Origin of the sequence: Brevibacterium sp. FAM 24630 (assembly GCF_049804075.1) — a bacterium.
GTDB lineage: Bacteria > Actinomycetota > Actinomycetes > Actinomycetales > Brevibacteriaceae > Brevibacterium.
The window spans coordinates 1-57,671 of the sequence record NZ_JBNBZD010000024.1 but is presented as its reverse complement, the minus strand read 5'-3'; the positions used below and the strand labels follow the sequence as shown (position 1 = coordinate 57,671).

The 57,671-nt window shown below is 65.5% G+C and carries 46 protein-coding genes and 2 rRNA genes (1 of these 48 running past the window's edge); 11 read left to right on the top strand and 37 right to left on the bottom strand.

Annotated elements, in window-relative coordinates; translation table 11 throughout:
* Both ACPUD7_RS15250 and ACPUD7_RS15245 read left to right on the top strand, forming a co-directional pair.
* Positions 1–1,784: the 3' portion of an ABC transporter transmembrane domain-containing protein gene (locus ACPUD7_RS15250; RefSeq protein WP_205676887.1), read on the top strand. The gene continues 37 nt to the left of window position 1, outside the view; only the last 1,784 of its 1,821 coding nucleotides appear in the window; its start codon lies off the left edge, out of view; the stop codon is at positions 1,782–1,784.
* Positions 1,781–3,637: an ABC transporter ATP-binding protein gene (locus ACPUD7_RS15245; protein WP_205676888.1), complete on the top strand. Its 1,857-nt coding sequence runs from the start codon at positions 1,781–1,783 to the stop codon at positions 3,635–3,637. The genes ACPUD7_RS15250 and ACPUD7_RS15245 overlap by 4 nt, the downstream gene beginning before the upstream one ends.
* Positions 3,638–4,926: 1,289 nt before the next feature.
* Here the strand turns inward: ACPUD7_RS15245 and ACPUD7_RS15240 are convergent.
* From ACPUD7_RS15240 to ACPUD7_RS15215, 6 genes are all read right to left on the bottom strand, one after another.
* Positions 4,927–6,234 carry an MFS transporter gene (locus tag ACPUD7_RS15240; RefSeq protein ID WP_425120375.1) on the bottom strand — a complete coding sequence of 436 codons (1,308 nt, stop codon included), beginning with the start codon at positions 6,232–6,234 and terminating at the stop codon, positions 4,927–4,929.
* Between the two features lie 43 nt (positions 6,235–6,277).
* Positions 6,278–7,669 carry a sodium:proton antiporter gene (locus tag ACPUD7_RS15235; protein WP_135542002.1) on the bottom strand — a complete coding sequence of 464 codons (1,392 nt, stop codon included), beginning with the start codon at positions 7,667–7,669 and terminating at the stop codon, positions 6,278–6,280.
* 372 nt (positions 7,670–8,041) lie between these two features.
* Positions 8,042–8,584: a DedA family protein gene (locus ACPUD7_RS15230; RefSeq protein ID WP_135542004.1), complete on the bottom strand. Its 543-nt coding sequence runs from the start codon at positions 8,582–8,584 to the stop codon at positions 8,042–8,044.
* Positions 8,585–8,778: 194 nt separating this feature from the next.
* Positions 8,779–9,993, bottom strand: a complete 1,215-nt coding sequence (locus ACPUD7_RS15225) for a metal-dependent hydrolase family protein (RefSeq protein ID WP_135542006.1) — start codon at positions 9,991–9,993, stop codon at positions 8,779–8,781.
* 277 nt (positions 9,994–10,270) lie between these two features.
* A complete protein-coding gene (locus ACPUD7_RS15220; RefSeq protein ID WP_240690049.1) occupies positions 10,271–11,152 on the bottom strand; it encodes a GNAT family N-acetyltransferase in 882 nt (293 codons plus the stop codon).
* Positions 11,149–12,465: an MATE family efflux transporter gene (locus ACPUD7_RS15215; protein WP_135542007.1), complete on the bottom strand. Its 1,317-nt coding sequence runs from the start codon at positions 12,463–12,465 to the stop codon at positions 11,149–11,151. The genes ACPUD7_RS15220 and ACPUD7_RS15215 overlap by 4 nt, the downstream gene beginning before the upstream one ends.
* A 353-nt stretch (positions 12,466–12,818) precedes the next feature.
* Between ACPUD7_RS15215 and ACPUD7_RS15210 the strand changes: the two genes are divergently transcribed.
* Entirely contained in the window at positions 12,819–15,908 is a 3,090-nt protein-coding gene (locus tag ACPUD7_RS15210) for a hypothetical protein (RefSeq protein ID WP_425120374.1), read from the top strand.
* A gap of 349 nt (positions 15,909–16,257) precedes the next feature.
* On the opposite strand, the gene ACPUD7_RS15205 is transcribed toward ACPUD7_RS15210, so the two are convergent.
* Together ACPUD7_RS15205 and ACPUD7_RS15200 are read right to left on the bottom strand one after the other, a co-directional pair.
* Positions 16,258–17,457, bottom strand: a complete 1,200-nt coding sequence (locus ACPUD7_RS15205; RefSeq protein WP_135542009.1) for an acetyl-CoA C-acyltransferase — start codon at positions 17,455–17,457, stop codon at positions 16,258–16,260.
* 128 nt (positions 17,458–17,585) lie between these two features.
* Positions 17,586–18,329 (bottom strand): SDR family oxidoreductase, encoded by a 744-nt coding sequence (locus ACPUD7_RS15200; RefSeq protein ID WP_135542011.1) that lies wholly within the window; start codon positions 18,327–18,329, stop codon positions 17,586–17,588.
* Positions 18,330–18,778: 449 nt separating this feature from the next.
* On the opposite strand from ACPUD7_RS15200, the gene ACPUD7_RS15195 reads away from it, so the two are divergent.
* From ACPUD7_RS15195 to ACPUD7_RS15175, 5 genes are all read left to right on the top strand, one after another.
* The gene (locus ACPUD7_RS15195; protein ID WP_135542013.1) at positions 18,779–19,990 is read left to right on the top strand and encodes an ABC transporter substrate-binding protein; all 1,212 of its coding nucleotides are present in this window, start codon (positions 18,779–18,781) and stop codon (positions 19,988–19,990) included.
* An 87-nt stretch (positions 19,991–20,077) separates the two neighbouring features.
* A complete protein-coding gene (locus ACPUD7_RS15190) occupies positions 20,078–20,944 on the top strand; it encodes a branched-chain amino acid ABC transporter permease (protein ID WP_135542015.1) in 867 nt (288 codons plus the stop codon).
* Entirely contained in the window at positions 20,941–22,032 is a 1,092-nt protein-coding gene (locus ACPUD7_RS15185) for a branched-chain amino acid ABC transporter permease (RefSeq protein ID WP_135542017.1), read from the top strand. The genes ACPUD7_RS15190 and ACPUD7_RS15185 overlap by 4 nt, the downstream gene beginning before the upstream one ends.
* Positions 22,029–22,817, top strand: a complete 789-nt coding sequence (locus ACPUD7_RS15180) for an ABC transporter ATP-binding protein (RefSeq protein WP_135542019.1) — start codon at positions 22,029–22,031, stop codon at positions 22,815–22,817. The genes ACPUD7_RS15185 and ACPUD7_RS15180 overlap by 4 nt, the downstream gene beginning before the upstream one ends.
* On the top strand, positions 22,817–23,521 hold the full coding sequence (locus ACPUD7_RS15175; protein WP_135542021.1) for an ABC transporter ATP-binding protein: 705 nt from the start codon (positions 22,817–22,819) through the stop codon (positions 23,519–23,521). Before ACPUD7_RS15180 ends, ACPUD7_RS15175 begins: the two co-directional genes overlap by 1 nt.
* A gap of 107 nt (positions 23,522–23,628) precedes the next feature.
* Here the strand turns inward: ACPUD7_RS15175 and ACPUD7_RS15170 are convergent, their stop codons facing one another.
* From ACPUD7_RS15170 to ACPUD7_RS15055, 24 genes are all read right to left on the bottom strand, one after another.
* Positions 23,629–24,255, bottom strand: a complete 627-nt coding sequence (locus tag ACPUD7_RS15170; RefSeq protein WP_135542023.1) for an L-threonylcarbamoyladenylate synthase — start codon at positions 24,253–24,255, stop codon at positions 23,629–23,631.
* A 16-nt stretch (positions 24,256–24,271) separates the two neighbouring features.
* Entirely contained in the window at positions 24,272–25,765 is a 1,494-nt protein-coding gene (locus ACPUD7_RS15165; RefSeq protein WP_425120373.1) for an AI-2E family transporter, read from the bottom strand.
* Entirely contained in the window at positions 25,766–27,277 is a 1,512-nt protein-coding gene (der, locus tag ACPUD7_RS15160; protein ID WP_425120372.1) for a ribosome biogenesis GTPase Der, read from the bottom strand.
* A complete protein-coding gene (gene cmk / locus ACPUD7_RS15155; protein ID WP_135542027.1) occupies positions 27,274–27,933 on the bottom strand; it encodes a (d)CMP kinase in 660 nt (219 codons plus the stop codon). Before cmk ends, der begins: the two co-directional genes overlap by 4 nt.
* Positions 27,930–29,228 (bottom strand): prephenate dehydrogenase, encoded by a 1,299-nt coding sequence (locus ACPUD7_RS15150; protein WP_425120371.1) that lies wholly within the window; start codon positions 29,226–29,228, stop codon positions 27,930–27,932. Before ACPUD7_RS15150 ends, cmk begins: the two co-directional genes overlap by 4 nt.
* Positions 29,225–30,085 (bottom strand): pseudouridine synthase, encoded by an 861-nt coding sequence (locus ACPUD7_RS15145; protein ID WP_425120370.1) that lies wholly within the window; start codon positions 30,083–30,085, stop codon positions 29,225–29,227. The genes ACPUD7_RS15150 and ACPUD7_RS15145 overlap by 4 nt, the downstream gene beginning before the upstream one ends.
* Positions 30,086–30,102: 17 nt before the next feature.
* A complete protein-coding gene (gene scpB / locus ACPUD7_RS15140) occupies positions 30,103–30,774 on the bottom strand; it encodes an SMC-Scp complex subunit ScpB (RefSeq protein WP_425120369.1) in 672 nt (223 codons plus the stop codon).
* Complete coding sequence (locus tag ACPUD7_RS15135; RefSeq protein WP_425120379.1) at positions 30,771–31,715, bottom strand: segregation and condensation protein A; 945 nt, start codon at positions 31,713–31,715, stop codon at positions 30,771–30,773. The genes scpB and ACPUD7_RS15135 overlap by 4 nt, the downstream gene beginning before the upstream one ends.
* A gap of 146 nt (positions 31,716–31,861) precedes the next feature.
* Positions 31,862–32,731 carry a ParA family protein gene (locus tag ACPUD7_RS15130; RefSeq protein WP_135542081.1) on the bottom strand — a complete coding sequence of 290 codons (870 nt, stop codon included), beginning with the start codon at positions 32,729–32,731 and terminating at the stop codon, positions 31,862–31,864.
* Between the two features lie 38 nt (positions 32,732–32,769).
* Positions 32,770–33,720 (bottom strand): site-specific tyrosine recombinase XerD, encoded by a 951-nt coding sequence (gene xerD, locus ACPUD7_RS15125; protein WP_425120368.1) that lies wholly within the window; start codon positions 33,718–33,720, stop codon positions 32,770–32,772.
* A gap of 6 nt (positions 33,721–33,726) precedes the next feature.
* On the bottom strand, positions 33,727–34,527 hold the full coding sequence (locus ACPUD7_RS15120; protein WP_425120367.1) for an NUDIX domain-containing protein: 801 nt from the start codon (positions 34,525–34,527) through the stop codon (positions 33,727–33,729).
* A gap of 92 nt (positions 34,528–34,619) precedes the next feature.
* The gene (locus tag ACPUD7_RS15115) at positions 34,620–36,299 is read right to left on the bottom strand and encodes a CTP synthase (RefSeq protein ID WP_425120366.1); all 1,680 of its coding nucleotides are present in this window, start codon (positions 36,297–36,299) and stop codon (positions 34,620–34,622) included.
* Between the two features lie 8 nt (positions 36,300–36,307).
* On the bottom strand, positions 36,308–37,444 hold the full coding sequence (locus tag ACPUD7_RS15110; protein ID WP_135542041.1) for a group 1 glycosyl transferase: 1,137 nt from the start codon (positions 37,442–37,444) through the stop codon (positions 36,308–36,310).
* Between the two features lie 33 nt (positions 37,445–37,477).
* Positions 37,478–38,701 carry a glycosyltransferase family 4 protein gene (locus tag ACPUD7_RS15105; RefSeq protein ID WP_425120365.1) on the bottom strand — a complete coding sequence of 408 codons (1,224 nt, stop codon included), beginning with the start codon at positions 38,699–38,701 and terminating at the stop codon, positions 37,478–37,480.
* Positions 38,698–40,407 carry a murein biosynthesis integral membrane protein MurJ gene (murJ, locus tag ACPUD7_RS15100; protein ID WP_425120364.1) on the bottom strand — a complete coding sequence of 570 codons (1,710 nt, stop codon included), beginning with the start codon at positions 40,405–40,407 and terminating at the stop codon, positions 38,698–38,700. The genes ACPUD7_RS15105 and murJ overlap by 4 nt, the downstream gene beginning before the upstream one ends.
* On the bottom strand, positions 40,404–41,309 hold the full coding sequence (locus ACPUD7_RS15095; protein ID WP_425120363.1) for a hypothetical protein: 906 nt from the start codon (positions 41,307–41,309) through the stop codon (positions 40,404–40,406). The genes murJ and ACPUD7_RS15095 overlap by 4 nt, the downstream gene beginning before the upstream one ends.
* Positions 41,306–42,283, bottom strand: coding sequence for a copper transporter (locus tag ACPUD7_RS15090; RefSeq protein ID WP_135542049.1), 978 nt, complete (start codon positions 42,281–42,283; stop codon positions 41,306–41,308). Before ACPUD7_RS15090 ends, ACPUD7_RS15095 begins: the two co-directional genes overlap by 4 nt.
* Positions 42,276–43,514: a putative cytokinetic ring protein SteA gene (gene steA, locus ACPUD7_RS15085; RefSeq protein WP_425120362.1), complete on the bottom strand. Its 1,239-nt coding sequence runs from the start codon at positions 43,512–43,514 to the stop codon at positions 42,276–42,278. Before steA ends, ACPUD7_RS15090 begins: the two co-directional genes overlap by 8 nt.
* Positions 43,515–43,529: 15 nt before the next feature.
* Entirely contained in the window at positions 43,530–45,233 is a 1,704-nt protein-coding gene (recN, locus tag ACPUD7_RS15080; RefSeq protein WP_425120361.1) for a DNA repair protein RecN, read from the bottom strand.
* Entirely contained in the window at positions 45,234–46,190 is a 957-nt protein-coding gene (locus ACPUD7_RS15075; RefSeq protein WP_425120360.1) for an NAD kinase, read from the bottom strand.
* Positions 46,187–46,993 carry a TlyA family RNA methyltransferase gene (locus ACPUD7_RS15070; RefSeq protein ID WP_135542057.1) on the bottom strand — a complete coding sequence of 269 codons (807 nt, stop codon included), beginning with the start codon at positions 46,991–46,993 and terminating at the stop codon, positions 46,187–46,189. Before ACPUD7_RS15070 ends, ACPUD7_RS15075 begins: the two co-directional genes overlap by 4 nt.
* Positions 46,990–47,184, bottom strand: coding sequence for a hypothetical protein (locus ACPUD7_RS15065; RefSeq protein WP_425120359.1), 195 nt, complete (start codon positions 47,182–47,184; stop codon positions 46,990–46,992). Before ACPUD7_RS15065 ends, ACPUD7_RS15070 begins: the two co-directional genes overlap by 4 nt.
* Positions 47,181–48,206: an HAD-IIA family hydrolase gene (locus tag ACPUD7_RS15060; protein ID WP_425120358.1), complete on the bottom strand. Its 1,026-nt coding sequence runs from the start codon at positions 48,204–48,206 to the stop codon at positions 47,181–47,183. Before ACPUD7_RS15060 ends, ACPUD7_RS15065 begins: the two co-directional genes overlap by 4 nt.
* Positions 48,203–49,183: a hypothetical protein gene (locus ACPUD7_RS15055; protein WP_240690056.1), complete on the bottom strand. Its 981-nt coding sequence runs from the start codon at positions 49,181–49,183 to the stop codon at positions 48,203–48,205. The genes ACPUD7_RS15060 and ACPUD7_RS15055 overlap by 4 nt, the downstream gene beginning before the upstream one ends.
* On the opposite strand from ACPUD7_RS15055, the gene ACPUD7_RS15050 reads away from it, so the two are divergent.
* The 3 genes from ACPUD7_RS15050 to ACPUD7_RS15040 all read left to right on the top strand — a co-directional run bounded on the left by ACPUD7_RS15050 (position 49,121) and on the right by ACPUD7_RS15040 (position 53,639).
* Complete coding sequence (locus ACPUD7_RS15050) at positions 49,121–50,158, top strand: hypothetical protein (RefSeq protein WP_425120357.1); 1,038 nt, start codon at positions 49,121–49,123, stop codon at positions 50,156–50,158. The two genes, ACPUD7_RS15055 and ACPUD7_RS15050, sit on opposite strands and share 63 nt — an antisense overlap.
* A gap of 395 nt (positions 50,159–50,553) precedes the next feature.
* Positions 50,554–52,032, top strand: coding sequence for an aldehyde dehydrogenase family protein (locus tag ACPUD7_RS15045; RefSeq protein ID WP_425120356.1), 1,479 nt, complete (start codon positions 50,554–50,556; stop codon positions 52,030–52,032).
* A 44-nt stretch (positions 52,033–52,076) separates the two neighbouring features.
* Positions 52,077–53,639, top strand: a complete 1,563-nt coding sequence (locus ACPUD7_RS15040) for a GMC family oxidoreductase (protein WP_425120355.1) — start codon at positions 52,077–52,079, stop codon at positions 53,637–53,639.
* A 185-nt stretch (positions 53,640–53,824) separates the two neighbouring features.
* On the opposite strand, the gene ACPUD7_RS15035 is transcribed toward ACPUD7_RS15040, so the two are convergent.
* The 5 genes from ACPUD7_RS15035 to ACPUD7_RS15015 form a co-directional block, all read right to left on the bottom strand.
* Positions 53,825–55,615, bottom strand: a complete 1,791-nt coding sequence (locus ACPUD7_RS15035) for a BCCT family transporter (protein ID WP_135542068.1) — start codon at positions 55,613–55,615, stop codon at positions 53,825–53,827.
* Between the two features lie 233 nt (positions 55,616–55,848).
* Positions 55,849–56,520, bottom strand: a complete 672-nt coding sequence (locus tag ACPUD7_RS15030; protein ID WP_135542070.1) for a hypothetical protein — start codon at positions 56,518–56,520, stop codon at positions 55,849–55,851.
* Positions 56,521–56,686: 166 nt separating this feature from the next.
* Entirely contained in the window at positions 56,687–57,064 is a 378-nt protein-coding gene (locus tag ACPUD7_RS15025) for a hypothetical protein (protein WP_425120354.1), read from the bottom strand.
* Positions 57,065–57,257: 193 nt separating this feature from the next.
* Positions 57,258–57,376 (bottom strand): 5S ribosomal RNA (gene rrf / locus ACPUD7_RS15020).
* A gap of 190 nt (positions 57,377–57,566) precedes the next feature.
* Positions 57,567–57,671 (bottom strand): 23S ribosomal RNA (locus ACPUD7_RS15015); the annotation flags it as partial.

Below are 57,671 nucleotides of genomic sequence, written 5' to 3'. Positions count from 1 at the left end.
AAGCCCCTTCCGAGGAGCTCATCCGCATCCATCCCTCAACCTCGGCGCCCGGCCTCGGGTGGGCGATCATCCGCTCCGCACGATGGTTTGCCCTGGCAGGGGCCGTGCTTCTCGTGCTCTTCAACGTGGCGAACATGCTCCTCCCCGTCGCGCTGGGAAGGACGATCGATGAGGGGATCGCACCTCTGACGAACGGTTCTCCATGGGAGGACACGGTGCCGAGGTTCCTCTTCTGGCTGGGTGCGATCGCCTGCCTCTACGTCGTGATGAATCTCACGTTCAGATTCGGCGGCCGCCTCGGGTGGTACGGGGTGCAGCGCGCTCAGTACGAGCTGTCCGCGAAGATCCTCGACAGGATCCTCGACCCGCGCGGGTTCGGCGATCGTTCTCGGATGCCCGGCGAGCTGCTCGCAGTGACGACCCTGGATGTGCGGCGTGCGTGCTTGGCACTGTACGTGGCGGTGTATCCCATCGGAGAGCTCGTCGGAATCCTCGTCGCTGCCGTGTCGCTGTTCCTCATCCACCCGGCGCTGGGATTCGGCGTGGTCATCGGGGCACCCGCGCTCCTCGTCATCATGTCACTGGCGTCCAGGCCCCTGCAGCGCCGCAGCGTCAGCGAACAGGAGCGCACAGCCGATGCCACAGGAGCGGCGACCGACCTCGTCGCCGGCTATCGCATCCTCGCCGGCATCCACGCCCAGCCGTTCGCCGAGCAGCGGTTCCGCCGACTGAGCCAGGCAGCGCTGCGGGGAACACTGTCCGCCCGCACGGCGCTGAGCGGATTCGAGGGAACGACCACCATCTTCACCGGGCTCTTCGCCGCAGCGGTCACGGCCGGAGCCGCCTTCCTCGCCTTCGGCGGGCAGATCAGCATCGGAGGACTCGTCACGGCCGCCGGTCTGGCGCAGACGATGATGTATCCCCTGCGATCCCTCATCGGTCAGGCCGGAAGCTTCTGGGCCATGGCAATGGCATCGGCGTCTCGCGTGCTCGACCTGCTCCACTCGCCCCACCGCAACGACGCTCTCGGCACCCGCACCGTTCCGCGGCACACAGATGGTCCAGGTGCCGGCCGCGACACCGCGGACACCGCCGCCCGCCCGCCCGAAGTGCGCTTCGATCGGGTGCCACTGCCCGCGGGAGAGTTCTCCGCGACGGTCGGACCGGGCACTTTCGCGGTGCTGGACCTCTCGGCCGCGGATGCGCATGCCCTGTCCGATGCGCTCTCCTACCGCTCGCCCCTCGGCCCCGATTCGCCGTCCTCGTCCATCGCCATCGCCGGGCAGCCGATGGACATCCTCGACCCCGAGGCGGTGCGGAGCATCGTCCTCGCCGCCCCGCACGATGCCGATCTCTTCGAAGGAAGCCTCCTCGACAACGTCCGGGTCGGCGCCGACAGCGCCGCCAGCACTGGCGCCGACGGCGACGACGAGGGGCGCCGTCGGGCGGAGGATGCGCTCGGGACCGCCGGCTGCAGGCCCCTCGTCTCCGAACTCGCCGAGGGCTACGACACAGTCCTGGGCGATTCCGGAATGGGGCTCTCCGGCGGCCAGCGCCAGCGAGTGGCCTTGGCGAGAGCCATCGCCGTCGATCCTCCGGTGCTCGTCCTGCACGAGCCCTGCAACTCCCTCGACCCCGTCACCGAGGCCCAGGTGGCTGCGGACCTCAAGGCTCGGCGGGCCGGCCGGACCACCATCGTGCTCACCTCTTCACCGCTGTTCGCCCAATGCGCGGATCTCCGCATCTCCGGCCGACACACAACACAGAACGAGGAGCGCTCATGACCTCCACTGCGACCGCATCCGCCGGGATGCCGGGGCGCCTCCCGCTCGCCGACGGCAGACAGATGCGCGGCATGCTGCGCTCCCTCAGCGCCGGGCACCGATTCGCACTCCTCGCCGCGGTGGTCTTCCTCATCACCGCCGCCGCGCTCGGCCTGGTGTTCCCGATGGTCGTCGGCTGGATCGTCGACACCGTCTCCACCAGCGACGGGAAGGCGATCCCTACCGTTCTCTGGTGGCAGCTCGGGCTGCTGGTCCTCTCCGTCATCGCCGCGGGTGCGGCGGAGTTCTTCGGGCTGGTCATCATGGCCCGCACGATGGAGACTATGATCGCCGGGATGCGCGAGCGCTACGTCTCGCGAGTTCTGCGCCTGCCGGAGGAGACCGTGGACGCCGCCGGCTCGGGCGATATCGTGTCCCGGGCCTCGAGCGACATCCGGGAGATCTCGGATTCCGTGCCCCGTGTCATCCCCCAGCTCGCCGCGGCGGTATTCACGCTGCTCCTGTCCCTCGGCGGCATGGCGGTCGTCGACTGGAGGTTCGGTGTCACGATACTGGTCGCCATGCCGCTGTACCTGCTCGCCGCACGCTGGTATCTGCGCACGGCACCGCCTGTCTACGCCGCGGAGCGGGCGGCCGAGGGCACCCGCAGCCAGCATGCCCTCGACACCCTCCACGCTCTCCCCACCGTCCGGGCCTATCGCCTGGGATCGGCCCGGATGGCGGGCATCAGACGGAGCACCTGGGAACTGGTGCGATGGGCGATGCGGGCCCGGATCATGCAGAACCGGCTCTTCAGCCGGATCAACCTCGCCGAGGCGATCGGAATGTTGCTCATCCTCGGCTGCGCCTTCTGGGCGACGGCCGCCGGCCACACCACGGTCGGGCAGGCGACCGCGGCGGCCATGCTGTACTTCCGGATCGTGGGGCCGCTCGGGCAGCTGATGTTCGTCATCGACGATCTGCAGTCCGCGCAGGCGTCCTTCGCCCGCGTTGCCGGCGTGATCAACATGCAGCCGCACATCCGATCGGCGGATCGGCAGCAGCCAGACGTCCCCGGGACGACTTCGGCAAGCGCCGAGGCAGCATCCGCCGGCGGAGTCACCGAGTTCGGCGGTCGCGCGGGCGACCGATCGAACTCCACATCTGCGCTGGTCCGGCTCGACGATGTCGGCTTCTCTTATCGTGATGGCCACGATGTCCTCCACGACATCAGCCTGTATGTGCGAGAGGGCGAGCGGATCGCGCTGGTCGGCGCCTCCGGCTCGGGGAAGACCACAGTGGCCAGGCTTGTCGCGGGTCACCGCCAGACCCACAGGGGCACGCTTCGGAGGGCCGTGCCTCGGGACAGCATCGCCTATCTCAGCCAGGAGCATCACGTCTTCGACACCTCCCTGCGCGACAATCTCCTGCTGGCGGCGCCGGAAGCCGATGACGATCTGCTCCACAACGCTCTCAATCGCGTGCACGCCGGGCATCTCGTGGAGACACTGCCCGAGGGCCTCGACACCGTCGTCGGCGAGCATGGGCACCGCCTTACGGCCGCCGAGGCCCAGCTCATCGCCCTGGCGCGGCTGCTGTTGCGCAACCCCGCGCTCGCGATCCTCGACGAGGCGACCGCCGAGGCCGACTCCGAACATGCGCACCGCCTCGATCGTGCCGCCGAGTCGGCCGTCGCGGGCCGCGCGGCGATCGTCATCGCGCATCGTCTCAGTCAAGCAAGGATCTGTGACCGCATCCTCGTCATGGATGCCGGGCGGATCGTCGAGCACGGCACTCACGAGGAGCTCGTCGGCGCCGACGGCCGCTACGCCCAGCTCTGGTCAGCCTGGACGGCCGCTCCAACCCAAGTCTAAGGCCAGCAATCATTTATGATATCTCAGTATCGAGCCACCTCTATCTTCGACGGATGATTCTGCGCGTTGAGATGTCGGTTGATGATTCTGGCGAGGTAACTATTGGAGCAGAAGCAAATCTCACTATCGGTCTTCCCCCACGCCTGCAGTCCGTGTTTTGTGAGTCAGCTGCGCTCCTCACTGCAGTAGCATATTCGCTGCTATGAGAATCCATGGAGATCAAGGCGCTTGTGCAAGGTGCCTGCCATCGACGCATAGTTCGTGAGTCAAGTACTTCACGAAATCGACTCCGTATCCAAAAGGACATCGCTTTCCTGCAACTCATGCTCTGCAGATAACGCCCTTTTCGATTGGTTGATGAATAGACCATCGTCTGCAAAGAGCAACATCAGTTCGTAGGGTAAGTAGTTCTTTCCCAAGACCTTAACCCATGATTCCCTACTTCGATGTCCCACTTTGACCCCTACCACACCATCCGAACCACCGTCCGAAGCAGGATCGATCAGTCACTCTGGTGCATGGTAGCTGCCAACGAGGCCCTACCGATTTGACGCTACGAGGGCCTTTCGGACGAGGCCCACGCCACCCAAGAGCTACGTCTTCGAGGTCGACGACATGGCCGGTCGTTGCCCAGCCGTCGCCCTTGGAAGAGAGATGAAGGCAACGGAGGACTCCCTACGGCTGCCGTCTCCGTGCAACGCCGAGGCGTAGAACCTCGGCCTTCCGGGTAAGCTCTCATTTCAACATCGAGCAGGCTAGCCCCGGGTGACCGTCGCCCTCTACAAAGCTGAGAAGCTACATGTGCACAGGCACAATGGACTGCGCTCACGACTCTAGGAAAGGTTGAAACGCCGGGACCAAACCGGGACCAGAATCATGCATCCCATGCATTGCATGACGTGAAATTGCCGTCGCAGGACCGCAGAAATCCCAGGTCAGAGTAATAAGAGGGCTTGTCGCCCACCTGGGGGTGAAGAGGTCGTGGGTTCAAATCCCGCTAGCCCGACGCCCGAATGTGTCGCGACATCGTTCACTCGATGACGCGGCACATTTTTTCTTTTCCCGCCCGTCTCCTGGCTTTCTGCGGCATCCAATCTGTCGCAAAGCAGCTTTATGCGACTCCGCGCTTCTCACCCACCACTTTTCGTACACCTCATCAGTTTCGAACCCGATGGGATGTACGAAATGTGACAGACGGGCGCACCAAACCTGGTCGGCACGGCAGGCGGGCGCAGCCAACCGGTCGATCCTGCCGCGAATCGTGTGGCCTGCGCGGTCGAGGTCGAAGCTCAGTTTCGGCCGGCCCCGGGTACGTCGAGCCTGCGGGCGAAGACGACGGTGAGCACGCCGACGAGGACGAGCAGCCCGAGGCCCCAGCGCAGTCCTGCCTCGGTGGCGATGACGCCGACCAGTGGACTCGTGCCGAGGTAGCCGACGCGCATCAGCCAGTTCACCAACGTCACTCCCCCGGCCCGTCCCACACCGGGCAACCGTGCAGCCGCCCCGAGGGCACCGGGCACGAGCGTCGCCGAACCGTAGCCGAGCAGTACCATCCCGATGAGCAGCATGACCGGCTCCTGCGCGAACACTGCGCCGATCCCGCCGATGCCGATGAGTCCGCCGCCGATCCGGGCAATCCGTCCGGCACCGAACCGCGTCACCAGGACGTCCCCGCTGAACCGGCCGAGGCACTGGCTGCCGATGACGATGCTGAAGGCGATACCCGCCGAGGCGGCCGGAACGTTCGCGAACTCGACGGCGGCCAGTCCCGCCCAGTTGTTCGCGATGTCTTCCACCGCGGCCCCGCAGATCGCGACGATCGCCAACGGCAATGCTGCGAGAAGGACCGCGCGCTTCGATCGGCCGGCCCGTGACGACGCCTCCGACCACGATTCCTCCGACGACCCGTCCGACTCCTTTCCCCTGCCGGCTTCACCCCTGGCAGCATCTCGCGCACCGGAGTCTTCCCGCGATGCATCGCCCACGGGTCCGTCGGCATCCGAATCGATCACTCGCCGAGGAAACGCGGTGTCGCGGATGAGCCGGCGTCCGATCATTGTGAGGACCACCGCGATGAGGGCGACGACCGCCAACCACGCCCGCATGTCCGCGCCCGAGCTCGCCGCGGCCGTGGCGGCGGCGCCGCTGAGCAGTCCGCCGAGGCTCCACAGCGCGTGCATCGAGGACAGGATCGTGCGTTCGAGCTTCTCCTGCACAGCGATGCCGACGACGTTCTGGGCAACATCGACGATCGCGTCACAGCAGCCCAGCAGCAACAGGCACAGTGCCATCATCACGCCGTTGACCGACCACGCGGTCGCGGCAGCGGCCGCACCGAGGAGCACCGTCCCGCCGATCACGACCCGGTGAGCTCCGAAGCGGGCGATGAGCGCGGCCGGCAGCGCTGAGGACAGCAGCGAGCCCACCGCGAAGCAGGCGACGACGAGTCCGAACTGCCAAGAACTCAATCCCAGCCGTTCGACGAGGAGCGGATACCAGGGCAGAAGCCCGGCGAAGACGGCCCCGTTCCCAGCGAAGTAGAGGCCGACGCCGGCGGCTGCCCGCGGACCGGATCCGTGCCCGCCGCCTACCGGCACACCGGACCCGCCAATCGACGCACCTGTCTCACCTCGTCGAGGCTCATGAGCCGGAGGAGACCTTCGCCCCGCGCAGGTCGCGTCCGGCCTGCCCGAGGATGAGCAGTCCGAGGAGCACGCCCAGCAGAGGCAGCCAGATGCCGTCCGTCATGAAGATGAGCACCATCGAAGCGAGGATCGGCACCAGGCGGCGCAGCGACCACCAGACGTAGCCGCCGAAGCTCGGCATGGCCACATTCGCAGAGTCGGCCACGGACTTGACCATGAAGTTCGGCCCATTGCCGATGTAGGTCACGGCTCCGCCCATGACCGCGCCGAGGGAGACCGCGATGAGCAGGGTCTCGGCGACGCCGGCGACCTGCGGTTCCCCGGGAACCTGAGAGGCCATCTCGAAGAAGGTGACATAGGTCGGCGCATTGTCGAGCACCGAGGACAGCCCGCCGGTGAAGACGAACAGCGAGATCTCGTTGAGCGGTATCTTGTGCGCGACCTGGCTGAGGTACTGCAGCGCCGGCATCATCGTGAGGAAGATGCCGATGAAGAGGGCACCGACTTCGAGGATCGGCGTCCAGGTGAACTTGTTGAGGTTGAATCTTGCGCCCCGGTCGCCGACGAGGAACGACGTGACCGCCGAGCCGAGCATGACGAGCTCGCGCCAGGGCACATAGTCGGCGAACGTCGCGTGCCCGGTTTCGACCGCGTGCATGTCGACCGAGGGGATGAAGGCGACGGCGAGGATGATGATCGCCAGGAAGATCAGACCGCTGGCCCCGCGCAGACCGAGTTTGGTCACGTACTCGGCGTCCTTCGCCAGAGCCTCCTCCGGCTCTCGCGCATACATCTTCGTGTCGAGGGCGAAGTAGCTGATGAGCAGCAAGACGTTGACGAACAGCCAGTACGGCCACAGTCCGAAGGTCCATTCGAACGGCACACCGCGCAGCATGCCGAGGAACAGCGGCGGATCGCCCAGCGGCGTGAGCAGACCGCCGCAGTTCGCGACGATGAAGATCGTATAGATGACCGTGTGGGTCCGGTGTCTGCGGTCCTGGTTCGTGTTGAGGATCGGTCGGATGAGCAGCATCGCCGCACCCGTGGTGCCGATGAAGGAGGCGAGCACACCACCGACGGCGAGGAAGATCGTGTTGTTCCTCGGCGTCGCTTTGATGTCGCCGACGAGGAAGATTCCGCCCGAAGCGACGAACAGACTGCCGATGAGCACGATGAACTGGAAATATTCGAGGAGCGCATCGATGACGGTGGTCGCCTCTCCGCCGATGAGGAACCAGACCGCGATCGGCACGCCGAGGACGAGCGCGACGATGAGTTTGACGAGGTTGCGATCCCAGATCTTCTCAGTAGCCGGGATCAAGGGGAGCACCGCGATGCACCCGAGCAGCAGAACGAACGGAATGATGCTCCACCAGGCCACGACCATCCGCGGACCCTCCTTCTCTTACTGTCGACGAGCGCTCTCGTCCTGTCGACGCTGACAGAGCACCACTCTACTGAACCACGAGACAGGTTCCATCCTCGACTTGCCAGGTGGACGGAAACCTCCCGAGGCCGCTCACCACGGCGATTGCCGGACACGCGCACCTCGCCGAGGCGGCCCACCGTAACCGGGTAAGTACACGACAGCTTCACCGAGGCAGCCCACTCTGACCGTGTCAGTCCGACACATCACCGAGGGGGCCCACTGTGACAGCGTCAGTGCACTACTCCGCGCTGAGGGTGCCCACTCTGACTGCGTCAGACCGACACGTCACTGAGGGTGCCCACACGCCGGTGCGCAACCCGGCACGGGGGCTCAGGCGCCGGTGGGTTCGGTATTCGACGGGTTCGGCCCCGCGTCCGAGCGGGTTCCGGCGGCCGCCTCGGTGGGTTCGGTCGGCTTCTTCAGTCCGATGACCAGACCAATGATGGCCAGGGCGAAGCACACGGCGAGCCCGACGGTGAGGCCGGGAGCTGCCTGATATCCGGCGGCAAGCGCTTTGAAGCCGATGAGTCCGACCGTCGAGTAGATCGTCGCCCACATCGCTCCGCCGACGGCGAGCGCCGGAAGGTACCGCCGGTAGCTCATTCCCGTCGTCCCCGCTGCGAGGTTGAGCACGGTCTGCACACCGATCATGAGGAAGCTCACCGCGATCACCGGAGCGCCGAAGCGTTCGATCATGCCTTCGGCCTTCCGGTACTTCGATCCGGACATGATCTTGTCGACGCGTTCGATCTTGCGGATTCCGGTGCGTGCCAGACGCCCGAGCAGGAAGGTGCCGCCGGCACGGCAGATGATGATGCCGAACATGATCAGCCAGGTGACGGCGATCGGGAATGACCAGTCGAGGGGGTTCATCGGTGGGCGCGTTCCTCCTGCTCGGCATCGACGATTCGGCTCCACCCATCATACCCCTGTTAAGTTAGGTTCCCCTCACCAGACGATCGGTGGAGACCGATCTCACGCGTCGAGGCCGCTGGACCGACAAGCCCCAGACCGCTCAGTGCCCGCTCACCCAGCACCGGACCGCCGGGCAGACAGTCGACCACGGTTCAGACGAGCACGCCTTCGAGGTAGACGGCATTGACCCGGCTCTCGATCCCGCGGACATCGTCCGTGCGCAGATCCCCCTCCACGACGACGAGATCGGCCAGCCCGCCTTCGCCGAGGTGACCCACCCGATCATCGTCGAGCACACGAGCCGCCACCGAGGTCCCGGCGCAGAGGGCTTCGACGGTCGAGAGTCCCACCTCGGCGAGCAGGCTGATCTCTTCGAGGTTCTGCCCGTGTGGGCCGACTCCGGCGTCGGTGCCCAGCGCGATCGGCGCCCCGGCCTCATGGGCGCGGGCGATCGAGTTCTGGTGCGTTTCGACGACACGGTGGGCTTTGTCGACGACGGTGGTGGGCAGGCTCGCCCCCGCCTCGGCGGCCTTGATCACTGCCTGCGGGGCCTGCAGGGTCGGGACGAGGTAGGTGCCGTGTTCGAGCATGAGGTCGATGGCTTCGTCGTCGAGGTAGATTCCGTGTTCGATCGATCGGACACCCGCACGCACGGCGGACTTGATTCCCGGCGCGCCCTGGGCATGGGACATGACATGGGCGCCTTGGGCGGCCGCCTCGGCGACGATGACTGCGATCTCGGCTTCGGTGAACTGAGAGTGGCGAGGATCGTCCCGCGGCGAGAGCACCCCACCGGTGGAACAGATCTTGATGTGGTCGGCACCTGCCCGCAGCAGTTCGCGCGTCTTCTTCTGCACGCCTTCGAGCCCGTCGGCGACGCCGGAGGGTCGGCCGGGGTGGGGGCCGAGAAACGGCGATTCGGTTCCGGAGACGAGGTGGAAGTCTCCGTGGCCGCCGGTCTGGGACATGATGTTGACCGCGATCGTCAGCCGCGGCCCACGCACCACGCCTGTCTCCACGGCGACTTTCGCCCCGAGGTCGGTGCCGCCGGCGTCGCGGACCGTGGTCACCCCGCCCTTGAGCGTGGACTCCATATGGGCGACGGAGTTGTAGAACTGCAGCGAGAACGGATCGTGGAAGTTCGAGGACGAGGCCGCCCCCGAGCTCGTCAAGTGGACGTGGCAGTCGATGATTCCCGGGATGATCGTCTGGCCCGTGCAGTCGACGAAGTCATCTGAGGCGTTGTGCGATCCCTGGCCGCCCTCCGTCACCGAGGCGACCCGCCCTCCGTCGAGGACGACGTCCCGGGTGCCGGGCAGGAATCGGGTGCCGTCGAAGACCGTGGCGTGGGACAGAACTGTGACCATGGGCGTGCTCCTCATCATTGAAAACCAACTGGTCGGCCGTGTGCAGCCGATCCTTCACATCTATCACGGACTCCCCCGCCCGTACACAGTGAAGCAGTGAGGCCGTGAAGCTGTGAGGTAGCGAGACCGTGAAGCAGTAAGGCCGTGGGGCGGTGAGGCAGCCAGGAAGCGAGGCAGTGAGACTGTGAGACTGTGAGGCCGTGAGTGATGTTGGCGGTCAGACTCGCACGCGACTGTCTGACACGTCGGGACCACGCTCCGGGCCCGACGTGTAGGGTCAGTCCGTCTTGAGTCGTCGGACGAGGACGTCGGAGCCCCCATTCCGACCGACCGAGACGAAGCCCCGGTCGGTGTAGAGCTTCGCTGCGCCGTTGCCGTCTTCGACGGCGAGGCTCACTGCGGGGTATCCGCTCATCCGCACGAGCGCACACACGGTGTCGACGAGGGCGCCGCCGATCCCCTGCCCTTGGTATTCGGGGAGGACTGCGACGGAGAGCTCGGGGATGTCAGCGGCGACCCAGCCGTACCCGGTGAAGGGCGCAGCATCGTCGGCCGGTGTCAGATCGGCGGACGCCGTCTCGGCACCTTCCCCCTCTGCTTCCGCGGCGGCGGTGTCAGCGGTCTCGTCCTCCACGCTTCCACCGTCAGCCTCGCCCGCACCGTCAGCCTCACCCGCACCGTCGGCAGCCCCTGTGCCCTCAGCCTCACCCGCACCGGCCGTACTCTCAGCTTCTCCCGCTGCGTCGGTCACGATCTCGCTGGGGACCACCTCGGCGCCGGATTTCCCCAGAGCCGCCGCGAAGTCCCCGCCCACACGTTCGTCGACCTTGCCGACGACGTCGGCGATATCGGCCAAGCGCACCCAAGCGAGCCCGACGATCGGCGAGTCGGTGTCCGCCTCGGCGTGGGCGGCCACGGCGATGTCACCGTCGCGTCCCCAATCGCGGTAGTAGAAGACGGCGTCGCTGCGGTAGCGGAGCTCGTCGATCTCGATGCGCGGCTGGTCCATGGACCAGTTGAAGCACAGGTCGAGGAAGGGCAGGAAGATTTCGTCGTCGGCCCCAGCCGGCAGCGGACGGATCCGTCCGCGCAGCCAGGAGGACCCAGCCTCGGCGGGGGTGGTCTGCGGGTCCTGAGCTTCGTTCTTCCCAGCGGTCATGAGATTCCTTTCTCAACGGCGCGATCGATCCACGCCCGGTTGCGGACTCGCCAACCCAAGGTCACGGCGCGCAGGCCGACGAATCCGATGCAGAATGCGGCCCAGAGTCCCGGCGCGCCCGGCCACAGTGCGACGATCGGAACGAGCAGGATCGCATACCCGACCACAGCGACCAATTGTGCCAGAGCGAGGTAGCGCGCGTCCTCGGCTCCCATGAGAACGCCGTCGAGGACGAAGACGTACCCGGCGATCGGCATGCTCACCGCCAGCACCGGCAGCAGTGCGGTCAGTTCGGTGACCACCTCGGCGTCAGAGGCGAAGGCCCGCGGGATGATGCCGGAGCCGGCGAACAGGATGACGCCGACGACGAGGCCGAAGACGATTCCCCACAGGCACAGTCGCCGGTTGATCGCGGCGACTGCCTCGGCGTTCCTCGCCCCCAGCTCGAGCCCGATCATCGCCTGGCCTGCGATGGCAAGCGAATCGAGGGCGAGAGCGAGAGCGAAGAAGATGCTCTGGGCGACCTGGATCGCGGCGAGTTCCGTGGTGCCCATCGATGTGGCGATGAACACGAGGATGATGAGTGCGGCACGCAGCGAGATGTTGCGGACGAGCAGCCAGCCGGAGGTCTTCGCCGAGGTGAACACGCCCGACCAGTCGGGGCGGACGGTGGCGTGGAGACGCTTGGCCGCACGCACGGAGATGACGATGTAGACGGTGCACATCCCGGCCTGCGCGATGACTGTGCCCATCGCAGAACCCGCCACACCCATATCGAGCCCGTAGATGAACAGCGCGTTGAGGCCGATGTTCGCCACACATCCGACGGCCGCGACGATCAGCGGGGTCTTCGTGTCCTGCAGCCCGCGCAGGAGTCCGGTGGCGGCGATGACGGTGAGCATGAACGGCAGACCCCACCAGGAGATCGCCAGGTAGGAATGCGCCCCCGAGGTGATCGCCGGCCCCGGATCGAAAGCTGCGATCGCGGTGTCCAACAGGGGCAGTCCGATGATGATGAGCAGCACCGAAGTGCACAGGGCGAGCCAGATTCCGTCGAAGCCGGCCGTGATCGCTCCCGCCCGGTCCCCCGATCCCATCCGTTTGGCGACGCGCGGGGTCGTGGCATAGGCGAGGAAGATCATCAGACCGAGGACCGTCTGCAGAATCGTCGAGGCAATCGCCAGTGATCCCAAAGCACCCGCGCCGAGGTGGCCGACCATAGCCGTGTCCGTGAGCAGAAAAATCGGTTCGGCGATCAGGGCTCCGAGTGCGGGGAGGGCCAAACGGAGAATGTTCTTGTCGATCGCTGCCACAGGTCGATTCTAACGAATCGCCCTCGCCGAGAGCCCAAGTGAGCAGTGGAGTGACCGCTGTGTCGGGAATGCAGGTCGGGTGGACGCAGGGTCGGGGACACTGACCGGGCAGCCGTCGGACCGAGCGCAGAGCCTGCTCGGAATCTCGTGTCAGTGGCGAACGATACTGTGGGATGACAAACAACGGAGAGATGAATGGATTTGCAGTCAAGCTATTTGGACGGACTGTTTGTGACTGGCTGTTCTATTTGTAATCAGATAGTAATATTCATCTCTATCTCCTGATCGTATAATTGAGGTAGGGACTTTCCCGACGCTCGACTTCCACAGAGACGTGGAGAGAGGCAGCACCGATGAAGACCATCGGCAACAACGACAGCTCGACATCGATCCTGCCTGCTGCTCCCCCTGCCGACGCGGACGCTCAACTCCTGGCTGAGCACCGCCGGACGCATGGTCGTCGGCTCGAGATCGCCGAAGACAGCGACCTCATTGACTTGCTCCGTGCCTACACCGAAAGCAGTCTCGCTCAGTTCAATTCCCTCATCGCCACCAGCCGAGCGGTCGTCCAAGACGTGGCCTATGTCCTCGGCCTCAAGGCAGGAAAGCCTGACTCTGTCTACGAGTTCGCCCCTTTCACGGAGACCGTCACACGCCACTGCGGTGCCGTGCCCGGGACATCCGCTGGCTGCGCGGAAAGCGCCGCGGAGGATGCTCACGGCAACAGGGCCCTTGCAGGCGGTGGCTCCCCGACCGGCGAGGAGGCGAGCGCACCAGCCGTCGAGGAGTCTTCGTCTCCATCAGCGTCCCCATCGGTTGCGGCGGAACGCTCCCGTGCGTCGGCGCCTTCCGCCGACGCCGGCCGGCGCTCGTTCACGGGTCAGCTCACGGCCGCTGAGACTCTCGCCTGGACGACGGCATTGGCTCAGGTCGAAGCGGAGACCGGCACGAAGTTCGGCACAGGACGAGGACGGAAGAAGAACCGCGCCGCGGGCCGGCACCTGCGTCGTGTGCGCATGTTGGCTCAACAGCTGCTCGACAGCCCCGAACCCCTGCCCGACTTCCCCGGCTTCGACCCGAAGCTCACGTTCTTCACGTGGCTGCGCGGCAACATCGAGATGACGGAGGCCGGCGTGTACTCCAGCCTGCTCGGAGCCACGACGAGCAATTCGCTTCGCCATATGACCTCGGCGATGACATTTGCGCACGGACTGCCGAAGTTCCTGCGCCGCTGCCTCGACGGCGATTTCACCATCGAACACGTCGACTGTGTGACCCGCGCGTGCCGCGATCTCCATTTCGAGCATTTCCCCGCGATCGACAACTTTCTGGCCAGGCGGCGCGCCGATATCACGATCGAGACGTTCAAGCGTTCACTCGCACTCAAGATTGCGGCAACCCAGCCGCCCGACGACACCCTCGAAAGCGTCGCCCTGCGCCGTCGCGTCGACTATTCCGCCGGTGACGACGGAACCGCCTACCTCACCCTGACCGGGCCCGCGCCCGAACTCCAGGCCTGCTACCGGAGACTGGATGCATTCGCGCGTGCCGTCTATAAGAGCAACACGAGTGCCTTCTCCGGCCAGCTGAAGGACGGAGACTGCTTCGATGAGGACCGATCGATCTCGGCGCTCATGTTCGACATCCTCACCCGGACGAGACCGCAGATGAAGCTGCGCATCATCAGCACCAACGGGGTTGACGGCAAGTCGACGAATACGGACTTCCCACTCGACGGGCTCCTCTCCGGGATCGACGGCGTCCCTCTGCGTGAGGGCGAGTCTCTGCTCGACCTCATCGAGCGCGTCTTCGATGACATGGACGCCAACGGATACTCCCACCAGACACAGGCGGAGTCCGCCAGAGCCCAGGATGACCCCGTCGCGAGTCGGCCAGAGACCGCCGACCTTTCACAGATCACCCCAGCCCATCGTGCCTTTGAGTCACAGCTCCTCGAAGCCATTCTCAGCAGCCGCACCACCCCGAGCGACAGCACCGGCCCAGCGGCCAACAAACCCGTCGGAGAGGAACTGACCGGCGCTCTCGCTTCCCTCATCGGATCACGCGCCAGCGGGGCACGACCCGCTGGCGAAGACACAGGCGAAGCAGTCGTCGGTTCTCCCGACGCGTTCGGACTGCCGATCCGTCACGAAGGAGCCCGTCGAATCAGCTTCGAGTTCCTCCTGGACATGCCGACGAACGAGTACTGGCTGTCGAATCAGGCACGGACCTTCATCACCGTGCCCATGCTGACCCTGCTCAGCCAGCTCCAAGAGCAATGCGACGGAGACCACGTCGATGCTCACGCCGGCGAGGCCGCTGCTCCCCCACCCTCAGGAGCACCACCAACGTCCGAGCCACCGCCGACCGACTCATCACCAACATTCGAGCTACCGCCCTCCGACGCACCATTGACTTCGGACGAGGTGTGCAATCTCGCTGGAACACTGCCGGACGGATCCCCGATCCCTGCCGATATGGCGCGCAGGGTCGCCGGGTACTCCACCACCTGGACTCGCCTGCTCACCGACCCGGCGACCGGCACTCCGGTCGACGCGAAGGCGACGACTTACGCAATCCCCAACAGCATTCGAAGAACACTGGTCGCACAGTTTGTGACCTGCACGTTCCCCGGATGCACTCGGCCCGCCGAGACAACAGAGATCGACCACATCGACCCCTTCAACCACTCTGATCCGAGTCAGGGAGGACTCACCCGGTTCGGGAATCTCCACTGCCTGTGCAAGGTCCACCACCAGCAGAAGACCGACGGAAAGTACGACGTCAGGATGACCGAACCCGGTCATCTGGAATATGTGTTCCGTCGGGGCGCCACCGTTGAAGTCGTCGTTCCAGACAATCCCCTCAACGTTGAGCACGCGCGCCTGTTCCTCGAACGCTTCGGCCGCGGCATGCCCCGAACGAACAAGCCACCCGATCAGGAGAAGCAGCCAGCTCCCGGCGGGAAGTCACCCGCCCCCGGTGACAGTTCGCTACCATCCCCGATTGACGATTCATCGCCGTCGCCCAACGAGAAATCGCCGTCGCCCAACGAGAGGTCATCGTCGCCCAACGAGAAGTCGCCGTCGTCCAACGAGAACTCATCGTCAGCGCACGACAAGCCCTCGTCAGCGCACGACAAGTCATCGTCGTCGCACGAGAAGCCATTGCCTTCGCCCGATTGCGGTTCTCTGCCGACCCCCGGTGAACGGCGGAGGGCATCGGCTTGCCCCGAGCCGGCTGCCGCCGACGGACAGCCCGGATGGAGAGAAGCCGATCCCCACTCCATTACGAGCTTCCAACCTTCGGCCCCAACCGACCCTGCCGAACGTCGGAGGGGAAGCGAGTCCCCGACCGAACATAGGGCGGGAAGCGAGTCCGGCGACGATCCCGCCGTTCTCCGCGACTGGTTCTGGGACTCCGGAGAACCACCGCCGTTCTGACACACGGCCACGAGTCCGTACGACACAAGCCGGTGGCATCTGGATCAATCTCAATCCAGATGCCACCGGCTTGTCAGTCCCTCAAACAGTCGACGCTTCAGACTCTCAGCCCTCCAGCGCGTCAACCTTTCAATACATCAGCGCATCATCCATGCGGCGGACCGCTGTCACATCAGGAAGTCCGGGCAGCGAACCATCGTCACATCAGCGAGTCCGCGCAGCGAACGGCCATTGCATCAGCACAACAACACCTCGGGCCACCAGCGCACAGGGACTTCACCACTTGGGAGCATCAGCTTCTCAGCAGCACAAGGTTCGAGCACCTCGGCGGATGAAACGTCGTACGAGATCAGCAGACTTCGAACAGTCCGGCTGCACCCTGGCCGCCGCCGATGCACATCGTGACGACGACGTACTTGGCGCCGCGACGACGTCCCTCGATGAGAGCGTGCCCGACGAGACGGGCACCCGTCATGCCATAGGGGTGACCGACGGAGATGCCGCCGCCATCGACGTTGTACTTCTCCGGGTCGATGCCGAGACGATCGCGGCAATACAGCGCCTGCACAGCGAATGCCTCGTTGAGCTCCCACAGATCGATGTCATCGATAGACAGACCGTGCGTCTTCAGCAGCTTCGGGATCGCGAAGACCGGGCCGATGCCCATTTCGTCCGGCGCGCAACCGGCCACAGCCATACCGCGGTAGATACCCATCGGCTCGAGTCCGCGCCGACTTGCCTCCTCGCTGGACATGACCACCGAGGCTGAAGCACCATCGGAGAGCTGAGAGGCGTTTCCGGCCGTGATACTCGGAACCTTCGATGCCACACCGGGTTCGAGCACCGGATTGAGACCGGCCAGGCTCTCCAGCGTCGTCGAAGGACGATTGCCCTCGTCGGCTGTGAGGAGGACCTCCTGTCGCGAAGTCTCCTTCGTCTCCTTATCGACAACGACTTTCGTCGTCGGCAGAGGCACGATCTCTTCGTCGAAACGGCCGGCTTCCTGACCGGCAGCAGTGCGCTGCTGCGAGGACAGCGAATACTCGTCCTGAGCTTCACGGCTGACGCCGTAGCGCTCAGCAACCACCTCGGCGGTGGCCAGCATCGGGTAGTAGATGCCGGGAACATTCTCTTCGAGCCACGGATCCTTCGCCCTGAACATGTTCATCTTGTCGTTCTGGACCAACGACACCGATTCCACGCCACCGCCCACGACGATCTCCTGACCATCGAAGAGCACCTGCTTCGCAGCAGTGGCGATGCCCATCAGACCCGACGAGCACTGCCGATCGATCGACATCCCCGGGACCGTCACGGGCAGACCCGCGCGCAACGCTGCCTGGCGGGCCACGTTCGTGCTCTGGCTGCCCTGCTGGAGCGCGGCGCCGAAGACGACGTCCTCGACCTCACCGCCTTCCAGACCTGCCCGCTCAACGGCATGCTTGATCGCATGTCCGGCAAGCTCCTGGGCCTGAGTGTCGTTGAATGCACCGCGGTAGGCCTTGCCGATCGGCGTGCGCGCGGTCGAGACTATGACTGCTTCTCTCATGGATCTAACCTTTCGAAGATGTCGAACATCGCGTCATGAGTTCATGGATGGTGCTGGCCTGCGAGAACTGCTGCCCGCCAGCAGGCACTGACGTGCGGGATCCGCTTCCCGCAAACAGGTGCTCACGGTCAGTCCTTCGGCCCACCGGCAACGTAGATGACCTGACCGGAGACGAATCCGGCGCCTTCTGAGGCGAGGAACGATGCCGTGTGGGCGATGTCCTCGGGCTTGCCGGAGCGCGCAACCGGGATGCCTTCGACAGAGGCCTTGACGAAGTCGTCGAAGTCCATGCCCACGCGCTCGGCCGTGGCCTTCGTCATGTCGGTTTCGATGAAGCCGGGGGCGATGGCATTCGCGGTGACGCCGAACTTGCCGAGCTCGATGGCCCAGGTCTTCGTGATGCCCTGGATTCCGGCCTTCGCGGCCGAGTAGTTCGTCTGCCCGCGGTTGCCCTGCGCCGAAGTCGACGACATCGAGATGATGCGCCCGAACTTCTCTTCGACCATGTACGACTGGACGGCCTTGGCCATGAGGAAAGCTCCGCCGAGGTGGACGGAGAGGACCTTGTTGAACTCCTCATACGACATCTTGAACAGCAGGTTGTCGCGCAGGATCCCGGCGTTGTTGACCAGAACGGTGGGCGCACCGAGGGTGTCAGCGACCTGCTTGACGGCTGCGTTGACCGAGTCCTCGTCGGAGACATCGGCTTCGAGCCCGAGGGCTTCCCCTCCGTCGGCCTTGATTGCTGCGACGGTGTCGTCTGTCGGCCCCATGTCGAGGACGGCGACCTTGAGTCCGTCGGCGCCGAGCCGCTTGGCGATTGCCGCGCCGATGCCGCGTCCGCCTCCGGTGACGATAGCTGTACGAGTCATATTCGTGCTCCTCAGAATAGTGGTCTCAGATATCAATGTCGTATCGCGCGATCACGAGCTGTCACCCTCCGCTGCAGTGCCGATGTGACCGGGGTCTCTTGCGCAACCGCTTTCACTCTAGACCATTTCTCGTCGCTGAACGATTGATTGCTCAAAGTGTGGGCATATCAGCGCGATAGCAGAGCCGCACAGGCGGCGCGAGCGCCCCGGATTCGGCTCCGCACCACGCCTCACCTCGCCTTTTACGGAAACAAGGCGACGAATCTGATTGATTATCGAACGTTCAAAAATCTCGTCGAAAATCATTGACTTCGCCGGATTGTTTTGGGAAGGTTCAAATCAGTCGCTGTCGATCTCATCTCGACGGCGCCTTCCGAGAACCGTCACAGAAGACACCTCGGACACTGTGTGGAGCGTCCTCGCTCCGGGAGCTTTTCAAAGGAGAAAAGATGCACTCTGTCTCGCGAAACCGCAGTCGAAGACTATTGGCCGCCGCAGTCGTGGGCGCATTCGCATTGTCGCTGAGCGCCTGTGGAGGTGGAGGTTCGGGAGAAGGCGACACAGTCGTCATCGGCTACACCGGACCGCTCAGCGGTGGAGGCGCAGCATACGGAGAGAACGTCCAGATCGGCCTCGAAATGGCCATCGACGACCTCAACTCCGACGGAGTCGAAGTCGACGGCAAGCCCGTCACTCTGGAGCTGAAGGCCCTCGACGACAAATACGCACCAGCCACGGCGGCAAGCAATGCCCAGCGCCTGGCCGATCAGGACAAAGCACCGGTCGTCGTCTCCCCCAACGCCGGTGCGATCAAAGCGATCCAGCAGATCAACAGCGGCAGATCGAACTTCCTCATCTCCGCGTACACCTCGGATCCGGCGATCGTGCAATCGGACAATCCATTGACGATGATGATCCCTCCGAACTTCGAGTCCTACGCCGATGAGTTCACCGAAACCGCCATGGAACATGGCGGGAAGAAGCTCACACTGCTGGGAACGCAGAGCGAATACGGTCAGCAGTGGACCGAGTCGATCACCGAATCGTGGAGCGCCGCCGGCGGAGAGATCGGCAAGGACAACAGCATCGACTACGCCACGGTCTCCGACTTCGCCGGACCCGTCTCCAAGGCACTGGCAGAGAAGCCCGATGCGATCTTCGTCGGCGGACCCTCTCAGCCGACCGCTCTGATCATGGAGGAAGCACGCAAGCAGGGCTTCAAGGGCAGCTTCCTCGTCATGGATCAGGCCAAACTCGACGAGATGGCGACCGTGACGAAGCTCGACAATCTCAAGAACTCCGTCGGAGTCCTGCCTGTCGCCGAATACGAAGACCCGGGCACAGAGGACTTCCTCAAGAAGTTCGCCGACAAAGCCGGGGACAAGAAGGTGGCCACCAGCGAAACGGCGCTGAACTACCAAGGCATCGCCATCATCGCCAAGGCGATGGAAGTCTCGGGCAGCACCGACGATCCGGAGAAGATTCGCGAAGCCATCACGGACGCGCTTCCGGAAGTCGACGACCGGTACAAGGTCAACGGGTTCCCTGAGGAGATCACCGACGAAGGGCATCTGGTCAACCCGAACCTCGAGGCGACCTTCCTGGATGACGACGGCAAGTACACGAAGATCCCGATCGAACAGGTCTCGGACAACAAGTAACTTCCGTCTGCGGCACGACAGTGGGTGAGGCGCCACGACGGCGCCTCACCCGAGCCGCCCTCATGCCTGCAGAGGACCAGAATCATCATGACTCTCTTCATCCAACAACTCTTCAACGGCCTCGCACTCGGCGGTGTCTACTGTCTGGCTGCGATCGGTCTGACCCTGGTGTTCGGCGTCCTGCGCATTCCGAACCTGGCGCATGGTTCGCTGTACATGCTCGGCGCCTACATCACGTACTTCTTCCTCACGACCATCGGCGTCCCCTACATCGCGGCGATCGGAATGGCCGCGATCATCCTCTTCGTCCTCGGCGTCGGTCTCGAACGTCTGGTCTTCCACCCGCTTCGGAACTCTCCGCACACTCACCACATGATCGCGGCCGTCGGTGCGATGTTCTTCTTCCAAGCCCTCGCACAAGCGATCTGGGGCGCGGATTTCCGCCGGATGGACACACCGATCACCGGCGAACTGCGAGTCCTCGGCGCCGAGATCTCCGCCCAGCGCATCGTCATCATCATCACTGCGGTGATCGTGTTGGCCCTGCTGGCCTGGTTCATCAAACGCTCCATCCACGGACAGACGATCGAAGCGATCGAACAGGATCGCATCGGCGCCTCCCTGGTCGGAATCAACCCGTCCATGGTGTCGATGCTGACTTTGGGGCTCTCGGCCCTCCTGGCCACGATCGCGGCAGGACTGGTCGCACCGATCAACCTGCTCTCCCCCACGATGGGCGATGCCCTCAACCTCAAGGTCTTCGCCATCATCATCCTCGGCGGGCTCGGGTCCCTGCCCGGTGCGATCCTCGGCGGTTTCGTCCTGGCGATCGCCGAGACGATGACCGCCACCTATGTGTCCTCGGCATTCGGTGACACCGTGGCCTTCATCGTTCTCGTGGCCGTGTTGGCCATCAAACCCAATGGACTCTTCACGAAGGCGGTGCAGCGATGAACGCATTGAAGAACCCGAGAATCATCGGCACATTCGCCCTCGTCGTCCTCATCGCTGCGGCTCCGCTCTTCTTCGCACACGAGAACTACGCCATGCGAGTCATCACCGTCGGAATGTGCGCGGCGATCGCGGTCTACGGACTCAACATCATCCTCGGCTTCACGGGACAGCTGTCCCTGGCGCAGGGCGGCTTCTTCGGAATCGGCGCCTACGGCGTCGGACTGCTCACCACCGACTACGACTGGTCGTTCTGGTCTGCTTTCGCCGTCTCCGTGATCGGCACCGCCGTCATCGGATACCTGTGCGGGCTCATCGCACTGCGCACGAAAGACGAATACTTCGCCATCTTCACCATGGCCATCGGCTTCATCATCTTCCTGGTCATCAGCCGGTGGGAATCTGTCACCCATGCGCACTCGGGAGTCAACAATGTGAAGTTCCCCGAAGGAGGCGGCCTCGTCGACTTCGGTTCGCCGGTGGCAATGTTCTACCTCGTCTTCGTCATCCTGCTCATCTGCGTCTACATCACCTACGCAGTTCGCCGCTCGAGTGTGGGCCGGACCCTGCTCACGATCAGAACCAGCGAAGACCTCGCCGACGCCATCGGAGTGCGAGTCGGCTTCAGCAAGCAGCTGGCCTTCGCCGCCTCCGCGGTCTTCGGCGGCATCGGCGGCGGCCTGTACGCCACCGTCGTCGGCTTCATCGGCCCGGATTCCGCGTCCCTGGACAAGACCTTCGAATTCCTCATGTTCATCCTCGTCGGAGGCATGGGTACGGTCGCAGGACCGCTCTTGGGCAGCATGATCGTGACATTCCTGTTCGAGCTGTTCCAGGACTTCCAGGCCTACCGCTTCATCGTCTTGGGACCGATCATCGTCGCACTCGTGATCTTCGCACCCAGGGGAATCATCGGCTACCTCGGCGGGTTCGTCGACAAACGCAATCGTCGACGGCGAGTTGCCGCCGCCCGCCGAAGCGCGGAAGCCGCTGAGTCAGCGAACCGAGGTGGCCCGTCCGGACACGACGACGCGGCAGATTCCCATGTCACCCGTTCCGGCGGCCCGGCCGCTCCCGAGGAGAAGAAATGACCCTGTTGGAAATACGTGGCCTCGGCAAACGCTTCGGCGGACTCGATGCGGTCAAGGACGTGGACCTGGACGTCGAAGAGGGACGGATCACCGCGGTGATCGGCCCCAACGGTGCCGGCAAATCGACCCTGTTCAACCTCGTTCACGGCTTCTACCGGCCGACGTCCGGCAGCATCCGCTTCAAGGACGAGGACATCACCCACTCCTCGCCGCACAATACGGTGGCCGGAGGAATCGCACGCACCTTTCAGACCACGAACCTGTTCGATGACAGCACCCTGTTGGAAAACGTGCTGGCAGGTCGGATCGTGCGTTCGAAGTCCACCATCTTCGACGCTGTCTTCCACACTCCGCGGCACCGCCGGGAGTCTCGGATCAATGAAGACCGTGCCATGGAGGCTCTCGAGTACTGCGGGGTGGCGGAATACCGGCACGATCTGGCCTCCAATGTTCCGCAAGAGGTGCAGAAGCGCACCGCCGTCGCCATGGCCTTGGCGACCGAACCGGAGCTGATTCTCCTTGATGAGCCCGCCGGCGGCATCCCCGAGGAGGAGACCGCGGACTTCGGCAACCTCATCCGTTCGCTGCCCCAGCGTGGGGTCTCGGTCCTCCTCGTCGAACACAAGATGACGATGATCATGGATCTCGCGGACACGATCCTCGTCCTCGACCACGGGCAGAAGCTCGCCTTCGGCGTGCCTTCCGAGATCCAGTCGAATCCGGACGTCATCCATGCGTATCTCGGTTCGACGCCCCAGGATCCGACGGACCAGAAGGAGAAGTGATGCTCACACTCGACAATGTCAGCACCGGCTACGATGCCACCGACGTCCTCCACGGCGTGAGCATCACCGCGCGGGCGGGCGAACTCACCGTCATCCTCGGCGCGAACGGTTCGGGAAAGACCACGCTGTTCAGAACCATCAGCGGACTCATGCGCGTGCGGACGGGAACGATCGACTACGAGGGCCGGAAACTCCACCGAGCCCGCGCCAACGCCATCGTCAAGTCCGGAATCGCACACTGCCCCGAGGGACGTCATCTGTTCGGGAAGATGTCGGTGGAGAAGAACCTGCGGCTGGGGTCGTACCCGCACAGGAACAGTTCCCGCACCGAGGAGATCTATGCGGAGGTTCTCGACCTGTTCCCGATCCTCAAGGAGAAGGCGAAGCAGCCGGCCGGCTCGCTGTCGGGCGGACAGCAGCAGATGGTGGCGATCGGTCGGGCGCTGATGTCGGATCCGAGCCTGCTGATCCTCGACGAACCGTCAATGGGTCTGGCACCGATCGTCGTCGAACAGGTCCTCGAATCCGTCGCACAGATCAATCGCAACGGCATCGGCGTCCTGCTCAGCGAGCAGAATGCGAAGGCGTCGCTGGCGATCGCCCATCGCGGCTATGTCCTCGCTGAAGGTCGGATCGTGCTCGCCGATGATGCCTCTCGGCTGCTTGACAATCCGGACGTCCAGGCAGCCTATCTGGGTCTCTGACGCGCTCCGAGACGCAGCTGATGCCTCGCCGAGGCGCAACCACCACCTCGGCGAGGCATCATCCGTTCTGATTGTCGGTCGGTTATGCGTGCACGTGCACGCGTTCGTCATTCCTCGAGGAAGCGGGAGACGTCTCCGGCTCCGACCCGGGCGACCTCGGGGAACCGGCCGGTGAAGTCGATGACCGAGGTCGGCACGACTCCGGGCACGCCGGATTCGATGACGATGTCGACGTCGTTGCCCAGTTGGTCCACGACATCCTCGGCGTGGGTGAGCGGATCCTCATCGCCGGGCAGCAGCAGAGTCGACGACAGGATCGGCTCGCCCATCGCTTCGACGAGAGCCAGCGCGGTGACGTTCTGCGGAATCCGCGCCCCGACCGAATGCTTCTTCGGATGCATCATCCGCCGCGGCACTTCCTTCGTCGCCTTCATGATGAAGGTGAACGGCCCCGGCGTCATTGATTTGATCGCCCGGAAATCCGAGTTGTCGACGATGACGAACTGTCCCAGTTGGGCGAAATCATGGCACATGAGCGTGAAGTGGTGCTTCGAGCCCAGCTGCCGGATGCGGGTGATCCGCTCGATGCCGTCCTTGTTGTCCAGGGCGCAGCCCAGCGCGTAGCAGGAGTCCGTGGGGTAGGCGATGAGCCCACCATTTCTCAGGGACTCGGCGGCCTTCTCGATCAGTCGGTCCTGTGGGTTCTCCGGATGGATATTCAGTAGTGTCGCCATACTTCATGCTAACCACTCAGGCTTCGGAGGGCGAGGGGGCCGCGCCCTTTCGCGCCGATCCCGTCACCGGATCTCCCGTCCCCGTGTCCGCGTCGGAGGCCAGGAGGATGTTCACCCACCTCGCCCGCGGGTCCGCGTCGACGAGCAGCGCCTTGAGCAGCAGGGTCGCCGGCAGCGCCAACAAGGCTCCGAGCCACCCGAGGATCCACACCCAGAACAGCAGGGAGAGGAACGACACGAGCGGGGTCACGCCGACGGATTCTCCTGTGAACTTCGGCTGGATGATCGCCTGGATGACGAAGTTGAGCACACTGTAGGCCACGATCACCCACACCGCCGACTGCCAGCCGCTGTCGACGAGCGCGAGCAGAGCCGGCGGGACGAGGCCGATGACGAAGCCGATGTTCGGAATGTAGTTCGTGAGGAACGCGAGCACGCCCCACACCCAGATGAGTGGAACATCGATGATCGCCAAGGCGACGACATCGAGGAAGGCGACGATGAGACCGAAGATCGTGGCGACCACCCAGTAGCGACGGGCTCCGCGGGCGAAGTCGCCCAACGAGGCCGACAGGGAGGGTTTGATGTCCAACAGCATCGTCATCCGCCTGTCGATGCCCATCGAATCCATCGCCACGAAGAAGACCGACATGATCACCGTCGTGAGCAGACCCGCGACCGAGGACACGTTCGTCAGCAGCGGGTAGATGGCATCGAGCACGGAGCGCACGTCGAAGGCCTTGAGCTGCTGCTGGATCACCGAGGAGGTCACCCCGATGTCCGAGAGCATCGCCAGTGCGTTCTGGTACGAGTGGGCGAGTTCGTTGCTGTAGCTGGGGATGAGGATGACGAGCTCGGCCACCGACCACGCTGTGAGCCCGAAGAAGGCGAGGATCATGCACAGCACGAGGATCACCGAAATGGATGCGCCGATCGCGCGCGGCACCTTGAACCGGGTGAGGAGCCGTTGCACGGGGTAGACGACGATGTAGAAGTTGAGGGCGAGGAACACCGGAGCCACGATGTCCTGCAGACCGCGGAAGAACATGAGAGCGTAGGCCAGCCCCGCCATGGTCACCGCGATCATGAGCGCGCGTGCCGGTGGGCGCGAGTGCCAGGGCCGGGGGCCGACGTCGGCGCCCGAGTCGTCGATGCCAGGGCCCGATTCGTCGACGCCGACTCCCGAGCCGTCGAGGTGGGCGCCCAAGTCGTCGACACCTGCGTTTGATTCGTCGATGCCGGCAGCCGAATCCTCGATCACCGAGGCGGCGCGACCGGAGTCGTCCCCCGTCGTTTCCGAGTCGGCAGCCGAAGCGGCGTCCGTGGCCTGTTCAGACTGCGACTCCGCGGACGGAGCGGACGGGCCAGTCGGAGCGGACGGGCCAGTCGGAGCGGACGGGCCAGGCGGAGCGGACGGGCCGGGCTCAGCAGGGCGTGCCGAGGCACCGGCCGCACCGGCTGCCGCATCGTCGTGTGCGGTCGAATCCTCGGACCGCTCGCCCTCGTTCACTCAGCGTCTCCGCCGCTTCTCGCGGATGCGCATCGACACCTCGATCGGGGTGCCCTTGAACCCGAAGGTCTCACGCAGACGGCGAATGATGAATCGACGGTAGCCGGGGTCGAGGAATCCGGTGGTGAAGAGCACGAACTTCGGCGGACGCGACTGCGCCTGAGTGCCGAAGAGGATGCGCGGCTGCTTGCCCCCGCGCACGGGGTGCGGGTTCGCAGCGACGAGCTCACCGAGGAAGGCATTGAGCCGACCCGTCGGAATGCGGGTGTCCCAGCCCTCGAGTGCTGCCTCCATCGCGGGGACGAGCTTCTCCGCATGCCGACCGGTCTTCGCGGAGATGTTCACCCGCGGAGCCCAGGCCACATGCCCGAGGTCCCGTTCGATCTCCCGTTCGAGGTAGTAGCGGCGTTCGTCATCGAGCAGATCCCACTTGTTGAACGCGAGCACCACGGCACGGCCGGCTTCGACTGCGGTGGTCACGATGCGCACGTCCTGCTCGCTCAGAGGCGCCTGAACCTCGAGGAGGACGAGGGCCACCTCGGCGCGTTCCAGCGCGGTCTGCGTCCGCAGCGCCGCATAGAAGTCAGCGCCGCTGGCCTGATGGGCACGACGACGGATGCCGGCGGTGTCGACGAAACGCCACTGCTTCCCGCCGAGCTCGATGAGCTCATCGACGGGGTCACGCGTGGTGCCGGCGACATTGTCCACGAGCACACGATCGGTGCCGATGAGCTGGTTGAGCAGGGAGGACTTGCCGACATTCGGACGCCCGACGAGCGCGATGCGACGCGGTCCGCCCTCTTCGATACGGGCGTCGACGGCCGAGACCTCGGGCAGGATCGTCAGAACCTCGTCGAGCAGGTCAGCGACTCCGCGACCGTGCAGGGCCGATACCGTCCACGGCTGGCCCAGGCCCAGGCCCCACAGTTCGGCGGCCATCAGTTCGCCGCGCTCGTCATCGACCTTGTTCGCGGCGAGGATGACAGGCTTCTTCTTCCGCCGCAGCATCTTCACGATCATCTCATCGGTCGAGGTCGGACCGGTCGTCGCATCGACGACGAGCACAACGGCATCGGCCATGTCCACGGCGATCTCGGACTGCACTGCAATCCGCGAGGCCATGCCCTTCGAGTCCTGGTCCCAACCGCCGGTGTCGACGAGGGTGAATTCCTTCGTGTTCCACTCCGCGCGGTAGCTCACCCGGTCACGGGTGACTCCGGGAACGTCTTCGACGACGGCTTCGCGGCGACCGAGGATGCGGTTGACCAGCGTCGACTTGCCGACATTGGGTCGGCCGACGACGGCGAGCACGGGAGCGGCACCGAGGGCCTCCTCTTCCTCGTCCTCGAAACCGTAGGCGTGCAGCAGCGCTCGGTCTTCGTCTTCGAGCTCGTAGCTTTCGAGTCCGGCTTCGAGCGCGGTCGCCCGCTGCTCGGCTTCCTCGTCGCTGATGCTCTCGACGCGGTCGACGAGGTCCTCGTCGGGTGTCTCGTGGAATTCGGGTTCGCTCATTGTGAGTCCTTCACCAGCTGCAGCACCGTCTCGACCACCTGATCGAAATCGATGTCGCTGGTATCGAGTGTGTACACTCCGTCGGCGGCTTCGAGGAAGCTCGTCGTAGCGGAGTCCTTCGCGTCACGGCCTGTGACGAGATCCTGGGTGGCGGCGACCGCCTCGGCGTCGGCGTTTCCGTGGACTTCCTTCGCTCGGCGGGCCACGCGGACCTCATCGCGAGCGGTCATGAGGATGCGCACCTCGGCGTCGGTGGCGACGACGGTGGTGATGTCGCGGCCTTCGACGACGATGCCCTCGGGGGCGGCGGCGATGTACGCCCGCTGCATGTCGATGAGCTCCTCACGTGCGTCGATGACGCCGGAGACGGTCTGCACATTCGCGGACACGTCCTCACCGCGGATGTCCTCGGTGACGTCGATGTCGTCGACGGAGACGAAGAATTCGTCGGGGCTCAGCGAGATCTCCAGATCGGCGCCTCGCACCTGTTCGAGCACGTCGACGGGGTCGGTGACTCCGCGGTTGAGGCACAGCCACGCCATCGCCCGGTACATCGCACCGGTGTCGAGGTACTGGTAGCCCAGCCTGCGCGCCACCTCCTTGGCGGTGCTCGACTTCCCCACTCCGGACGGTCCGTCAATGGCTATGACGCTCATGCAGTTCCTTCTTTCTCGATGGCGGATTCGGGGATCTGCCATCCCTTCGACAGCAATCCGATCTCCAGCTCCTGCTGGATGGCCGGGACCACGGACACGTCGACCATGCCGAGTTTCCGACCGGAGGCGTGATCCATCCGGAAGTCTTCGACGTTGACGCCGAGGTCGCCGATGTCCTTGAACAGTCGGGCCAGGGTTCCGGGCGTGTCCGGAACCAGGATCGTGACAACAGCATAGGTGGTCGGCGGCTGCCCGTGCTTGCCGGGAATCCGGTCGTGTCCCTCATTGCCCAGCGCGATCGCCTTCGCAAGCTGTCCGGTCGCCCCGGGGCCGAGTTCGAGAGCGCCGATGACTTCGTCGAGCTCGGTCCGCAGGTCGACGAGCACGGACCGGACTTCCTCGGCGTTGCCGGTCAGTATCTGCGTCCACAGGCCCGGATCCGATGCGGCGATGCGCGTGACATCGCGCAGACCCTGCCCCGCCAGCGCGATCTCCTCGAGCGGTGCGTGCCGCAGCTGGGAGGCGACGAGGGAGGAGACGATCTGCGGCACATGCGAGACCTTCGCGACCGCGGCATCGTGGATGCGCGGGTCGAGGTGGAGCACAGAGGCGCCCGTGTCCTCAGCCATGGCGATGACCTCGCCGAGGCGGGAGCCCGGTGTGTCCTCGTCCGAGCAGATCACCCAGGGCCGGGCCGTGAAGAGGTCCGACTGTGCGGCGATCGCCCCGGACTTCTCTCGCCCGGCCATCGGATGGCAACCGATGTACCGGTCGAGCTGCGCGGCTGTGACCAGGGTCTTCACCGACTCGAGGAGGCGGGTCTTGACGCTGGCAACATCAGTGACAGTCGCGTTCGGGTAGGTCTCCAGTGCGGTAGCGATGACGCGGGCGGCGACGTCGGGCGGGGTCGCCACGACGACGATGTCCGGGGGTATGGGAGCCGAAGTCGTGACCGTGGAAGCCGATGCCGTGGGTGCTGAAGCCGTGGCCGTGGAAGCCGATGCCGCAGCCGTGGGTGCGGACGAGCCGGCCGCCTGGGCGCTCGGCTCGGTGCCGGAGTCGGCAGTGCGGTCGGTGCCAGAGTCGGTCTTGGCATCGGTGCTGGAGTCGGTCGTGGCATCGGTGCTCGGGTCGGCGCTGGCAACGGCGTCGAGGAGACGTCCGGCACCGAGGTCCGCGGCGAGCTGCTGAGCCGTCGGCGAGGTGTCTTCGAGGGTCACCTGATGGCCCTTTGCGCTCAGCGCCAAGCCCAGGCTGGCACCGAGCAGGCCGGTGCCGATGATGTGGACTCTCACAATCCGACGGCCTCGAAGAGGGAGCCGACCTCATCGGAGCGCAGCGGACGGATCTTGCCCTGCTTCTGCTCGTCGAGGACGACCGGTCCGAAGCGCAGACGCACGAGTCGTTCCACGGGGTGGCCGATCTCGTCGAGCAGGCGGCGCACGATCCGATTGCGGCCGGAGTGCAGGGTGAGTTCGACGACGGACTTGCCGGGGGTCGAGTCGACGAGTTTGAAGTCGTCGACCTTGACGAAGCCGTCTTCGAGGTCGATTCCGGCCTTGAGGATGGCGCCGGCGTCCTTGGCCAGCTGGCCCTTGACCTTCGCCAGGTAGGTCTTCGGAACCTCGTAGCGCGGATGGGCCAGACGGTTGCTCAGCTCTCCGTCGTTGGTGAGCAGGATGAGCCCCTCGGTCTCGGTGTCGAGACGACCGACGTGGAAGAGCCGTTCGGTGTTGTTGCGCACGTAGTCGGCCAGGCAGGGGCGACCTTCGGGGTCGCTCATCGTCGATACGACGCCGGCCGGCTTGTTGAGCACGAGGTAGACCTTCTTGGTCTGTGTCGAAATTCTCACTGTGTCCACGTACACGGACTGCGTTTGGGGGTCGATCCGGGTGCCCAGCTCGGTCACGATCTGCCCATCGACTTCAACGCGTCCGTCGACGATGAGCTGCTCGCAGGCCCGACGTGAGCCCAGGCCCGCCTCGGCGAGCACCTTCTGCAGCCTCACACCGTCGCTGACATGGGCATCCGATGTCTGGCCGGTGCCGGAACCGCCCTTGTTCGAGGACTTCGCGGCGGTCGATGCACGCTGTTTTCGGCTCGGTCGGTTCTGGCGCCCGCCAGGGGCGCGTGGATCACGGTAGGGACTCATATACCCATTCTCTCAAATCAATCGTCAAGTCGTGACATCTCGGCGCCCGGGGCTGCGATATCGGCCCCGGTGGCAGGCATATCGTCATCGGCATCGAGGTCGCCGTCGATCTCGGCCAGCACCTCATCGTCATCGGAGCCGAGTTCGGCGACGTCGGCGTCCTCGGGCAGGTAGGGGGCGATGTCCGGCAGGTCGTCGATCGCGTTCATGCCCATCGTGTCGAGGAACTGCGGGGTTGTGGCATAGAGCAGCGCCGAGGTGGACGCTTCCTTCCCGGCTTCGACGATGAGTCCGCGCAGCAGCAGGGTGCGGATGACGCCGTCGACGCTGACTCCGCGGATCGCGGCGATGCGGGGTCGGGAGATCGGCTGCCGGTAGGCGATGACGGCGAGGGTCTCGAGCGCGGCCTGGGACAGCTTCGCGCTCTGCCCGGCGGTGAGGAAGTCCTTGACGACTTCGTGGTAGTCACCGCGGGAGAAGATGCGGAAGCCTCCGGCGACGTGGCGGATTTCGAAACCGCGCTGCCGGTGGTCCGCATCGCCGTCGTAGTCGGCTTTGAGTGTGGTGATCGCTTCGACAACGGTGTCCACGTCGAGGCCGAGAGAAGTGGCGAGCTCCTCGGCGGACACGGCCGAGTCGGTGATCATGAGCACGGCTTCGATGCCGGCAAGGATCTCGTCATCGATCATGCTTGTGCGTCTCCCCCAGCAGCGTCAGTGCCCTCATCGTCCTCGTTGTCATCTTCCCCATCATCGCCAGCGTCCTCGTTGTCGCCTCCCCCATCATCGACAGCGCCCTCATCGTTGTCAGACATCGACAGGTCGCCTCCCCCATCATCGCCAACGCCCTCGTCGTTGTCGGACGTCGACGGGTCGCCGCCTGCTGAGTCGTCGCCGCTTTCGTCGCCGCTTTCGTCTCCGCTCCAGTCGCCCTCGGTGCGCAGGTCGACGCCGTCTTCGCTCATTTCGGTGCGGTGGATGAGCAGCCGCCCCAGCGGTTCGGGCTGGTCGAAATCGCAGAGTCCGACCTTGAACAGTTCGAGCAGTGCGAGGAATCGGGCGACGACGACCAGGGTGTTCTCGGCGGTCTCGAGCAGTTCGGCGAAGTCGATCTCTCCGGCGCGCAGCAGGGAGAGGATGTGGCCGCGCTGCTCGGAGACGCTGACCAGCGGCAGGTGGATGTGGTCGACGGCGACACTCGGCGGTGTGTGGTCGCGTTGGAGCACGGTGGCGAAGATCCCGGCCAGCTCACCGGGGCCGATGTTCATCTCCAGCGGCGGCAGCACGTCCTGGAACTCGGCTTCGAGGGCGACGTCGCGGGGCGCGCGGATCGATCCGGCGGCCATCGCCTCGGCGAGGTAACCGGACACGGACTTGTACGCCTTGTACTGGAGCAGGCGGGCGAAGAGCAGGTCGCGGGCCTCGAGGAGTTCGAGGTCGAGGACCTCCTCGCCCTCTTCGTGCGGAAGCAGCCTCGCGGTCTTGAGGTCGAGCAGGGTGGCCGCGACGAGGAGGAACTGGGAGATCTCGGCGAGGTTCGCCTTGTCCTTGAGTTCGGTGGTGTAGGAGATGAACTCGTCGGTGACCTCGGCCAGGGCGATCTCCGTGACGTCGAGACGTCGTTTCGAGATCAGCCCGAGCAGCAGATCGAAGGGCCCGGAGAAGTTCTCGAGTTCGACCTGGAACCCTTCAACTGCCGTGCCCGTGTCATCCGCAGTTCCGGCACCGTCGTCGGTGCTGGCTGCGGGATCGTGCGTGCCCTGTTGGATGGTCTCGCTCAGGGTGCGCCTCCGCGGGCGATGAGCTCCCGTGCGAGTCGCCGATAGGCTTCGGACCCGGCATGTTTGGGGGCGAAGCTCGTGATCGGTTCGGCGGCCACGGAGGCATCGGGGAACTTCACGGTGCGATTGATGACGGTCCCGAAGACCTTGTCGCCGAAGGCCTCGGTCACCCGCGACATGACTTCCTTCGAGTGCAGGGTCCGCGAGTCGAACATCGTCGCGAGGATCCCATCGACCTCGAGCGAGGGGTTGAGTCGGTCCTGGACCTTCTCGATCGTCTCCACCAGCAGAGCGACGCCGCGGAGGGCGAAGAACTCGGTCTCGAGCGGGATGATCACGCCATGGGCGGCGGTGAGGGCGTTGACGGTGAGCAGACCGAGCGAGGGTTGGCAGTCGATGAGGATGACATCGTATTCGTCGGCGACCTTCGACAGCGCCCGCGCAAGCACCTGCTCACGGGCGACCTCGCCGACGAGCTGCACTTCGGCGGCGGAGAGGTCGATGTTGGCTGGGAGGATGTCGATGTCCTCGAAGTCCGTGCCCACGATGACCTCGTGCGGGTCCAGACGCGGATTCATCAGCAGGTTGTACACGCTGATGTCGAGGTCATAGGGGTTGAGGCCCAGACCGACGGACAGGGCGCCCTGCGGGTCGAAGTCGACGAGCAGCATCTTCCGGCCGTATGCGGCCAGAGCCGCGCCGAGGTTGATCGACGAGGTCGTCTTCCCGACCCCGCCCTTCTGATTGACCATGGCGATGATGCGGGCGGGTCCATGCGAAGCCAAGGGGGCCGGCTCCGGAAATTCCTCGGGCTCGGCTGCTGCGGTCTTCTGCTGGGGGATATCCAACGCCTCTTGCGTATTCATCACTCGGATGGCCACCTTTCGTTGCTCTTCGTCCAACCCTACCGCGCCCTGGGGTGCGAGGTCGCGTACACTTCCCGCAGTGTCTCTTCAGAAACCTTCGTATAGATCTGCGTCGTCGTCACCGAGGCGTGCCCGAGCAGCTCCTGAACGACACGGATGTCGGCCCCACCCTCGAGCAGATGGGTGGCGAAGGAGTGCCGGAACGTGTGCGGAGAGACTTCCGCGTCGATCCGTGCCGCCTCGGCCGCGTCTTTGACGATCTGCCATGCGGAGACCCGCGAGAGCCGGGTTCCGCGGGCGTTGAGGAACAGCGCCCCGGCCGGCGACGAGGTCTTCGCCTTCGCCGCCATCCCCGGCCGCACTCGCGACACCCACGCCCCCAGTGCCGTTGCCGCGTGCGATCCGAAGGGAACGATCCGCTCCTTCCCGCCCTTGCCGTAGAGACGGACCAGCCCGGAGTCGAGGTCGACGTCATCGAGGTCGACCCCGACCGCTTCGGAGATGCGCGCTCCCGTGGCGTAGAGGAGCTCGAGCAGGGCTACGGCCCGGATCTGGACGGGCTCCTCCCCCGCCGTCGTGGCAAGCATCGCCTCGATCTCGTCGAGCGAAAGCGCCTTGGGCAGGCGCAGCCCTTCCTGCGGCGGACTGACCTCGGAAGCCGGGTCCGTGGGGGCGAGATTCTCCGCGAGTGCGAAGGTGTGGAAGCGCCGAACGGCGACGAGGGCCCGTGCCTGCGACCGCGGCGCGAGCCCCGTGTCGAGCAGGTGCAGACCATAGGCTTCGACGGTGGACCGTTCCACCTCGCCGAGGCGGCCGATCCCCTCACCGCTCAGCCAGGTTCCGTACCGGGCGAGGTCACGAGCATAGGCGTCGATGGAATTGCGGGACAGGCCGCGTTCGAAGCGCAGGGAATTGAGGTAGGACTCGAACCCTCGACGCAGTTCTGCGGAGAGGTCGTCGGGCAGCAGTTCGGCGCCGTGCCGAGCCACGAGGAATCAGGCCTCGTCGGTGCGATCGGAACCGGTTGGTCCGTCCCCCGCGGTCGCGCCGCCTGTCGGCGCGTTTCGCCCGGCTACGTTCCCTGTCGGCGCGCTTCCCGCGACCACGTTCTCTGTCGGCTCGCTTCTCGTCTCGGCCTCGGCACCGCGACCGAAGTCCGGGCGTCCGTCGACGAGGGGCCGCGGTGAGTCGACGGCGCGCAGTTGAACCGGCTGTCCGGCCGCTTCGGCGCGCAGCACTCTGTCGACCTGGAGGATCGCCAACTGGGCGATCGCATTCGTGACCCGTCCTTCGGCCACAGCGTCGAGCGCCTCGTCGACGCTGACCCAGCGGAAGCGGAACCCTGCCTCTTCCTCGTCGCGTTCATGCCGGTCGGCCTCGGGCACGAACGTCAGGTCACGGGCGAGGTAGAGCCGCATCGTCTCGGAGCTGCCGCCCGGTGTCAGGCAGGAGTCGCTGAGAACCTCCCACCGTTCGGCCGTGAGGTCGGCTTCTTCGACGAGTTCCCGCTTGGCCGCGTCGACCGGGTCCTCTCCGGCAACGTCGAGCAGGCCCGCGGGGACCTCCCACAGACGGGACCGCACCGGGTGCCGGTACTGCTGGACGAGGAGCATCCGCTGCTGGTCGTCGACGACGGCGATCCCCACGGCACCGGTATGGGCCATGAGGTCGCGGACGAGTCCGGAGGCTTCGGGCAGGTCGAAGCTCTCGCGTCGGATGTCCCAGACCGCACCGCGGTAGACGACCTCGGATCCGGAGATCGACGGAGTGTACGGCTCATCCTGCAGGGTGCTCATCGTCTGCCTTCCTCTTCATCGACGGTGGTGCAACGGCGAATGCCGCCGGCGTGTCCGCCGACGGCATTCGCTGACAACAGTGGTCACAGTGCTCACTGACGCGCCAGCGCCGCGGCCACGAGCCCCGCGAACAGCGGGTGCGGCGCGGTCGGACGCGACTTCAGCTCGGGGTGGGCCTGTGTCGAGACATAGAACGGGTGGGTCTCGGCGGACAGTTCGACGAACTCGACGAGCTCACCGTTGGGTGAGGTGCCGGAGAACTCCAGTCCCGCCTCGGCGAGCTGATCCCGGTAAGTGTTGTTGACCTCGTAGCGGTGGCGGTGCCGTTCGCTGATCGTCGTCGCACCGTAGACACCGGCGACGACGCTGCCCTCGGCGAGGTTCGCTTCGTAGGTGCCCAACCGCATGGTCCCGCCCAGGTCTCCTTCGCCTTCGACGATGGAGAGCTGCTCGGCCATGGTCGCGATGACCGGGACCGTGGTCTCCGGGTCGAACTCGGACGACGACGCCGCCTCGATGCCGGCGACATTGCGGGCGTACTCGATGACCATGCACTGCAGTCCCAGGCACAGACCCAGGGTCGGGATCTGGTGGGTGCGGGTGTACTCGAGTGCGCCGAGTTTGCCTTCGATGCCGCGGATGCCGAAGCCGCCGGGCACGCAGATCGCGTCGAGTCCGGCCAGCGCCTTCTCGGCTCCGGCTTCGGTTTCGCAGTCATCGGAGGCGATCCAGCGGATCTTGACCTTCGCGTCGTTGGCGAAGCCGCCGTGACGCAGCGCCTCGGTCACCGACAGGTAGGCATCGGGCAGATCGATGTACTTGCCGACGATGCCGATCGTGACCTCGCTCGAGGGGTTGTGCACACGCTCGAGCACCCAGTCCCACTTCGTCCAGTCGACATCGCGGAAGGGCAGGTTGAGGCTGCGGATGACGAACACGTCGAGACCGCCGTCGTGGAGGACCTTCGGGATGTCGTAGATGCTCGGGGCGTCGACGCAGGAGACGACGGCGTCGGTTTCGACGTCGCAGGCCCCGGCGATCTTCGCCCGGATCGAGTCCGGCAGCTCGCGGTCGGAGCGCAGCACGATCGCATCGGGCTGGATGCCGATCGAGCGCAGGGTCGCCACCGAATGCTGCGTCGGCTTCGTCTTCAGTTCGCCCGAGGGCCCGAGGTAGGGCACGAGGGAGACGTGGATGAAGAAGACGTTGTCCCGTCCGATGTCGTGGCGGACCTGGCGGGCGGCCTCGAGGAAGGGCTGAGATTCGATATCGCCGACGGTGCCGCCGATCTCGGTGATGATGACGTCGGGGCGATCCGCCTCGGGGCGTTCGGCCTGCGCACGCATGCGCGCCTTGATCTCGTCGGTGATGTGCGGGATGACCTGGACCGTGTCGCCGAGGTACGCGCCGCGGCGCTCCTTGGCGATGACCGAGGAGTAGACCTGGCCGGTCGTGACGTTCGCGGCGCCGTCGAGGTTGTTGTCGAGGAAACGCTCGTAGTGGCCGATGTCGAGATCGGTCTCGGCCCCGTCCTCGGTGACGAAGACCTCACCGTGCTGGAAGGGATTCATCGTGCCGGGATCCACATTGAGGTAGGGATCCAGCTTCTGCATGGCCACGGTGAGGCCGCGCTGAGTGAGCAGATGACCGAGGCTCGATGCCGTCAGTCCCTTTCCCAACGAAGAGGCGACGCCTCCCGTGACGAAGATGTGCTTTGCCGTATGAGTGCCACCTGGGCCAGTTCGATTCACCACGGGATTTGATTCTATCAAAGTCCGGCTCACGAATCCGCGGCGGCGTCGGCCTCGGCGTACAGGTCGAGCAGCGTAGCGGAGATCGCGGCGCCGTTGCTGACGTCGATGACCCGCTTCTTCGCGGCTACGGCGGAGGTGCCGCGTCCGGCCGGGTCGTCGAGAAGATGATTGATCTCACGCAGCAGACCGTCCGTGTCGTCGGCGTCGACGCTCTTCGCGGCCTCTCCCCAGATGCCGGCGCGGCGTTCGCTGCCGATGAACACGGCAGGCTTCGACAGCTGCATGAGGTCTTCGTGGGACAGGCCGGTCATCGTCTCGCTGGCGATGACGACGTCAGCGGCCGCGGCCACATCGACGAGGTCACCGGCGGGGGCGACGATGACGCCGCGGTCGGAGAATTCGCGGGACACCGTCGACCGGTCCTTGCCGGTGCCGGTGAGGACGAAGACGACGTTGCGGTCGGGGCGTCGGCTGTTGATCTGGACGGCGGCGTCGAGCACGGTCGCCAGCGCCGTGTGATCGCGCAGGGCGATGGGGCTGGCGACCACCCAGGTGCCTTCCTTGACTCCGAGTTCGCGTCGGACATCGGCGCGCGGGGTGCGCACCGTGAGGTCGACGTCGATGTCCGGGTGGACGAGTTCGGCGCGTTCGACGATCGGGACCCGCCCGCTGTAGTAGTCGACGACGGGTTCGGTCGTGCCGAGGACGGCGGTGGCGGTGCGGCCGACGATCTCGGCGCCGGTCTTCTCGATGACGTTCGCGGAGTCGAAGGACTCGATCGTGGCGACGACTTTCGGATGCAGGCGGGCGGGCAGACCGGTGAAGGCGAGCCCGGCGAGCGTCGCCGCGTGCAGTCCGTGCGCGTGGACGATGTCCACGTGCTGGTAGTACTTGTGCAGGGTGAAGGCGGTGTTCGGGTCGGCCATGGAGAAGCGTCGGCGCGCCGCGAGTTCGATCTCGCGGAATTCGTCGGCCAGCTCCTCGGGAACTCCGAAGGTGCCCAGCAGCGACCGGTGTGCGGCGACGGCGACTTTGAAGCCCGCACGGAGGTGACCGAGCACGGCGAGCTTCGCCACTTCGACGACTGGGCCGGTGGTCTCGGCGAGCACGTGCAGAATCCTCGTGTCTGCGCTCAGTGGGTTGACCTCGCCGGATTCGCTCATTTCCTCATCCTCTACTTTCGATCGACGCTGCTTCTAGCCTACCTGGGCAGACACGAGTTCCGTGTATATGCCTGCGAGTTCTTCGGCGACTTCCCTTTCACCGGGAAGCTCGGCTCCGCGGGCTCGTGCCCGTGCCCCGAGCTCGGCGCATCGGGCGGGGTCTCCGGCGAGTTCGGCGACGGCGGCGGCGAAGGCCCGATCATCGTCATCGGGGACAAGGACACCTGCGTCGCCGACGAGTTCGGTGCTGCCGCCGGTTGCGGTCGCCACGATCGCCTTGCCGGAGATGAGCGCTTCCTGGAGCACGAGCGCGCGGGCCTCCCACACGCTCGTGAGCACGTAGATGTCCGCGGCTGCGGCGAGTTCGGCGACGTCGCTGCGTGCGCCGAGGAAATGCAGAGGGGGAATCGCCGAGGCGGCGCTGAGCTCAGCGTACTGTGCCCGGACTTCGCGGAGCACCGTTTCGTCGGCGGCGCCGGCGATGAGCACGACGAGGGCCGGATCGCCCGCGTCCTGTTTCGTGCGCGAGGCGTCCTGTCCCGTGCGTGCCGCGTCCGCTGTCCGGGTCGGGTTCGTGCTGCCCGTCGTGTCGCCGAGGCGGCCGAGCCCGCGCACGAGCATCGGGTAGTTCTTCTGCGGTGCGACCCTGCCCACGGCGAGGACGATGACCGCGCCCTCGTCGAAGCCGTAGGTGCTTGCCAGCTGGGCGCGGGTGGCGGCGGCCGCCTCGGCGCTCACCGGTGTCACCTCGGGTGCGGCGGCGGGCACGAACCGGGCATCGCGGGCACCGAGTTCCTGGGCACGTTCGACGAGGTCGGTGCTGGCACCGAGAACGAGGTCGGCGCCGCGGGCGAGCATCGTCTCCACGCGGATTTCGACCTTCCCACGCAGTCCCTGGCCGCTGGCCCGATTGTGGAGGCTGAGGACGAAACGCGGACGGGAGCGCAGGGTGCGCAGCGTCAGCTGCGTGATGAGTCCGGCGCGGAACCCGTGGGCGTGGACGATCTGCGCATCGAAGCTGCGCAGCAGACTGCGCTGCCGCCGGACCAGGGCGGCATCGGCGGGTCCGATTCCGGTGCCGAGTTCGAGCACGGCGAAGCGGACTCCCGGCAGCAGGGAGAAACCGAAGTGCTCATCGGTCGCGGCGGGGCCGATGACGCCGATCTCATGACCGGCCGCACCGAGGTCGCGGGCCAGTGCCTTGACGTGAGTGCCGACTCCCCCGGTGGAGGTGCCGATGACGAAGACGATCCTCATGATTCTTCCTCCCTGTCCGTTCCAGTGCCCTGCGGTACCGTCGCTTCGCCGGCGCCCGTGTCCTTCCGGTCGGCGAGCAGTCTGCGCACCTCGCCCAGGAAGCCGCGGTCGATGATGAGCACGATGAGCGCGAAGACCACGCAGCCGAGCAGTGCGGAGACGGTGCCGGCGAGCACGGCCGATCCCGCGGAATTGTCGAGCAGTCCCCCGAGCCACTGCGAGGTCACGACTCCCGCGGTTCCGGCAACGGCGGCGGCACCGAGGGTGAGCAGTCCGCGGCGGCCGACCAGCGCGAGGCCGGTGGGGCCGAGGACGCGGCGGATGGACGTGAGCAGGAATCCTCCGGCGACGCTCATGCCCAAGACGTAGCCGCAGCAGATGGCGATGAGCGTCAGCCCCGGATCCCCGTTCGCATTCGTCACGAGGATGGCCGCGATCATGCCGACGATGACGAGGAGCCACCCGGTCGTCGTTGCCGCAGCCGAATGGCGGGACCGTTCGAGGGCGTAGAACACGCGGGTGCCCCAGGCGACGAAACACCAGCCGGGCACGGCCAGTGCCATGACCATGATCGCCTGTGCCATCGAGTCGAAGGGCGCCGACGAGCTCTTCTCCGCGTCGATGGCGATGAAGAAGGTCTGCAGCGGTCCGGCCGCGGAGAGGAGGATGACGGCGCCGAGGCCGCCGATGGCGACGATGAGCGCGGTCGTCGTCGATGTCACGGCCCGCAGTCGCACCCGGGCTTCGGTACGGTGCGTGTCGGTCGCCTCGGGGTCGGTGGATCGTCCCACCCAGGTGGACAGGGTCGGGAACATCACGGTCGCCACGGTCACGGCGAGCACCGCATACGGCAGCAGGTAGACGGCGTTGATGTAGCTGAAGAGGACGAACGTGCCTTCTCCGCCCGAATGGTTCGACAGGGTCAGGGTCGCGAGCACGGCGCCCTGCTGCGCGAGCAGAGCCGACATCCCGGCCCCGGCCAGTCGCAGCGCCCGGTGGGCGACCCCGGGCGGGAAGGAGAAGGTGGGACGCAGTCTCAGCCCGGTCGAGGCCATCGGCAGCGCCAGAGGCAGGGCGAGGGCGGCCACGCCGATGGTCGTGCCCCAGCCGAGCCAGCCGAGGTGGGAGTGCCAGGTGTCGTCGTTGCCGCCGACCATGCGGTAGGCGATGTAGCTGCCGATGACGACGAGGCTGGACAGCAGCGGGGCGAACGCCGGCCAGAGGAACTTCCGGTGGGCTTGGAGCACGCCGGTGAGCACGGCGCCGATGCCGTAGAGGACGAGCTGCGGGGCGAACATGAGCAGCAGCTGCACGGTCGCCTGCACTCCGGTGTCGCTGGTCCGCGCATCGACGAGGACGTTCGCGATGGGCGCGGCGAAGACGGCGAGCAGGATCGACAGCGGCAGGGTCACCGAGACGGCCCAGGTCAGCAGTCCGGAGGCGATCCGCCCGGCCGTCGCGCGGTCCGATCGGGCCAGCGGGATCGCGAGCAGCGGGATGACGGCCCCGGCCAGGGCGCCTCCGGCGACGACCTCGAAGAGGATGTTCGGCACCTGGTTGGCGCTCTGGTAGGCGGTGCCGACGGTGCCGGCACCGACGGTCGCGGAGAAGACCAACCAGCGGAGGAAACCGACCAGTCGGGTCAGCAGGGTGATGATCGATACGAGCAGCGCCGTGGAGGCGAGGACTCGAACGAGCTTGCTCACACGCCCTCGCGGCCGAAGGCGTCGATCTCCCGCAGTCCGGGGGTGGACTCGATGACGGAGGTGAACGACACCTTCTCACTTGCCAGGGTGAGTCCGGCGAGGACGGCGAGGATGAGACGGCGGCGTCCCGGGCTCGCGGTTTCGGCGAGGATCACGCCGATGGCAGCGCCCAGCGCGTTCGCGCCGGTGTCCCCGAGCATGACCTCACCGGCCAAGTCCTCGGGCCAGGCCGCTGCCGTGGCGCCGGCGATCGCGGCCGACGGCGACCAGGACACGCGACGTTCGTGGTCGGTCAGCGCCAGGGTGAGCGCCCCTGTCTTGAGTGCGCGACCGGGTCGGAGGTCGAGGAGGTTGAACAGGTTCGCCGATCCGGCGATGACACCCCCGGTGACGACGATGTCCGCGGCCGCGGCGTACCAGGCGCGGTCGTTCTTCCGAGCACCGAGGCCGGTGCCGAAGGCGGATCCGAGGCTGTCTGCGAGTCCGTGGGCCCCGGGCCGAGGTGCCCCGCTGCGCAGGATCGTCGCGGCCGCGATCGCGGCGAGCGGAATTCCGGTGATCTTGAGCGCTCCGGTCGTGATCTCACCGCGGGCGAGTGCGCTCAGGTGTCCGCGCAGTCCCTTGGAGGACCCGGATTCGCAGAAGTCGTCGACGGCACCGAGGCCGCCCGCCGCGGCCGTGGCCAGCAGGGTCGCGGCTCGCTGCCGGGGGTCTTCGATGAGCAGTCCGCCGGCGAGCAGTCCAGCGGTGACGGCCGGGCCTTCGATGAGCGAGACCTCGCGGCCGGCGTGGTTGGTGCGCACCACGTCCCGCTGGGTGCGCAGCCGAGACCTGAGCACGGCCTTCGTCGCCGCGTATCCGGCGAGTCCGGCGACGGCGGTGCTGACGATGGAGCGGATCATTTCGCCTCTTCCTTCTTCGTCTCGTCCGTCTTCGCGGGCAGGATCCCTTCCGCGTCTTCGGCGAATCCGTAGTGTCCGTGGGTGCCGGCTTCACCGGCGGCCAGCGCCCGAACGGCGATGACGGGGCCGGCGCCGAGGCCGAGTCCGTCGACGGTGCTGGCCCGCGACTTCTCCGTCCGCAGCACGTTGACGAGTCCGTTCTGGGACGATCCGGCGTCGCCGGCGACGACGACCGAGGTGGCTTCGGCGGTGAGTGCGGTGACGAAGTCGGTCACCAGGGTGCGGGTGGCCTTGTCATCGGTGGCCTGCGGGCTCGGCTTCGTCTCCTCGGCCAGAGTCGAATTCTCATCGTCGACGACGATGAACAGCGAGGTCGTCTTGTGATCGGTGTCGGTGCGCAGACGGTCGGCGTCGACGAAGGCGTCGTAGAGCTGCGAGGACTTCTTCTCCGCGGCGTCACGGTCAGCGGGATCTTCGAGCATCGAGGCATCTCCGGTGAGCGCGATGACCAGTGCCGCGCGGATCGCCGTCGAATCGTCTTTCGGCAGCTTCGGCACGATCTTGCGCAGCTGTTCGAGGAACGCAGAGGAGTCCTCGAGACTGAGCGTGGTCGGGACGAAGGAGACGTCGCCGGCGATCGTGCCGTCGGCTTCCTTGACCCTGTTGCTCACCTCTTCGACCTGCTCGGGGTCGGCCTCGGGTCCGGCGATGATGCTCACGTCCTGGCCCTTGAGGGTGCCTTTGATGAGTTCGGGAGCCGCTGCGGTGACGAAGTCGTTCTGTTTGTCGATGTTGCCCTTGGCCGCATCGAGGTTCGCTCGCAGAGTGTCTCGGTCGCTGCGCAGCGCATCGACCTGGCTCTGCAGGGATTCCCCGATCGGTTCCTTGAGCGGGCCCGCGCCGAGGACGATGCCCACGGCGAGTGCGAGGAACACCGAGACGAGGGAGACGAGGTGGTAGCGGAAATCAATCACGGGTCAGTCCTTGGATGAAGCCGGCGGATTCTGTCGAGGCCGCGGGGTCCCCGCCGAAGAGGGAGCCGATCCAGCCGAAGAGGCCGTCGAGTTGGGCGCCGATGAGGCCGAGGAAGGTCTGCCCGGCCGAGGTTGCGGTCATCGCCACGCCGAGGGCGACGAGTCCGGCGATGATGAGCACGGCCAGCTGCAGGCTGGAGATGCGCTGCCGGTAGAGGAGGGAGACTCCCTTGGCGTCGATGAGCTTCGATCCCACTCGCAGGCGGGTGATGAACGTCGAGGCCATGCCCTTGCGGCCTTTGTCGAGGAACTCCATGACGGTGTCGTGGGTGCCCACGGCGACGATGAGTTCGGCGCCTTTGTCATCGGCGAGCAGCATCGCGATGTCTTCGCTCGTGCCGGAGGCGGCGAAGGCCACGCAGTCGACGCCGAGTGATTCGACGCGTTCGGTGCCCGGCGCGTTGCCGTCACGGTAGGCGTGGACGACGATCTCGGCTCCGGAGGTCAGCGCGGTGTCGGACACGGAGTCCATGTCGCCGACGATCATGTCGGGGCGGTAGCCGGCTTCGATGATCGCATCGGCACCGCCGTCGACGCCGACGAGCAGGGGCCGGTATTCGCGGATGTAGGAGGACAGCATCGCCAGGTCCTCCTTGTAGTGGTATCCGCGGACGACGATGAGCACATGTCGGTCGGTGAACTGCGTCTTCACTTCGGGCACGACGAGTTCGGCCGAGAGCAGGTCGGAGTCCTTGCGGATGTATTCGATCGTGTTGTCGATGAAGTCCACGAGCACGGAGTTCATTCCGGCTTCGGCCATGTGCATGTCGTCGGCGATCGTCTCGTGCGTCTGCAGAACTCCGGTCGCCACCTCGGTGTCACCTGCAAAGACGGTGCCGCCTTCGGTGGAGATCTCGGCGTTCTCGTCGACGGCGTCGAAGATCTCTGCTCCGGTGGCGTCGATGAGGGGGATGCCGGCGTCGACGATGATGCCCGGGCCGAGGTTCGGGTAGCGGCCGGAGATCGATTTGTCGGCGTTGATCACCGCGGCCGGTCGGCAGGCGACGAGGGCCTCGGCGGAGATCCGGTCGATGTCGGAGTGTTTGATGACCGCGATATCGCCTGCTTCGAGGCGTTTGGTGAGGTCTTTCGTGCGTCGGTCCAGGCGGGCAGGGGCGGGACCGGACCGGGTCGGTGCGGCGGGAACGTCGCGATGTCTACGCACTCTCATGGTCCGGCCATTGTCTCATGTGGTCCTCGCGCCGGCGTCCTTGACCTGCCGTGCATTGTCGAGGAGTTCGGCCGCATGGGCCTTCGCCGAGGCGGAGTCGTCCATTCCGGCCAGCATGCGGGAGAGTTCGACGACGCGGTCTTCGTCGCTGAGTTCCTGCACGCCCGAGCGCACGGTCTCGGCGTCATCGTCTTTGACGATGGTCACGTGCGTGTCGGCCCACGCCGCGACCTGCGGCAGGTGGGTGACGACGATGACCTGGGCGTTTCGGGCGAGCTTCGCCAGTCTGCGGCCGATCTCCACGGCCGCCTTGCCGCCGACGCCGGCATCGACTTCGTCGAAGACGTAGGTGGGAATGGATTCGCTGGCCGCGCGGACGACTTCGATGGCGAGCATGACGCGGGAGAGTTCACCGCCGGAGGCGATCTTGCCGATGTCGTCGGGAGTCGAGGATTCGTGCGCGGCAAAGGTCAGCCGCACCTCGTCGGCACCGTGGCCGGTCGGTTCCCGGGGCGTGAGCTCGAAATCGACGCTCGCCTTCGGCATCGACAGTGCCGCGAGCTCTTCGCTCACGGCCTGGGAGAATTCCTGCGCGGTGGCGGTGCGGATCTCTGTCAGCGCCGCGGCGGCTTCTTCCATCACGGTCCGCGCTTGGTCGAGTTCGGCGTCGAGGCCGTCGAGGTCGCGGTCTTCGGTTTCGAGTTCGGTGAGTTCGGCCGCGGACCGGGTTTCGAAGTCGAGGACTTCGGCCACGTTCTGGCCGTAGGGGGCCAGGGTGCCGAGTTCGGCACGGCGGGCTTCGGTCTCTTCCAGTGAGGTCTCGCCGAGTTCGTCGAAGCCGGAGAGGTAGGAGGACAGTTCCGCGGCGGAGTCCGACAAGCGCAGCACCGCGTCGCCCAGGGCTTCGCGGATCGTGGTCAGTTCTCGGTCGGAGGATTCGACGTCGCTGATCGCGGCGATGGCCTGATGGACGAGGTCGACGGCGGCTCCGGCGTCGTCGGCTTCGGAGCCGAGCAGCAGGTCGTGGGCGGCGCCGACGGCGCGGGTGATCTCGGCGGCGGCGCCGAGCTTCGCGGCCTGGGCGGTCAGCGTCTCATCCTCGCCGGGTTCGGGGCGCACGGCGTCGATGGCTTCGAGGCAGCCGCGCAGCCACAGGATGCGTTCGCGGCGGGCCGCGGTGGAGTCTTTGATGCGTGAGACTCGGGCTTCGGTCTCTTTCCAGGACTCGAACGCGGCACGGTAGCGGGCGGCCACCTCGGCGAGTCTCTGTCCTCCGGCGGCGTCGAGGAGCTGTCTCTGCTGGGCGGTGCCTTTGAGTCGCAGCTGTTCGGATTGGCCGTGGAGGGTGATGAGGTCGGAGGAGATGTCGGTGAGCACGGAGATCGGCACGGTGCGTCCGCCCGCGGTGGCCCGAGCGCGGCCCTTGAGCGCGACGGTGCGGGAGATGATCGCTTCGTCCTCGGCGCTGCCGCCGGCTTCTTCGATGCGCTCACGCACGGTCTCGGCGACATCGGTGAAGATGCCTTCGACTTCGGCTTTCTCCGCGCCCTTGCGGACGACTCCGGAGCCGACTTTGCGGCCCATGAGCAGGGACAGGGCGGAGACGAACATCGTCTTGCCGGCGCCGGTCTCACCGGTGACGACGGTGAAGCCGGTGTCGAGTTCGACCTCGGCTTCGGCGATCACGCCGAGGTGGGAGATGCGCAGTTCGGAGATCAATCAGGCCTCCTTGATCGGGCCCCGCCACCCGGAGACGGGCAGGCGGAACTTCGCGACGAGTCGGTCGGTGAAGGGTCCGGTGTGCAGGCGGGCGAGTCGGATCGGCGACTTCGAACGGGTGGCCTCGACGCGGGCGCCCGACGGCAGTTCAAGGGCACGGCGGCCGTCGCACCACAACACGGCGGAGAAGTCGGGGTTCGTCGGGGAGATCTCCACACCGAGCCGGGAGTTCGGGTTGACGACGAGCGGTTCGGCGAAGAGGGCGTGGGCGGAGATCGGGACGAGGATGAGCGCTTCGACCTCGGGCCACACGATGGGGCCGCCGGCGGAGAAGGAGTAGGCGGTCGAGCCGGTGGGGGTGGCGAGGATGACGCCGTCGCAGCCGAAGGAGGACACGGGGCGGGCGTCGACGCCGAGGACGACGTCGACCATGCGCGACTTCGAGGTTTTCTCCACGGTCGCCTCGTTGAGCGCCCAGGCGTTGAAGATGTTCTCCCCCTCGTGCCAGACGGACACGTCGAGGGCGAGGCGCTCTTCGACGAGGTAGTCGCGTTGGGAGGCACGGTGGACCGCCTCGGCGAGGTCTTCTCTTTCGCTTTCGGCGAGGAAGCCGACGTGGCCCAGGTTGACGCCCATGAGGGGTACGCCGGAGCCGTGGAAGCGTTCGGCGGCGCGGAGGATGGTGCCGTCGCCGCCGAGGACGATGACGAGTTCGCAGGCGTTCTTCCACTCCCCAAGCTCGGAGGCATCGATGATGACGCAGTGGTCGAGGATGTCGGCTTCGGCGACCGTTTCGGTGCCCAGGGCCGCGGCTTGGCGGGCGCGGATGCCGACGATCTCGTCGTCGAGGACGACGGGGGTGATGCCGTCGTCGAGGAGAGCTTTGAATACGCTGACGGCGGCCACGGCCGACTCTTCACGTTGGGGGTGCAGCAGCACCATGATGTGTCTGGTCACGACTCTCCTCTCATGATCTTGTCCAGGTGGGCGGGGATGGTTGCTTCGTCGAGCCTATCGGACTCATCCGGGGCGCGGCCGGGTCGAACACGCAGGAAGTACTCCCTGTTCCCGCTGGGTCCCGGCAAGGGTGAGGCCGCAATGTCGCTCACGCGTGCGGCGTGTTCGCCGACGGCGGTCACGACGGAGTCGATCGCACGGCGGCGGTGGGCCGCGGACGTGACGACGCCGTGCTTGTCGAGGCAGGAGCGGGCGAGTTCGAATTGGGGTTTGACCATAAGCAGCAGCTGCCCGGTCGATGCCGTGGCGGCCAGCAGCGGTTCGAGGAGCAGGCGCAGGGAGATGAAGGAGACGTCGGCGACGACGAGGTCGACGCTCGGTACGTCGGAGTTCGAGAGTTCGCGCAGGTTGAGGCCTTCGCGGACGTGGACGCGCGGGTCTTCGCGCAGCATGGGGGCGAGCTGGTCATGGCCGACGTCGACCGCCCAGACCTCGGCGACTCCGTGCTGGAGGAGGACTTGGGTGAAACCGCCGGTGGATGCGCCCGCGTCCAGGGCGGTGAGGTCGCTGAGCCTGGTCGTGAGTGCGAAGGCGTCGAGGGCGCCGAGGAGTTTGTGGGCGCTGCGGGCGACCCAGGGGTCGGGTTCGGTGACGGTGAGGTCATCGGCTTCGGCCACCTCGTGGGAGGCCTTGGTGATGGTGCGGCCGTTGACGCCGACACGGCCGGCGGCGATTTCGCGGGCCGCGCGGGAGCGGGAGTGCAGCAGTCCGCGGTCGACGAGTGCCCGGTCGAGCCTGCTCACAAGGAGCCCACCTGGGAGTCGAGTTCGTCGAGCAGGACACCGAGGCGCTCATGACGCTGCGCGGCGGGGGCGTCCTTGGTCTCGGCGAGGTGCGCACGCCAGCCGTCGACGGGCACGTCTCCGCTCAGCGAAGCCGGTGTCGGTGTCGGTTGGGCCTGCGGTGGAGGGGTCGGTCGCGGTGATTCGGTCACTGGTCCTCCTCAACATCGTTGCGAATCCCGGAGGTGTCGGCGGTGTCGGGACAGTCGCCGATCGTGCGCGGCAGCTGCTCTTCGGTCAGCACCGCCTCGGCGTCGGTGTCGCCCGCGTCGATGGCGTCCCAGGCACGGTGCAGGGCGGATTCGATCTGCGTGCATTCGCTGCGGTCGGCGCCGGTGATGAGGGCTTCGAGGCCGCGCAGACTCGGCAGGATGAAGGTCGGTCGGCGTTCGGGTGCTGCGCGGAGTGCATCGTGGATGTCGTGGATTCCGGTGAGCACGAGCGCGGTGTCGAAGCCGGCGGCACGTCCGCCTTCGATGTCCGTGTTCAGTCGGTCACCGACCATCAGCGGTCGTCTGGCGCCGAGGCGGCTGGCCGCGAATTCCATCATGTGCGGGGCGGGTTTGCCGACGATGACGGGTTCGGTGTCGGTGAGTCGGGACATGAGTTCGACGAATGCTCCGTTGCCGGGGACCTTGCCGGATTCGGTGATGAGGGAGAAGTCGGGGTTGCTCGCCCACCATTCGGCTCCCGAACGGATGGTCGCGCAGGCGCGCACGATCGTCTCGTAGTCGATGTCCGGGTCGAGCCCTTGCGCGATGGCCACGGGCTGGGCTTTCGCGGAGTCCGTGATCTCGAGTCCGGCGTCTTCGAGCGCGATGCGCAGTCCGGTCGTGCCGACGAGGTGGACACGGGCGCCGGGCCCGAACCGCTGCGCGAGGCGTTCGGCGAGCACCTGCGCCGAGGTGGTCACTTCGTCGTCGGAGGCGTCGATACCCAGCCCGGTGATCTTCTCCGCGGTCGCTTCGGCGGTGCGTGTGGCGTTGTTGGTCACGTAGTTGACGGGAATCTGCTGGGAATGGAGCCAGTTGATGCCGTCAGCGGCTCCGTCGATCGCGTGGGTGCCGTGGTAGACGACGCCGTCGAGGTCGAACAGGACACAGTCGATGGGCACGCCCGTGGTCTCAGGCGTGGAACCGTGCGACGTCTGTGCCTGTTCGGCGGGGAGTGTCACTGGTCTCCGTCGGCCTCGGCGGTCTCGGTGTCGGTCCCGGCGTCGGCGGTGTCGGTGGTAACGGTGTCACCTTCCGTGCCGGCGTCGGCTTCTGCCTCGGCGAGGATCTCGTCGAGTTCGGATTCGATCTCCTCGTCGGTGACCTTGACGGATTTCAGTTCCTTCGCCGAGACGTGCGTCTTCGACGAGGGGGTCTGGTCGGCAGGTGCTGCTGACTCGGCGGACGCACCTTCTCCGGCTTCGGACTCTGCGACTTCGGGCTTGCGGTCGTCGGTCTCGCTGCCGGCTTCGGTGGACGGTTCCTCTGCGGCCTCGGACTTGCGGTCGTCAGTCTCGCCGCCGGTCTCGGCGGACGCGTCGCCTGCGGCCTCGGGCTCGTCTTCGATCTCGTCGACGGTTTCGATCTCGACACCGGCGTTGAGGTCCGGCTCCTCGTCGCCGAAGAGTGTGCCGGTCGCCTTGGCCGTGCGGCGGGAGAGCTCTTCGTACTTGTCGGCGAGTTCGGGCTCGCCGTCGATGCGCAGCACTTCGGCGTAGGCGGCCATGAGACGGACCAGTGCGCCGCTGGGCTTCTGGGTGAAGTCCTCGGCTTCGATGAGTCGACGTGCGCCGGCGATGTCTCCGAGGTCGGACTTCGCTCCGGCAGCGACGATGACGAGTTCGGTGCGAGCATCGTTGTCGAGGTCGAGCTCTTCGGACTGCTTCAGCAGCTCGATGGCCTTCTCCGGCTTGCCGCGGCCGCGTTCGCCATCGGCGATGAGCGCGATGTTGTCATTCGACCCGGAGATGCGGCGGTGGGTGCGCAGTTCGCGCACGGCCTCGTCGTATTTCTCGACGTAGTAGGCAGCGATGCCGAGGGCCTCACGGACGACGGCGACGCGGCCGGCGCGAGCCATGGCGGCCTTCGCGTGTTCGTGGGCGCGGTCGGCATCGAGGTCGAGCAGCCCGCCCGCGGCGACGAGATGTTTGGCGACCATGATCGCGTTCTCTTTGTCGAGGGAGCGCAGCTGAGCGAAGATCTCTTTGTCGAGCTCGCGGCCGGTGACGCCTTCGGGGATCTCGGGTTCTTGGACGCGCGGGCGGCGGGCGCGCTGCTCGCGTGCGTATTCGCCGGTATCGGTCTTGCGCGACGCACGGCGGTCGTTGTCATTGCGGCCGTATCCTCCGCGGCCCCGGCGGTCGTCATCACGACGGTTGTCCTGGTAGCCACCGCGACGGTCATCATTGCGACGATTGCCCTGGTAGCCACCTCGGCGATCGTCATCACGACGGTTCCCTTGGTACCCGCCACGACGATCGTCATCACGACGGTCACGGTTGAAACCGCCCCTACGGTCATCATCGTTGCGACGATTGCCCTGGTACCCACCGCGACGATCGTCATCACGACGGTTCCCTTGGTACCCGCCACGACGATCGTCATCACGACGGTCACGGTTGAAACCGCCCCTACGGTCATCATCGTTGCGACGATTGCCCTGGTACCCGCCTCGGCGATCGTCGTCACGACGGTTTCCCTGGTACCCACCGCGACGATCGTCATCACGGCGGTTGCCCTGATACCCACCACGGCGGTCATCTCGGCGATCGGAATGGCGTGGCCCGCGGCCGTCCCGGTTGTCCGGTCGACGGTTGCGATTGTTGTCGCGATCTGCGCCGCGACCGCCTTCTGCGCGGCGGTTGTCCTGGCTGTCTCGCGAATCCCCTTGGGCCACGATTCTCCCTATGAAGTCTTTTCAATGTTCCGCTCCATTCTAGTGCACTCACCGCCGAGTCGCCCTGTGTGCGGGGACACGTCAGACTCCGCCGCGAGCTCTCCTCTCACCCGTCGACTCCCAGGTCACCGCGTCAGCCCTCTGTTAGAATCAAGGCGAATCCAGTCGAACGGCCAGCACAAGTCGAATCGGTTCGGCGGCAGCGGCAGTCCGCGTCGCCTCGGCACCAGGGGATGAATGACAGCGGACGTGGAAGATCATTGCGCGGATGACAGCCGTCTGCGTGTCTCCACGAGCAGAAATTCTGCAGCTATCCGCCTCCCCGCCCCGGTTTTCCTCGGTCCCCTGCCTTCTCTGCAGCACGCATACGCGATGGACAATCCCAACTGCGCTTGTGATCAGCATCATCGGATTGCGCATTCGGCCCCGTGCTTCGCCTATTGTTGTGCCCGGACGCATTCTTATGCCCGAACGCATCTGGGGCGAAGCTCTCGAACCGGGTTGCCCCGCAGGTCAGACGGCAGCTTCGCAAACGCAAGGCTCCTCAGTGACGCCGCATGCTCTGCTCGTGAAACCGATGGTTCGACCCCTCAGATCACACAGTCGTTCACCCGCTAGAAAAAGGAGAAATCGTGCCAAACACACTCTTCATCGACGGACAGTGGGTTTCAGCCGTCAACGGTGGAACCCGCAAGATCCACAATCCGGCCGACGGCAGCTTCGTCGCCGAGGTGGACGAAGCCAGCCCCGCCGACACCGAACTGGCGATCAAGGCCGCCCGCCGTGCCTTCGACTCCGGCGTCTGGTCCTCCGTCCCCGCCAGCGAACGCGGCGACATGCTCCTGAAGTTCGCGGCCGTGCTGCGTGAGCGCAAGGACGAATTCGCCAAGGCCGAATCCCTGGACACCGGCAAGCGCTTTGTCGAATCGCAGATCGACATGGACGACATCGCGAACTGCTTCGACTACTTCGGCAAGCTCGCCGCAAACGATGCCGGTCGCGTCGTCGACGCGGGAACCGACACGGTCGCCTCGAAGATCGTGCACGAGCCCGTGGGTGTCTGCGCCCTCATCACCCCGTGGAACTACCCGCTGCTGCAGGCCGCGTGGAAGATCGCCCCGGCCATCGCCGCCGGCAACACCTTCATCCTCAAGCCCGCCGAACTCACCCCGCACACCGCGATCCTCACCATGCAGGTCCTCGAGGAACTCGGCCTTCCGGCCGGTGTCGGCAACCTCATCCTCGGCGCCGGAGCCGATGCGGGAGCTCCCCTGTCCACGCACGAGGACATCGACATGGTCTCCTTCACCGGTGGCGTGGTCACCGGTCGCCTGCTCGCGAAGAATGCCTCGGCGACGATCAAGAAGATCGCACTCGAACTCGGCGGCAAGAACCCGAACGTCGTCTTCGCCGATGCCGACTTCGACGCCGCCCTGGACAATGCGCTCAATGCGGCCTTCGTCCACTCCGGCCAGGTGTGCTCCGCCGGTGCCCGGCTCATCGTCGAGGAATCCATCGCCGAAGAGTTCGTCAACCGCCTCGTCGAACGTGCCGAGCAGATCCGACTCGGCGGACCCTTCGACGACAACGCTGAGACCGGTCCGCTGATCTCCGCGGCCCACCGCGACAAGGTCGCCGCCTACGTCGAGAAGGGTGTGGCCGAGGGTGCTCGTCTGCGCTGCGGCGGCAAGTTCGGTGAGGGTGACCTGGCCGACGGCTTCTACTACCTGCCGACCGTGCTCGACCAGGTCAAGCGCGGCATGTCCGTGGTCGAGGATGAGGCCTTCGGCCCCGTCGTCACCGTCGAGACCTTCTCCACCGTCGACGAGGCGGTCGAGATCGCCAACGACACCTACTACGGACTCGCCGGTGCCGTGTGGAGCCAGGACGCGGGCAAGACCCAGCTGGTCGCTCAGCGCCTGCGCCACGGCACCATCTGGATCAACGACTTCCACCCCTACCTGCCGCAGGCCGAATGGGGCGGCTTCAAGCAGTCCGGCTTCGGTCGCGAGCTCGGCCCCACCGGTCTGGCCGAATACCAGGAAGCCAAGCACATCTACCAGAACCTCGAACCCGCTGTCACCGGATGGTTCCCCGACCACACGAAGTGACCCTGGGATCACAGACGAATACGCAGAATAAGGAGAGATGGACAGTGGAAACCACTCATAGCTTTGATTATGTTGTTGTGGGAGGCGGCTCGGCCGGAGCCGCAGTCGCCGCCCGCCTGAGCGAGGATCCCCAGGTCACCGTCGGACTGCTCGAAGCGGGTCCGACCGATGTCGGTGAGGACGTCGTCCTCCAGCTCAACCGCTGGATGGAGCTGCTCGAATCCGGCTTCGACTGGGACTACCCCATCGAAGAGCAGGAGAACGGCAACTCGCACATGCGCCACGCACGGGCGAAGGTGCTCGGCGGCTGCTCCTCGCACAACTCCTGCATCGCCTTCTGGGCCCCTCGCGAGGATCTCGACGAGTGGGAGAACACGTACGGCGCCACCGGCTGGGGATCGAAGGACACCTTCGGCCTGTACAAGAAGCTCGAGAACAACGAGCTGCCCGGTGACCACCACGGACACGACGGTCCCGTGCGTCTGATGAACGTACCCCCGGTCGACCCCTGCGGCGTCGCTCTCCTCGACGCCTGCGAGCAGGCCGGGATCCCGCGTGTGCAGTTCAACGACGGCGAGACCATTGTCAACGGTGCGAACTTCTTCCAGGTCAACCGCAAGGACGACGGCACCCGTTCGTCCTCCTCGGTGTCCTACCTGCACCCGATCCTCGACCGTGAGAACCTCACGATCCTCACCGGCACGCAGGCCCGCGAGCTCGAGTTCGATGACGCCGACAACTGCACCGGCGTGCACGTGGTCAACAACGCCTTCGGCCACACGAAGCGCATCGAGGCGAAGAAGGAAGTCATCGTCTCCGGCGGTGCCATCAACACCCCGCAGCTGCTCATGCTCTCGGGCATCGGCCCCAAGGACCACCTCGCCGAGGTGGGCATCGACGTTCGCGTCGACTCACCGGGAGTCGGCGAGCACCTTGCCGACCATCCGGAAGCCGTCATCGCTTGGGATGCGAAGAAGCCGATGGTCGAGGATTCGACCCAGTGGTGGGAGATCGGCATCTTCACCCCCACCGAAGAGGGTCTCGACCGTCCGGACCTGATGATGCACTACGGTTCGGTGCCCTTCGACATGCACACTCTGCGGCAGGGGTACCCGACCTCGGAGAACACGTTCTGTCTGACTCCGAACGTCACTCACGCGAAGTCCCGCGGAACCGTGCGTCTGCGCTCGAAGGACTACCGCGACAAGCCGAAGGTCGATCCCCGCTACTTCACGGACCCGGAAGGCCATGACATGCGCGTGGCTGTCGCCGGGATCAAGAAGGCCCGTGAGATCGTCTCCCAGGACGCGATGTCCGAGTGGGCCGGCGAAGAGCTGTTCCCGGGCAAGGACGTCGTCACCGACGAGCAGATCGCCGATTACGTCTCACGCACGCACAACACGGTCTACCACCCGGTCGGCACCACCCGGATGGGACCGGTCGATGACGAGATGTCGCCGCTCGATCCCCAGCTCAAGGTCAAGGGCGTCAACCGTCTGCGCGTCGTCGATGCCTCGGCGATGCCGGAGATCACCACGGTCAACCCGAACATCACGGTGATGATGATGGGTGAGAAGTGCGCGGAGATGATCAAGAACGGTCAGTGACCGATAGATGGAACGGTCTGTGACTGTCAGACAGACCGGTCTGTGACCGATCGATGAAGGGGCCGCTGCGAATGGCAGCGGCCCCTTCGTCATGCTCGGACCGAGTGATGCTCGGATCCAGTCGTACTCGGACCGGGTCATGCTCGGACCCGCAGGGTATCCGGGGATCGGAATCCGGAGCGGGTCTACCCGTCGTCGCCCTTGCCCGACGTTCGGCGACTGCCGGTTCGGCTGGCGAGGGTGCCTCCGCGTTTGACCTTGTGACCGTGCGAATCGATGTAGGGGTCACGGAACTCCGGTGCCGGTTCGACGGCTTGAGGTCTCGTGACGACGTCCTCGTCGCTGTCATACTCGTGGCCGAATTCGTCGTCACCGCCCTCACGACGTTCGACCTCTTCGGGCGGCAGCACCTTCTTCCAGCGGCGCATCCGCACCCTGGGCAGCACGCCGGCGTCCTCGCGCAGCGCCCGCATCAGAGCGTAGATCTGGAAGTAGGCGATGATGAAGAACGGCAGACCGACGAGGATGATCGTCGATTGCAGGGCTTCGAGACCGCCGGAGCCGGAGAATACCAGCAGAGTCGCCGTGACGACGGCGACGGCGAGGGCCCAGAAGATCCTCTGCGGCAGCGGGTTGAAGTCCTCATGCCCGTTGTTCATCGTGTCGACGACGAGTGCCGCAGAGTCCACCGAGGTGACGAAGAAGATGATGACGAGGACGATCGCGATGACCGAGACGGGGCCTGCCAGTGGGTAGTGGTCGAGGAACGCGAAGAGCGCACCGGGAATGTCGCCTTGGTCGACGACCCGGTCGACCAGTCCCCCGCCCTTGTTGAACTCGATGTCGAACGAGGCGTAGCCGAAGATGCCGAACCACAGGATCGAGAACGCTGCGGGAATGGCGAGCACGCCGATGACGAACTGTCGGATCGTGCGTCCGCGGGAGATGCGGGCGATGAAGATCCCGACGAACGGTGACCAGGTGATCGTCCAGGCCCAGTAGAAGACGGTCCAGGTGTTCTGCCAGCCGGTATTCGCGAACGTATCGTTCCACAGCGCCAATTCGGGCAGCTGCTGGATGTAGGTGCCGAAGGATTCGAAGAGGCCCTTGGCCATGAACAGGGTCGGGCCGAAGACGGCGATGAAGACCAGCAGCAGCACCGCCATGACGATGTTGAGGTTCGACAGCACCTTGATGCCCTTGTCGAGGCCGAGCGAAACGGAGATCGTCGCCAGACCGCAGACCACGCCGATGATGATCAGCTGCCACAGGGCGTTTTCGGGAATGCCGAGGACTTGTGCCAGACCGCCGTTGATCTGGAGGGTGCCGAGTCCGATCGATACGGCGATGCCGAAGACCGTGCCGATGATGGCGACGACGTCGATCGTCTTGCCGATCGGTCCGTGGATCTTCTCGCCGAGGATGGGCTGGAAGATCGAGCTCACTCGCGGAGGCAGGTTGCGCTTGTGGATGAAGTACGCGAAGCACAGCGCGGGGAGGGTGAAGATCGTCCACGTGTGCAGGGTGAAGTGGTAGTAGGTGAAGTTCATGGCGTCGACCGCAGCCGCGGGCGTGCCGGCTTCGATGCCCAGCGATGCTCGCGGTGGATCGCCGAAGTGGCTCACAGGTTCGGCGACGCCCCAGAACATGAGGATCGAACCGATGCCGGCGGCGAAGAGCATAGCGAACCAGGCACCGTTCGAGTGCTCCGGTGGTTCATCGTCCGGGCCGAGCTTCGCTCTGCCATACCGTGAGGCGGCGATGTAGATGAGAAAACCGAGGAACACTGTGACGCCGAGGATGTAGAACCATCCGAGGTTCGTCAGCAGCCAGTCGGATGCGACGGAGACTCCGGCATCGAGCTGGTCCGTGAAGAAGATCGTTCCGACGACGAAGATGATGATCACGGCAGCCGAGGAGAAGAAGATGGCCGGATTGGTGCGGAGTCTCAATGCATCGTGGAGTCTGTCAAGCATGCGTGCATCCTTCCTGAGTACCAAGCGGGTGAGCGGTGTCTCACCCACACTACAGAAGTGTCCGAGTTTTCATGCAAAGTCCGTTGTCACAAAGCGATATCGACTCTGCTCCTCGGCCTGTCGATTCCACTTCTCGGTCCGTCGGCCCATCCGCGGCAGGCCCAGAAACGACGAACGGAGCCCCGGTCAACATGACCGGAGCTCCGTTTCGAAAGCCGCAGGCGGCAGACGCCTCAGTGCCTGGGAGGCTCGTCCTCACCGCGCGGATCGAGTTCCTCGCCGAGGCGACGGTCACCGGCTGTCCCGGTGTGGCCGTCGGTTCGAGGCTGGCCTTCGACAGGAGGCTGGCCCTCGGTGCGGTAGTCGCCTTCGGGACGCACCCGATCGCCTTCAGGATGGGGACGGCCATCGGGTTCACGAGTGTCTGCAGGCTCGCCCCGGTCTCCCCGATGGTGGCCGGCACCGGGCGCAGGGGCGGCGGGGTCGTGGTTCTCGCCGGGAAGAGGGCCCTTGCCCCGATGCGGAGGCGTATCGGGGTCCAGCTCGTCGGCATGCTGCAGTGACCGCTCGTGAGCGAGTCGTTCTTCGCGCACGAGCTGTTCGCGCTTCGCGGCATCCGAGTCGAGCTGTTCCGCCTCGGCCGCCTGACGGTCTGCGTCGGCCGCACGCGCGTCGGCGTCGGCTTTGGCCATTTTGGCTTCTGCCCGACGCTTCTCCATTTCAGCTTCATGAGCGCGGACTTCGTGTTCAGAATCCGCTGCCTGCTGTCGCAGCTGCGCGGCTTCTTCACGCTGTCGTTCACGCTTCACTGCAGCGGCCTTGCGGCTGACTGCGATGAGGATCCCCACGATGATCAGGATCACGACGATGGCGACAACAATCCAGATGATGGTTGACACGTTCATGCGGTTTCTCCTTTGCTGTCTCTTCGGATGTCGCTGATGAGTTGCATCCGACCCAGCGGACCGCTTCATCCTCGCACGCCGCTACGCCTGCCGCATCAACGTTGACTGTGAGTCTGCCGAGTTTCCGACGGTGCCAGCCGATCTTTCGCTTGGATTCGCCGAGTGATCAGAGAGGTGTACCGCGTGTGGAGAGTTCCGCCGCGAGCCACAGCGCAAGGTCCTGAGTACCGACGGTCAGTCCACGAGGCAGTCTCGTCGTCGACCTGCCGGCGGATCCTTCGCCCTCGATGGTCAGCTCCACAGCGGAGAAGAGTGTTGGACTGACGAGGTGGACATCGCGGATCCTCGACCATGCGAACCCGTCTTCTGGGCATTCGCTCGTCGCGATCCAGACTCCGTGAACAGTCACGATGATCTGAGGGGTACGTTGAGCAGCGAATTGCAGCGTCCTCAGACCCCGCAGGAACTGTCTGTTGGAGGAATAGTGCAGAGTCACTTGGCCGGTCTCTGCCAGCTCTGCTTTCAAAGTTTCGAATGTGCTCATACCGGATTCTATGGCAGCGCGTTCAGTTGTGATTGGGCAGTATGTTCAGTTGAGGACGCGCGATGCGTTCAGGTGAGATCGGGCGATGCGTTTGATTGCCACAGGATGGTGCGATTGATTGTGAATACGAGGAAGGCCCCGCCCAACCCCCACACAAACAGGAATCAGACGAGGCCACCCCCACCAAAAAATATTGCGGCAGTCACTTACTCTCCCACAACCACCAAGTTGCAGTACCATCAGCGCGCATGGGCTTAGCTACCGGGATCGGAACGGTTAACCGGGCGTTTCCCCACCACTATCACCACCGCAAAACCAACAGACCACCACCACACCCAACCCACAAACAGGTCAGGCGGTAATGGTCCAAGAACCGCACAGCGAACGCGAACACCAACAACAGTCACATAACATGCACCCCACAAAACGGGGGTGACTTCTCAAGCCAACACCACGTGCAACCCAAAAAGACTCTCACGCACACACCAACCCCAACAAAAGAGTTGATGAGTGATCGGTGTATTAGTACCAGTCAACTCCACACCTCACAGTGCTTCCATACCCGGCCTATCAACCCCATCATCTATAGGACACCTCTCCCACACAA

Coding starts and splice junctions, on each gene's coding strand:
- ACPUD7_RS15230 (WP_135542004.1), bottom strand. CDS start 8,584: ATGAACCCCCTCGACTGGTCATTCCCGATCGCCGTCACCTGGCTGATC.
- ACPUD7_RS15225 (WP_135542006.1), bottom strand. CDS start 9,993: ATGGTCACAGTTCTGTCCCACGCCACGGTCTTCGACGGCACCCGATTC.
- ACPUD7_RS15210 (WP_425120374.1), top strand. CDS start 12,819: ATGAAGACCATCGGCAACAACGACAGCTCGACATCGATCCTGCCTGCT.
- ACPUD7_RS15220 (WP_240690049.1), bottom strand. CDS start 11,152: ATGACCGCTGGGAAGAACGAAGCTCAGGACCCGCAGACCACCCCCGCC.
- ACPUD7_RS15170 (WP_135542023.1), bottom strand. CDS start 24,255: ATGGCGACACTACTGAATATCCATCCGGAGAACCCACAGGACCGACTG.
- ACPUD7_RS15105 (WP_425120365.1), bottom strand. CDS start 38,701: ATGAGGATCGTCTTCGTCATCGGCACCTCCACCGGGGGAGTCGGCACT.
- ACPUD7_RS15185 (WP_135542017.1), top strand. CDS start 20,941: ATGAACGCATTGAAGAACCCGAGAATCATCGGCACATTCGCCCTCGTC.
- ACPUD7_RS15175 (WP_135542021.1), top strand. CDS start 22,817: ATGCTCACACTCGACAATGTCAGCACCGGCTACGATGCCACCGACGTC.
- ACPUD7_RS15120 (WP_425120367.1), bottom strand. CDS start 34,527: ATGAGCACCCTGCAGGATGAGCCGTACACTCCGTCGATCTCCGGATCC.
- ACPUD7_RS15130 (WP_135542081.1), bottom strand. CDS start 32,731: ATGAATACGCAAGAGGCGTTGGATATCCCCCAGCAGAAGACCGCAGCA.
- ACPUD7_RS15095 (WP_425120363.1), bottom strand. CDS start 41,309: ATGATCCGCTCCATCGTCAGCACCGCCGTCGCCGGACTCGCCGGATAC.
- ACPUD7_RS15195 (WP_135542013.1), top strand. CDS start 18,779: ATGCACTCTGTCTCGCGAAACCGCAGTCGAAGACTATTGGCCGCCGCA.
- ACPUD7_RS15145 (WP_425120370.1), bottom strand. CDS start 30,085: ATGAGTCCCTACCGTGATCCACGCGCCCCTGGCGGGCGCCAGAACCGA.
- ACPUD7_RS15190 (WP_135542015.1), top strand. CDS start 20,078: ATGACTCTCTTCATCCAACAACTCTTCAACGGCCTCGCACTCGGCGGT.
- steA (WP_425120362.1), bottom strand. CDS start 43,514: ATGAGAGTGCGTAGACATCGCGACGTTCCCGCCGCACCGACCCGGTCC.
- der (WP_425120372.1), bottom strand. CDS start 27,277: ATGAGCGAACCCGAATTCCACGAGACACCCGACGAGGACCTCGTCGAC.
- ACPUD7_RS15055 (WP_240690056.1), bottom strand. CDS start 49,183: ATGGTCGCCAAACATCTCGTCGCCGCGGGCGGGCTGCTCGACCTCGAT.
- ACPUD7_RS15030 (WP_135542070.1), bottom strand. CDS start 56,520: ATGAACGTGTCAACCATCATCTGGATTGTTGTCGCCATCGTCGTGATC.
- ACPUD7_RS15180 (WP_135542019.1), top strand. CDS start 22,029: ATGACCCTGTTGGAAATACGTGGCCTCGGCAAACGCTTCGGCGGACTC.
- scpB (WP_425120369.1), bottom strand. CDS start 30,774: ATGATCGATGACGAGATCCTTGCCGGCATCGAAGCCGTGCTCATGATC.
- ACPUD7_RS15200 (WP_135542011.1), bottom strand. CDS start 18,329: ATGACTCGTACAGCTATCGTCACCGGAGGCGGACGCGGCATCGGCGCG.
- ACPUD7_RS15235 (WP_135542002.1), bottom strand. CDS start 7,669: ATGGTCGTGGCCTGGTGGAGCATCATTCCGTTCGTTCTGCTGCTCGGG.
- ACPUD7_RS15110 (WP_135542041.1), bottom strand. CDS start 37,444: ATGAGCGAATCCGGCGAGGTCAACCCACTGAGCGCAGACACGAGGATT.
- ACPUD7_RS15035 (WP_135542068.1), bottom strand. CDS start 55,615: ATGCTTGACAGACTCCACGATGCATTGAGACTCCGCACCAATCCGGCC.
- ACPUD7_RS15245 (WP_205676888.1), top strand. CDS start 1,781: ATGACCTCCACTGCGACCGCATCCGCCGGGATGCCGGGGCGCCTCCCG.
- ACPUD7_RS15025 (WP_425120354.1), bottom strand. CDS start 57,064: ATGAGCACATTCGAAACTTTGAAAGCAGAGCTGGCAGAGACCGGCCAA.
- cmk (WP_135542027.1), bottom strand. CDS start 27,933: ATGAGCGTCATAGCCATTGACGGACCGTCCGGAGTGGGGAAGTCGAGC.
- ACPUD7_RS15205 (WP_135542009.1), bottom strand. CDS start 17,457: ATGAGAGAAGCAGTCATAGTCTCGACCGCGCGCACGCCGATCGGCAAG.